The sequence below is a fragment of the Serratia sp. X10 genome, assembly GCF_017811775.1.
GTDB lineage: Bacteria > Pseudomonadota > Gammaproteobacteria > Enterobacterales > Enterobacteriaceae > Serratia > Serratia ureilytica.
Genome location: NZ_JAEIOH010000003.1, coordinates 566960 through 622616, shown reverse-complemented (window position 1 = coordinate 622616; position 55657 = coordinate 566960). Strand labels below are relative to the sequence as shown.

At 59.6% G+C, this 55657-nt stretch carries 58 protein-coding genes, 1 other RNA gene and 1 other annotated feature (2 of these 60 cut by a window edge); of the genes, 44 read left to right on the top strand and 15 right to left on the bottom strand.

Annotation, left to right across the window (positions count from 1 at the left end; all coding sequences use genetic code 11):
- The 5 genes from lon to J9788_RS13360 all read left to right on the top strand — a co-directional run.
- Nucleotides 1-1087, top strand: the 3' portion of a protein-coding gene (gene lon, locus J9788_RS13380) for an endopeptidase La (protein WP_019454189.1). It extends 1268 nt beyond the left edge of the window; only the last 1087 of its 2355 coding nucleotides appear in the window; the start codon falls outside the window, past its left edge; the stop codon is at nucleotides 1085-1087.
- Nucleotides 1088-1303: 216 nt separating this feature from the next.
- Nucleotides 1304-1576 (top strand): nucleoid-associated protein HU-beta, encoded by a 273-nt coding sequence (hupB, locus tag J9788_RS13375; protein ID WP_004940351.1) that lies wholly within the window; start codon nucleotides 1304-1306, stop codon nucleotides 1574-1576.
- 178 nt (nucleotides 1577-1754) lie between these two features.
- Nucleotides 1755-3638 carry a peptidylprolyl isomerase gene (ppiD, locus tag J9788_RS13370; protein ID WP_182265027.1) on the top strand — a complete coding sequence of 628 codons (1884 nt, stop codon included), beginning with the start codon at nucleotides 1755-1757 and terminating at the stop codon, nucleotides 3636-3638.
- 138 nt (nucleotides 3639-3776) lie between these two features.
- Complete coding sequence (locus J9788_RS13365) at nucleotides 3777-4157, top strand: ComEA family DNA-binding protein (protein WP_046897527.1); 381 nt, start codon at nucleotides 3777-3779, stop codon at nucleotides 4155-4157.
- Nucleotides 4158-4311: 154 nt separating this feature from the next.
- The gene (locus J9788_RS13360) at nucleotides 4312-4713 is read left to right on the top strand and encodes a thioesterase family protein (RefSeq protein ID WP_033642075.1); all 402 of its coding nucleotides are present in this window, start codon (nucleotides 4312-4314) and stop codon (nucleotides 4711-4713) included.
- 47 nt (nucleotides 4714-4760) lie between these two features.
- Here the strand turns inward: J9788_RS13360 and queC are convergent, their stop codons facing one another.
- Together queC and J9788_RS13350 are read right to left on the bottom strand one after the other, a co-directional pair.
- Nucleotides 4761-5459: a 7-cyano-7-deazaguanine synthase QueC gene (queC, locus tag J9788_RS13355; RefSeq protein ID WP_033644204.1), complete on the bottom strand. Its 699-nt coding sequence runs from the start codon at nucleotides 5457-5459 to the stop codon at nucleotides 4761-4763.
- A gap of 94 nt (nucleotides 5460-5553) precedes the next feature.
- Nucleotides 5554-7290 carry an SgrR family transcriptional regulator gene (locus J9788_RS13350; RefSeq protein ID WP_182265026.1) on the bottom strand — a complete coding sequence of 579 codons (1737 nt, stop codon included), beginning with the start codon at nucleotides 7288-7290 and terminating at the stop codon, nucleotides 5554-5556.
- A 104-nt stretch (nucleotides 7291-7394) separates the two neighbouring features.
- Between J9788_RS13350 and cof the strand changes: the two genes are divergently transcribed.
- Nucleotides 7395-8216: an HMP-PP phosphatase gene (gene cof / locus J9788_RS13345; protein WP_046897525.1), complete on the top strand. Its 822-nt coding sequence runs from the start codon at nucleotides 7395-7397 to the stop codon at nucleotides 8214-8216.
- A 63-nt stretch (nucleotides 8217-8279) separates the two neighbouring features.
- On the opposite strand, the gene J9788_RS13340 is transcribed toward cof, so the two are convergent.
- Complete coding sequence (locus J9788_RS13340; RefSeq protein WP_046897524.1) at nucleotides 8280-9320, bottom strand: PLP-dependent cysteine synthase family protein; 1041 nt, start codon at nucleotides 9318-9320, stop codon at nucleotides 8280-8282.
- Between the two features lie 122 nt (nucleotides 9321-9442).
- On the opposite strand from J9788_RS13340, the gene J9788_RS13335 reads away from it, so the two are divergent.
- From J9788_RS13335 to amtB, 5 genes are all read left to right on the top strand, one after another.
- Entirely contained in the window at nucleotides 9443-9904 is a 462-nt protein-coding gene (locus tag J9788_RS13335) for an Lrp/AsnC family transcriptional regulator (protein WP_004940330.1), read from the top strand.
- Nucleotides 9905-9996: 92 nt separating this feature from the next.
- A complete protein-coding gene (smdA, locus tag J9788_RS13330; RefSeq protein WP_182265025.1) occupies nucleotides 9997-11772 on the top strand; it encodes a multidrug efflux ABC transporter permease/ATP-binding subunit SmdA in 1776 nt (591 codons plus the stop codon).
- The gene (gene smdB / locus J9788_RS13325) at nucleotides 11765-13543 is read left to right on the top strand and encodes a multidrug efflux ABC transporter permease/ATP-binding subunit SmdB (RefSeq protein ID WP_117188093.1); all 1779 of its coding nucleotides are present in this window, start codon (nucleotides 11765-11767) and stop codon (nucleotides 13541-13543) included. The genes smdA and smdB overlap by 8 nt, the downstream gene beginning before the upstream one ends.
- A 278-nt stretch (nucleotides 13544-13821) precedes the next feature.
- A complete protein-coding gene (gene glnK, locus J9788_RS13320; RefSeq protein ID WP_004940327.1) occupies nucleotides 13822-14160 on the top strand; it encodes a P-II family nitrogen regulator in 339 nt (112 codons plus the stop codon).
- A 35-nt stretch (nucleotides 14161-14195) separates the two neighbouring features.
- Nucleotides 14196-15482 carry an ammonium transporter AmtB gene (amtB, locus tag J9788_RS13315; RefSeq protein ID WP_046897521.1) on the top strand — a complete coding sequence of 429 codons (1287 nt, stop codon included), beginning with the start codon at nucleotides 14196-14198 and terminating at the stop codon, nucleotides 15480-15482.
- 90 nt (nucleotides 15483-15572) lie between these two features.
- On the opposite strand, the gene tesB is transcribed toward amtB, so the two are convergent.
- The gene (gene tesB, locus J9788_RS13310; protein ID WP_046897520.1) at nucleotides 15573-16436 is read right to left on the bottom strand and encodes an acyl-CoA thioesterase II; all 864 of its coding nucleotides are present in this window, start codon (nucleotides 16434-16436) and stop codon (nucleotides 15573-15575) included.
- A gap of 231 nt (nucleotides 16437-16667) precedes the next feature.
- Between tesB and J9788_RS13305 the strand changes: the two genes are divergently transcribed.
- The gene (locus tag J9788_RS13305) at nucleotides 16668-17159 is read left to right on the top strand and encodes a YbaY family lipoprotein (protein ID WP_033642087.1); all 492 of its coding nucleotides are present in this window, start codon (nucleotides 16668-16670) and stop codon (nucleotides 17157-17159) included.
- Between the two features lie 64 nt (nucleotides 17160-17223).
- Here the strand turns inward: J9788_RS13305 and J9788_RS13300 are convergent, their stop codons facing one another.
- Nucleotides 17224-17538, bottom strand: a complete 315-nt coding sequence (locus tag J9788_RS13300) for an MGMT family protein (protein WP_182265024.1) — start codon at nucleotides 17536-17538, stop codon at nucleotides 17224-17226.
- A 156-nt stretch (nucleotides 17539-17694) separates the two neighbouring features.
- Here J9788_RS13300 and ffs point away from each other — a divergent pair.
- From ffs to J9788_RS13220, 16 genes are all read left to right on the top strand, one after another.
- Nucleotides 17695-17791, top strand: an RNA gene (ffs, locus tag J9788_RS13295) — signal recognition particle sRNA small type.
- A gap of 366 nt (nucleotides 17792-18157) precedes the next feature.
- Nucleotides 18158-18955 carry a winged helix-turn-helix domain-containing protein gene (locus tag J9788_RS13290; protein WP_182265023.1) on the top strand — a complete coding sequence of 266 codons (798 nt, stop codon included), beginning with the start codon at nucleotides 18158-18160 and terminating at the stop codon, nucleotides 18953-18955.
- Nucleotides 18940-19434, top strand: a complete 495-nt coding sequence (locus tag J9788_RS13285) for a FidL-like protein (protein WP_182265022.1) — start codon at nucleotides 18940-18942, stop codon at nucleotides 19432-19434. The genes J9788_RS13290 and J9788_RS13285 overlap by 16 nt, the downstream gene beginning before the upstream one ends.
- Nucleotides 19435-19869: 435 nt before the next feature.
- Nucleotides 19870-20313: a CadC family transcriptional regulator gene (locus tag J9788_RS13280; RefSeq protein WP_226772955.1), complete on the top strand. Its 444-nt coding sequence runs from the start codon at nucleotides 19870-19872 to the stop codon at nucleotides 20311-20313.
- A gap of 30 nt (nucleotides 20314-20343) precedes the next feature.
- Nucleotides 20344-20847 carry a type II secretion system protein N gene (locus tag J9788_RS13275; protein WP_141202245.1) on the top strand — a complete coding sequence of 168 codons (504 nt, stop codon included), beginning with the start codon at nucleotides 20344-20346 and terminating at the stop codon, nucleotides 20845-20847.
- Nucleotides 20848-20898: 51 nt separating this feature from the next.
- Nucleotides 20899-22863: a type II secretion system secretin GspD gene (gene gspD, locus J9788_RS13270; RefSeq protein ID WP_182265021.1), complete on the top strand. Its 1965-nt coding sequence runs from the start codon at nucleotides 20899-20901 to the stop codon at nucleotides 22861-22863.
- Nucleotides 22860-24356, top strand: a complete 1497-nt coding sequence (gene gspE / locus J9788_RS13265) for a type II secretion system ATPase GspE (protein WP_182265020.1) — start codon at nucleotides 22860-22862, stop codon at nucleotides 24354-24356. Before gspD ends, gspE begins: the two co-directional genes overlap by 4 nt.
- Complete coding sequence (gene gspF, locus J9788_RS13260; RefSeq protein ID WP_182265019.1) at nucleotides 24346-25557, top strand: type II secretion system inner membrane protein GspF; 1212 nt, start codon at nucleotides 24346-24348, stop codon at nucleotides 25555-25557. The genes gspE and gspF overlap by 11 nt, the downstream gene beginning before the upstream one ends.
- Nucleotides 25558-25598: 41 nt before the next feature.
- Nucleotides 25599-26027, top strand: coding sequence for a type II secretion system major pseudopilin GspG (gene gspG, locus J9788_RS13255; protein WP_182265130.1), 429 nt, complete (start codon nucleotides 25599-25601; stop codon nucleotides 26025-26027).
- Complete coding sequence (locus tag J9788_RS13250) at nucleotides 26024-26599, top strand: prepilin-type N-terminal cleavage/methylation domain-containing protein (protein WP_182265018.1); 576 nt, start codon at nucleotides 26024-26026, stop codon at nucleotides 26597-26599. Before gspG ends, J9788_RS13250 begins: the two co-directional genes overlap by 4 nt.
- Entirely contained in the window at nucleotides 26493-26858 is a 366-nt protein-coding gene (gene gspI, locus J9788_RS13245; RefSeq protein WP_182265017.1) for a type II secretion system minor pseudopilin GspI, read from the top strand. Before J9788_RS13250 ends, gspI begins: the two co-directional genes overlap by 107 nt.
- On the top strand, nucleotides 26855-27469 hold the full coding sequence (gene gspJ, locus J9788_RS13240) for a type II secretion system minor pseudopilin GspJ (protein WP_182265016.1): 615 nt from the start codon (nucleotides 26855-26857) through the stop codon (nucleotides 27467-27469). The genes gspI and gspJ overlap by 4 nt, the downstream gene beginning before the upstream one ends.
- The gene (gene gspK / locus J9788_RS13235) at nucleotides 27466-28368 is read left to right on the top strand and encodes a type II secretion system minor pseudopilin GspK (protein WP_182265015.1); all 903 of its coding nucleotides are present in this window, start codon (nucleotides 27466-27468) and stop codon (nucleotides 28366-28368) included. Before gspJ ends, gspK begins: the two co-directional genes overlap by 4 nt.
- A gap of 3 nt (nucleotides 28369-28371) precedes the next feature.
- Nucleotides 28372-29505 (top strand): type II secretion system protein GspL, encoded by a 1134-nt coding sequence (gspL, locus tag J9788_RS13230; protein WP_046897512.1) that lies wholly within the window; start codon nucleotides 28372-28374, stop codon nucleotides 29503-29505.
- Nucleotides 29502-29948 carry a type II secretion system protein GspM gene (gspM, locus tag J9788_RS13225; RefSeq protein ID WP_046897511.1) on the top strand — a complete coding sequence of 149 codons (447 nt, stop codon included), beginning with the start codon at nucleotides 29502-29504 and terminating at the stop codon, nucleotides 29946-29948. The genes gspL and gspM overlap by 4 nt, the downstream gene beginning before the upstream one ends.
- Before the next feature lie 33 nt (nucleotides 29949-29981).
- Nucleotides 29982-30797 carry an A24 family peptidase gene (locus tag J9788_RS13220; protein WP_182265014.1) on the top strand — a complete coding sequence of 272 codons (816 nt, stop codon included), beginning with the start codon at nucleotides 29982-29984 and terminating at the stop codon, nucleotides 30795-30797.
- Here the strand turns inward: J9788_RS13220 and gspS are convergent.
- Nucleotides 30794-31156 carry a type II secretion system pilot lipoprotein GspS gene (gene gspS / locus J9788_RS13215; protein ID WP_052759924.1) on the bottom strand — a complete coding sequence of 121 codons (363 nt, stop codon included), beginning with the start codon at nucleotides 31154-31156 and terminating at the stop codon, nucleotides 30794-30796. The genes J9788_RS13220 and gspS overlap by 4 nt on opposite strands.
- Before the next feature lie 253 nt (nucleotides 31157-31409).
- On the opposite strand from gspS, the gene gbpA reads away from it, so the two are divergent.
- Both gbpA and J9788_RS13205 read left to right on the top strand, forming a co-directional pair.
- Nucleotides 31410-32837, top strand: coding sequence for an N-acetylglucosamine-binding protein GbpA (gene gbpA, locus J9788_RS13210; protein ID WP_182265013.1), 1428 nt, complete (start codon nucleotides 31410-31412; stop codon nucleotides 32835-32837).
- A 52-nt stretch (nucleotides 32838-32889) separates the two neighbouring features.
- Nucleotides 32890-33408 carry a cytochrome b gene (locus J9788_RS13205; protein WP_046897507.1) on the top strand — a complete coding sequence of 173 codons (519 nt, stop codon included), beginning with the start codon at nucleotides 32890-32892 and terminating at the stop codon, nucleotides 33406-33408.
- A gap of 283 nt (nucleotides 33409-33691) precedes the next feature.
- On the opposite strand, the gene J9788_RS13200 is transcribed toward J9788_RS13205, so the two are convergent.
- The 3 genes from J9788_RS13200 to J9788_RS13190 all read right to left on the bottom strand — a co-directional run bounded on the left by J9788_RS13200 (nucleotide 33692) and on the right by J9788_RS13190 (nucleotide 34827).
- The gene (locus J9788_RS13200; protein ID WP_004940313.1) at nucleotides 33692-33895 is read right to left on the bottom strand and encodes an HHA domain-containing protein; all 204 of its coding nucleotides are present in this window, start codon (nucleotides 33893-33895) and stop codon (nucleotides 33692-33694) included.
- A gap of 50 nt (nucleotides 33896-33945) precedes the next feature.
- Entirely contained in the window at nucleotides 33946-34314 is a 369-nt protein-coding gene (tomB, locus tag J9788_RS13195) for an Hha toxicity modulator TomB (protein ID WP_004940312.1), read from the bottom strand.
- Nucleotides 34315-34473: 159 nt separating this feature from the next.
- Entirely contained in the window at nucleotides 34474-34827 is a 354-nt protein-coding gene (locus J9788_RS13190; RefSeq protein ID WP_046897506.1) for a hypothetical protein, read from the bottom strand.
- A gap of 400 nt (nucleotides 34828-35227) precedes the next feature.
- Between J9788_RS13190 and J9788_RS13185 the strand changes: the two genes are divergently transcribed.
- Genes J9788_RS13185 through J9788_RS13175 form a run of 3 tightly spaced genes read left to right on the top strand, consistent with a single transcriptional unit; the run spans nucleotide 35228 to nucleotide 37699 of the window.
- Nucleotides 35228-35941, top strand: coding sequence for a metal ABC transporter ATP-binding protein (locus J9788_RS13185; RefSeq protein WP_046897504.1), 714 nt, complete (start codon nucleotides 35228-35230; stop codon nucleotides 35939-35941).
- Entirely contained in the window at nucleotides 35938-36795 is an 858-nt protein-coding gene (locus tag J9788_RS13180; protein ID WP_046897503.1) for a metal ABC transporter permease, read from the top strand. The genes J9788_RS13185 and J9788_RS13180 overlap by 4 nt, the downstream gene beginning before the upstream one ends.
- Before the next feature lie 25 nt (nucleotides 36796-36820).
- Nucleotides 36821-37699, top strand: a complete 879-nt coding sequence (locus J9788_RS13175; RefSeq protein WP_042783804.1) for a metal ABC transporter solute-binding protein, Zn/Mn family — start codon at nucleotides 36821-36823, stop codon at nucleotides 37697-37699.
- Nucleotides 37700-37804: 105 nt separating this feature from the next.
- On the opposite strand, the gene ykgO is transcribed toward J9788_RS13175, so the two are convergent.
- From ykgO to sdeX, 4 genes are all read right to left on the bottom strand, one after another.
- Entirely contained in the window at nucleotides 37805-37945 is a 141-nt protein-coding gene (ykgO, locus tag J9788_RS13170) for a type B 50S ribosomal protein L36 (protein ID WP_004940304.1), read from the bottom strand.
- A 12-nt stretch (nucleotides 37946-37957) separates the two neighbouring features.
- Nucleotides 37958-38212, bottom strand: a complete 255-nt coding sequence (locus J9788_RS13165; protein WP_004940303.1) for a type B 50S ribosomal protein L31 — start codon at nucleotides 38210-38212, stop codon at nucleotides 37958-37960.
- A gap of 186 nt (nucleotides 38213-38398) precedes the next feature.
- Nucleotides 38399-41545, bottom strand: a complete 3147-nt coding sequence (sdeY, locus tag J9788_RS13160; RefSeq protein WP_015376860.1) for a multidrug efflux RND transporter permease subunit SdeY — start codon at nucleotides 41543-41545, stop codon at nucleotides 38399-38401.
- 17 nt (nucleotides 41546-41562) lie between these two features.
- Nucleotides 41563-42750: a multidrug efflux RND transporter periplasmic adaptor subunit SdeX gene (gene sdeX / locus J9788_RS13155; RefSeq protein ID WP_033642108.1), complete on the bottom strand. Its 1188-nt coding sequence runs from the start codon at nucleotides 42748-42750 to the stop codon at nucleotides 41563-41565.
- A 142-nt stretch (nucleotides 42751-42892) separates the two neighbouring features.
- On the opposite strand from sdeX, the gene acrR reads away from it, so the two are divergent.
- From acrR to mscK, 3 genes are all read left to right on the top strand, one after another.
- On the top strand, nucleotides 42893-43552 hold the full coding sequence (acrR, locus tag J9788_RS13150) for a multidrug efflux transporter transcriptional repressor AcrR (RefSeq protein ID WP_033642109.1): 660 nt from the start codon (nucleotides 42893-42895) through the stop codon (nucleotides 43550-43552).
- A gap of 11 nt (nucleotides 43553-43563) precedes the next feature.
- Nucleotides 43564-43917, top strand: a complete 354-nt coding sequence (locus tag J9788_RS13145; protein ID WP_042783805.1) for a DsrE/DsrF/TusD sulfur relay family protein — start codon at nucleotides 43564-43566, stop codon at nucleotides 43915-43917.
- A gap of 100 nt (nucleotides 43918-44017) precedes the next feature.
- The gene (gene mscK / locus J9788_RS13140) at nucleotides 44018-47410 is read left to right on the top strand and encodes a mechanosensitive channel MscK (RefSeq protein ID WP_182265012.1); all 3393 of its coding nucleotides are present in this window, start codon (nucleotides 44018-44020) and stop codon (nucleotides 47408-47410) included.
- Nucleotides 47411-47441: 31 nt separating this feature from the next.
- Here the strand turns inward: mscK and rsmS are convergent, their stop codons facing one another.
- Entirely contained in the window at nucleotides 47442-47621 is a 180-nt protein-coding gene (gene rsmS / locus J9788_RS13135; RefSeq protein ID WP_016928837.1) for a pleiotropic regulatory protein RsmS, read from the bottom strand.
- Nucleotides 47622-47729: 108 nt separating this feature from the next.
- Nucleotides 47730-48266, bottom strand: coding sequence for a primosomal replication protein PriC (gene priC, locus J9788_RS13130; protein WP_033642112.1), 537 nt, complete (start codon nucleotides 48264-48266; stop codon nucleotides 47730-47732).
- 134 nt (nucleotides 48267-48400) lie between these two features.
- Here priC and J9788_RS13125 point away from each other — a divergent pair, with 134 nt between their 5' ends.
- The 8 genes from J9788_RS13125 to J9788_RS13090 form a co-directional block, all read left to right on the top strand.
- Nucleotides 48401-48781, top strand: coding sequence for a DUF454 family protein (locus J9788_RS13125; protein WP_016928835.1), 381 nt, complete (start codon nucleotides 48401-48403; stop codon nucleotides 48779-48781).
- Between the two features lie 268 nt (nucleotides 48782-49049).
- Nucleotides 49050-49601: an adenine phosphoribosyltransferase gene (gene apt, locus J9788_RS13120; RefSeq protein ID WP_019454166.1), complete on the top strand. Its 552-nt coding sequence runs from the start codon at nucleotides 49050-49052 to the stop codon at nucleotides 49599-49601.
- Nucleotides 49602-49693: 92 nt separating this feature from the next.
- Complete coding sequence (dnaX, locus tag J9788_RS13115) at nucleotides 49694-51652, top strand: DNA polymerase III subunit gamma/tau (RefSeq protein ID WP_046897500.1); 1959 nt, start codon at nucleotides 49694-49696, stop codon at nucleotides 51650-51652.
- Nucleotides 50985-51049 (top strand) — a sequence feature (DnaX frameshifting element). Its footprint overlaps the gene before it by 65 nt.
- Nucleotides 51653-51693: 41 nt before the next feature.
- Entirely contained in the window at nucleotides 51694-52023 is a 330-nt protein-coding gene (locus J9788_RS13110; protein WP_004940264.1) for a YbaB/EbfC family nucleoid-associated protein, read from the top strand.
- Nucleotides 52023-52628, top strand: a complete 606-nt coding sequence (recR, locus tag J9788_RS13105; protein ID WP_046897499.1) for a recombination mediator RecR — start codon at nucleotides 52023-52025, stop codon at nucleotides 52626-52628. Before J9788_RS13110 ends, recR begins: the two co-directional genes overlap by 1 nt.
- A gap of 140 nt (nucleotides 52629-52768) precedes the next feature.
- Nucleotides 52769-54634, top strand: coding sequence for a molecular chaperone HtpG (gene htpG / locus J9788_RS13100; RefSeq protein WP_046897498.1), 1866 nt, complete (start codon nucleotides 52769-52771; stop codon nucleotides 54632-54634).
- Between the two features lie 202 nt (nucleotides 54635-54836).
- A complete protein-coding gene (adk, locus tag J9788_RS13095) occupies nucleotides 54837-55481 on the top strand; it encodes an adenylate kinase (RefSeq protein ID WP_004940261.1) in 645 nt (214 codons plus the stop codon).
- A 165-nt stretch (nucleotides 55482-55646) separates the two neighbouring features.
- Nucleotides 55647-55657 carry the start of a sugar diacid recognition domain-containing protein gene (locus J9788_RS13090; RefSeq protein ID WP_182265011.1) on the top strand. It continues 1123 nt past the right edge of the window, so only the first 11 of its 1134 coding nucleotides appear in the window; the start codon lies at nucleotides 55647-55649; the stop codon falls past the right edge of the window.

Sequence of the window (55657 nt, the reverse complement as noted above, 5' to 3'; positions counted from 1 at the left end):
TGAGATCGACAAGATGTCTTCCGACATGCGCGGCGATCCGGCTTCCGCTCTGCTGGAGGTGCTGGATCCGGAACAGAACGTGGCGTTCAACGACCACTACCTGGAAGTGGATTACGATCTGTCCGACGTGATGTTCGTCGCCACCTCCAACTCGATGAACATCCCTGCGCCGCTGCTGGACCGTATGGAAGTGATCCGTCTGTCGGGTTATACCGAGGACGAAAAGCTCAACATCGCCAAACAGCACCTGCTGCCGAAGCAGCTTGAGCGCAACGCGCTGAAAAAAGGCGAGCTGACGGTCGACGACAGCGCCATCATCGGCATCATTCGCTTCTACACCCGCGAAGCCGGGGTGCGCAGCCTGGAGCGTGAAATCTCCAAACTGTGCCGTAAAGCGGTGAAAACGCTGCTGATGGACAAGAAGCGCAAGCACATCGAGATCAACGGCGACAACCTGAAGGACTACCTGGGCGTGCAGCGCGTCGATTACGGCCGTGCGGATACCGAAAACCGCGTGGGCGAAGTCACCGGGCTGGCATGGACGGAAGTGGGCGGCGATCTGCTGACCATCGAAACCGCCTGCGTGCCGGGCAAAGGCAAGCTGACTTACACCGGTTCTCTGGGTGAAGTGATGCAGGAATCGATTCAGGCGGCGCTGACCGTGGTGCGCGCGCGCGCGGAGAAATTGGGCATCAACGCCGATTTCTACGAGAAGCGCGACATCCACGTGCACGTGCCGGAAGGGGCGACGCCGAAAGACGGCCCGAGCGCCGGTATCGCGATGTGCACTGCGCTGGTCTCCTGCCTGACCGGCAACCCGGTACGCGCCGATGTGGCGATGACCGGCGAGATCACGCTGCGCGGCCAGGTGTTGCCGATCGGTGGCCTGAAAGAGAAGCTGTTGGCGGCGCATCGCGGCGGCATCAAAACCGTGCTGATCCCTTACGAGAACAAGCGCGATCTGGAAGAGATCCCGGACAATGTTATCGCCGATCTGGAGATTCATCCGGTGCAGCGAATCGATGAAGTTTTGAACATTGCGTTGCAAAACCCGGCCTTCGGCGCACTGCCGGTAGCGGCAAAATAGTGACGAATCGCAAAAACCATTGATAAAACTTATACTGGCAAGCCATTTCGGACTTGCCAGTATTTTTTTGTACCGCTAAGTTAGATCTCTGTCGGCCCACGTTTTGCCACGCAGTCGGTGGCTTGCCAAGGTTCGATGGGATTGATATAACAGCTGCGCTGTCGCAACCGTAGGGATTTTTCGGTGCGACGATAGAATTCTAGAGGGGATGATAGAGTGAATAAGTCACAACTGATCGACAAGATTGCCGCAGGTGCTGATATTTCCAAAGCGGCAGCTGGACGTGCTTTAGACGCAGTAATCGCTTCCGTTACCGACTCTCTGAAAGCTGGGGATGACGTGGCTCTGGTTGGTTTCGGTTCCTTCACCGTGCGTGAACGTTCGGCTCGTACCGGCCGTAACCCGCAAACCGGTAAAGAAATCAAGATCGCGGCAGCCAAAGTGCCGGCCTTCCGTGCAGGGAAAGCGCTGAAAGACGCTGTAAACTGATTTGGCGTCTAACCGTTTAGCGTAACAGGGTTTTGTAATAAACAATCACCTGACGCAGCGGTGCTGGTAAGGTAAGATACAAGGCGCATCGGACTGATGCGCTTTTTTTATTTTTGTCGCAGGGAACGCGCCTGCACAAGGGTTGTTAATCCACATCACAGCGGAGTGTTGTCACACTATGATGGACAATTTACGCGCGGCTGCCAATCACGTCGTGCTCAAAATCATCCTGGCCCTGATCATCCTGTCATTCGTCCTGACCGGGGTGGGTAACTACCTGATCGGCGGCTCCGGCGATTATGCTGCGAAAGTAAATGGTCAGACGATCGAACGCGCTCAGCTGGAACAGGCTTTCCAAAGCGAGCGTAGCCGCATGCAGCAGCAGCTGGGTGACCAGTTCTCTGCGCTGGCCGGCAACGAAGGCTACATGCAGCAGATGCGCCGTCAGGTGTTGTCCCAGTTGATCGACAACATGCTGCTCGACCAATACGCCAAGAAGCTGGGCCTGGCGGTCAGCGACGATCAGATCAAGGACGCCATCCGCAAGGCGCCTTATTTCCAAACCAACGGCCAGTTCGATAACGCCAAGTACCTCGACCTGATCGGCCGTATGGGCTACACCGCCGACAACTTCGCGCAGTCGATGCGCCAGCAGCTGGTCAATCAGCAGCTGATCCAGGCCTTCGGCGAATCCGGCTTCGTGCTGCCGTCCGAATCGCAAGCCATGGCGGCGTTGGTGCTGCAGGAGCGCGACGTGCGTCTGGCGACTATCGATCTGAAGGCGCTGCAGGCGAAACAGAGCGCCGGCGACGACGAACTGAAGGCGTATTACGATCAGAACAAGAACAGCTTCATCGCCCCGGAGCAGGTGAAGGTGAGCTATATCCCGCTGGACGCCGCGTCCATGCAGGACAAGGTGAAAGTGAGCGAAGAGGACATCAGCGCTTACTACGACCAGCACAAGAGCAGCTACGGCCAGCCGGAGCGTAAAAACTACAGCGTGATCCAGCTGAAAACCGAGGCGGAAGCCAATGCGGCGCTGGACGAGCTGAAGAAGGGCGCCGATTTCGCCACGCTGGCGAAAGAGAAATCCACCGACATCATTTCACGCCGTACCGGCGGCGAACTGGGTTGGCTGGAGCCGGAAACCACCGCCGACGAGCTGAAGCAGGCTAACCTGACTGAAAAAGGGCAGCTGTCCGGCGTGGTGAAATCTTCCGTCGGCTACCTGATCGTGCGTTTGAACGACATCGAACCAGAGAAACTGAAGCCGCTGAGCGAAGTGCATGACGCTATCGCCAAGCAGGTGAAGCAGGAGAAAGCGGTAGATGCGTATTACGCGCTGCAGCAGAAGGTGAGCGAAGCGGCGACCAGCGACAATGAATCCCTGGCCTCGGCTGAAGAAGCGGCCGGTGTGAAAGCGGCGCAAACCGACTGGTTCACCCGCGACAACATCCCTGCGGCGCTGAACTTCAAGCCGGTGGTGCAGGCGATCTTCGACGGTTCGCTGATCGGCGAGAACGGCGCGCCGGGCAGTAACTCCGATGTGATCACCGTAGACGGCGACCGCGCCTTCGTGGTGCGCGTGAGCGGCCACAAGCCGGAAGGCATCGAGCCGTTCGACCAGGTAAAAGACCGCGTGGCGGATCTGGTGAAGCGCAACAAGGCGGTGCAGGAAGCGAAACTGCAGGGCGAGAAGCTGCTGGTTGAGCTGAAGCAGGGCAAGGGCGACGAGGCGATGAAAGCCGCCGGCCTGAGCTTTGGCGCCGTGCAGAAGATGGCGCGCGCGCCGGAAGACAGCCAGCTGGTGGAGAGCGTGTTCGCGCTGCCGCACCCGCAGGACGGCAAACCGGTGTACGGCATGTCGCAGGATCGCCAGGACAACGTGGTGCTGATCGCACTCGATGCGGTGAAGCCAGGCACGCTGCCGGAAGACGAAATGAAAACCTTCGTCGGCAAGATGGAAGAGGGCGCGACCGGCGTTTCCTTCGATTCGCTGCTGTCGAGCCTGCGTAAAGAAGCCAAAATTAAAATGGGCGCCGCTGAGCAACAGCCGCAGTAATCGCCGCATTTTTCTGCAACGCAGTGCAACAAACAAAGGCCGCTTTCGCGGCCTTTTCCACATCTGATATCCGCCGATTGCTGAATATCCGCCGCCGCGGCAAGGTAGCCGTGCTGTCACACACAAGGAGGATACAGCATGCAACATACAGAGAAAAAAACGTTATCAGGTTACCGTCATCACGTTAAAGCCGCGCTGGCCGCGCTGTTGTTATGCCTGGCGGTGCCGGCCGCCGCGGCGGATAAAGCCGATGCGCCGGCGCCGATGCTCTCAACCCCGACGAGCAATGGCGGGCAACAGGCGATGACCAAGGCGGCCGAAGAGACGGCGGTCAGCATCAATCAGGCCACCGCCGAACAGCTCGCAGCGGCTTTGAACGGTGTCGGTCTGAAGAAGGCGGAAGGCATTGTGCGCTATCGCGAACAGAACGGGCCATTCACCCAGGTTGAGCAACTGCAGGAGGTGCCGGGCATCGGACCGGCGCTGTTCGAGAAGAACCGCACTCGGCTGAAAATGTGATCCCGGTCGCGGCTGCGCGGCAAAATGCCGCTGAGGCAATGGCGACTCTGCTACATTTTACAGGTCTTACCAGTTTGGCGCGTTGACCAAACGGGCGAGGGAGCCCACGCGGCTCCCTCTTTCTGTAATCACCAGGCAGGAGCGATCGTTCCCTATGCAAACCTTTATCAAAGTTCGCGGTTATCACCTTGATGTCTACCAGCACGTTAACAATGCCCGCTATCTGGAGTTTCTGGAGGAGGCGCGCTGGGAGTGGCTGGAAAACGAGGCAGGGTTCCGCTGGATGACGGAAAACAACATCGCTTTCATCGTGGTGAACATCAATATCAATTACCGCAGCCCGGCGGTATTGGGGGATAAACTGCGCATCGACAGCCAGATGGTGCAGCTCAACGGCAAAAGCGGGGTGCTGAGCCAGAAGGTGACGCAGGATCCGGCGGGGACGCCGGTGGCCGACGCGCTGCTGACTTTCGTGTGCGTCGATCTGAAAACGCAGCGTGCGCTGCCGATTGAAGGGGAATTGCGCGAGCACCTGGAAGCGCTCACGCCCAAATAACATTCGCAGTCAGCTCACCGGCGGCGGAGGCTGCCGCCGTCGCTGCCTCAGGCCAGACCGGCCTTCTGTTTCAACGCCGCCATCACTTCCGCCTGGTTGGCGCGATATTGCGTCAGGCCATTGGCGCGCAGGTTGCAGGCGGCGCATTCGCCGCAGCCGTCACCCTTGATGCCGTTGTAGCAGGTCAGCGTATCCTGACGCACCCGATCCAACTGCTGGTAATAGTCCGCCAGTGCCCAGGTTTCGGCCTTGTTCAGCCACATCAACGGCGTTTCGAAGCGGATATCGCGGGCGATGCCCAACACCACCGCCTGGTTCAGCGCTTTGACGAACTCGTCGCGGCAATCTGGGTAGCCAGAGAAGTCGGTTTCACACACTCCGGTGATCACTGCCTCCGCTTCCACCTGGTAGGCGTAGATCGCCGCCAGCGTCAGGAACAGGATGTTGCGGCCCGGCACGAAGGTGCTCGGCAGCGCGTTTTTCTGATTGGGATCGTAGGCGGGAACCGGAATATTGTCGCGAGTCAGGCTGCTGATGGCCAGCTCATTGAGCAACGTCACGTCCAGCACCTTGTGCGCCTTGGCGCCGAGGGCCTCCGACAGCTCCTGAGCCACTTCAATTTCGGCGCGATGGCGCTGGCCGTAATCGAACGTGACGCAGTGAACTTCGTCATACTGTTGCAATGCCTGGATCAAGCAGGTCGTGGAGTCTTGTCCACCGCTGAAAACGACAACCGCGCGCTTCATAAAATCACCTTTTTGGGCTTTGGCCATTCCCGATACACATTCGGGCGGCAGGATAAAAATTGCGTTGCGGCGACAATAGTAGCAGAAAGGGCCGTCAGGCGCAGGGCGGTTCGGCTCCGGTCGGTGCGTCATCCACCGGTGGCGGCAGCCACGCCTGGCAAAAATCGAACCAGCCATGGGCGGTCAGCGTCACGCCATGCATACGCGGCGGCGCGCTGATCTGATACTGGTAGTGGAACAGCGGCGTGATGATGGCGGCGGCCATCAGCTGTTGATAATAGGCCTGCAGCCGTTCGAAGCGCGGTTGCTGCGCCTGCAGCTGCTGGATCTGCCGCAGCGTCTCCTGTTGCTGCTGCCAGCGGCTTGCCGTCAGGATGCCGCGCCATAGCGTATCCTGACGCAGCCAGCTCTCCAACGTCGCCTCCGGCGCCTCGCCGATCAGGTTGTCCGCCAGCAGCAGGTCGGCCTGGGCGATTTGCGCCTCGCTTTGCCAGCGTTTGCCGGCGTAGTAACGCACTTCCAGCTCGCAGCCGTGCTGCGCGAGCAGCCGCTGTAGCGCGACCGTCACCGTTTCCAGCTCGACCGGCGGCCGATACAGCAATGTCAGCCGAGCGGGCAGCGGGACATCTTCTTCAATCCGCTGGTGAGGGATGCGCCAGCCGGGCAGCATTTCATGGCTGGGGGTGATCACGCTGTTGGGGATCGGCAGATGGCTGAGCAGGCCGGACTGCTGGATCAGCATCAGCAGCTTTTGCCCCTGGGCTTCGCTCAGCACACCGTGGCGCAGGTTCAGCGCCAGATAACACCAGCCCAGGCTCATGCTGCGCTGCACCGGCCGGGCCTGCGCCAAATCGTCTTGCTGACCGATGGTGATGCGCACCGGATGCCGGCAGCTGGCGTCGGCGCCGGCGGTGGGCAGATCGGGGGTGATCCAGTATTCGATAGTGTCCAGATACGGATGCTGCAGATGGTAACCGGCATGCTGTTCCAGCCTCACCAACTGCGGTTCATTCAACGCCAGTTTAAATGGGCCGGCGCCGATGGCCGGCAGTTCCGGGTGCGTCATCAGACAAGGCAGCTCCGCCAGCCGGTGTGCCAGCCAATAGTCCGGCAGGTGCAGGTCGAACTGAATGCACAGCGGATGCGGCAGGCTGACGTTCGCGACGCTGCTCAGGCTGGGGTGGCTGCGCGGATGGCCCAGCAGTTTTTCCAGCGTTTGCAGCAGTTGCTGGCCGGTCAACGGTTCGCCGTTGTGCCAGCGCAGCTGGCTACGCAAAAAGAACCGCCAGCGCAGGCCGCCATCGCTTATCTGCCAGTGGTGCGCCAGATCGGGCTGCGGCTCCGGGTTACCGGTCATCAGGCGCGTCAGCCCGGCGTGCAGGGTCGACACCAGATGTTGCTCGGCGCGGCCGGTCAGCGTGAGCGGATCGAGCGCCTCCAGCGTACGGTAATAGGGAATGCGCAGCGTCGGGCTGCCGGCCTGCCATTGCCCGCCGAGGTGAGGGCTGAGCAGATCCTGCAGGTGTTGCGGATCGAGCTGTGCCATCTCCAGCGCCCCCTGATGATTGCCCTGTTGCAACAGCTGCTGCAACAGCTGCGCGCGCAGCTCATCCGGTGTTTTCAGGCAGTGCAGGCTGGCGCGTTTGCCGCGGCCGGGCTGCGAATGCCAGCTCAGCCAGCCCTGATCCTGCAGTTGCTGCACCAGCGTGCGGGCATGGCGTTCGCTGCAGTAGAACATTGCCGCCAGCTCGCCGATGGTCACGGCGACCGGCGCGTTGCCGAGCTGTTGATACAGGCGTTGATATTGGCTGAGACGGTGAACCAGGCGCATGAGCAGAAATCCGGAACAGTTTTCCCAAATTGTTCACTATTACTTCCGCAAATACCATCCCATACTGCACTGATTGTAATCGCGTTCACATTCATGAGGTCTTTATGTATCGCCTGGCGGCTTTCGATATGGACGGCACGCTGTTGATGCCGGATCACCGGGTTGGCCCGGAAACGCTGGCGGTGCTGAACCAGCTGGTGGAGCGGGAGATGGTGGTGACGTTCGCCACCGGGCGGCACTACCTCGATGCGCAACCGATCATGGCGCAGCTGGGGCTGCAGGGCTATCTGATCACCGGCAACGGCACGCGGGTGTATGACAACCGCGGCCAACAGCTGCACGCCACCGATCTGCCGGCGGAGATCGCCGAAGAGGTGCTGCATCATCATTGGCGCACCCGCGCCAGCATGCACGTGTTCCGCGACGAAGGTTGGCTGACCGAGTTCCCCGCGCCGGAAGAGATGCTGCAGGCGCATCACCTGAGCGGCTTTCGTTTCCAACTGGCTGACGTGCGCCGCTTACCGGCGTTCGGCAACAGCAAGGTGTGCTTTGTCGCACCGCATGAGGCGTTGCTGGAATTGCAGGTGCAGCTGCGGGCGCAGCTGGGCGGCGAGGCCGATCTGTGTTTCTCCGCTTACGATTGCCTGGAGGTGCTGCCGCTCGGTTGCAACAAGGGCGCGGCGCTGGAGCGGCTGAGCCGTCACCTGGGATTGACGATGGCCGACTGCATGGCGTTCGGCGACGCGATGAACGACAAAGAGATGCTGGGCGCGGTGGGGCATGGCGTGGTGATGGGGAACGCCCTGCCGCAGCTGAAATCCCTGCTGCCGCAGCTGCCGGTTATCGGCCACTGCCAACAACAGGCGGTGGCTCATTATTTACAACATTGGCTGCGTTCACCTTGCCTCACCTATTCCCCCGAATAATGAGGTTCTCCTTACAGCCGGCCGGGTATGACTACCCGGCTTTTTTTTACGTTGCGCCCGGTGTTACAAATCCGCCAGCTGCGCCAGATACGGTTGCAGATCACCAATGTTGTTGCTGACCCACTCTGGGTTGTAATAGGTATCGAGGTAGCGCTCGCCGCTGTCGCACAGCAGGGTGACGATCGCCCCTTGCTCGCCGTTTTCCCGCATCTGCTTCGCCAATTGCAGCGCGCCCCAGACGTTGGTGCCGGTGGAGGCGCCGACCTTGCGGCCGAGCACGGCCTCCAGCCAGTGAATGGTGGCGACGCTGGCGGCGTCCGGCACCCGCAACATGTTATCGACCACCGAAGGGATGAACGACGGCTCGGCGCGTGGGCGGCCGATGCCTTCGATACGGCTGCCGCAGCTGCCGATCAGGGTGCGATCGCCGTGGTGGAAGCAGTCATAGAACACCGAGTTTTCCGGATCGACCACCGTCAACCGGGTGTCGTACCCCTGATAGCGGATATAGCGCCCCAGCGTGGCGGAGGTGCCGCCGGTGCCGGCGCTCATCACGATGTGTTTCGGCACCGGGAAGGGTTCGCGCGCCATCTGGCGGAAGATGCTGTCGGCGATATTGTTGTTGCCGCGCCAGTCGGTGGCGCGCTCGGCGTAGGTGAACTGATCCATATAGTGGCCGTTCAGCTCTTTCGCCAGCTGTTCGGAAGCGGCGTAGATCTGGGCGGCGTGATCGACGAAGTGACAGCGGCCGCCGTAAAAGGCGATCTGCTCTACCTTGCGGCGTGCGGTGCAGGACGGCATCACCGCGATGAACGGCAGACCGATCAGCCGCGCGAAGTAGGCTTCGGACACCGCCGTGCTGCCGGAAGAGGCCTCGATGATGGTGGTGTTCTCGGTGATCCAGCCGTTGCACAGGCCGTAAAGGAACAGCGAGCGCGCCAGGCGGTGTTTCAGGCTGCCGGTCGGGTGGGTGCTCTCATCTTTCAGGTACAGGCAGATGCCGGGAAACGCCGGCAGGTTCAGGCGAATCAGGTGCGTATCGGCGGAGCGTTGAAAATCCGCTTCTATTTCACCGATAGCATATTTTACCCAAGAGTTTGTCATGATTTGGCCTCAGAATAGGGGGCTGATTTATGGCGTAGCATAGCCTGTCGGCAGGAAAAAAGGATTGCCATTTTCCCTGTTTAATCGCCTAATGGGAGAAAATTTTTCTCCAGGTGGCCGCTATGTTAGATAAAACAGACCGTAAGCTGCTGTGCATGCTGCAGCAAGATTGCACCCAGTCGCTGCAGGCGTTGGCCGATGCGGTTAATTTAACCTCTACGCCGTGCTGGAAGCGCCTGAAGCGTCTGGAAGACGAAGGCTATATCCGCGGTCGGGTGGCTTTGTTGGATAACGAAAAGCTTGGCCTGGGGCTGACGGCGTTCGTACTGATCAAGACCCAGCAGCACAGCAGCGAGTGGTATCAGGCGTTTGTGCAGCTGACCAGCCAGATGCCCGAGGTGCTGGCGTTCTACCGTATGGCGGGAGAGTACGACTACCTGATGCAGGTCGAAGTGGCGGACATGAAAAGTTACGACGGTTTTTACAAGCGCCTGGTGAACGGCGTGCCGGGCCTTATCGACGTCACCTCGAGCTTTGCTATGGAAAAAATCAAATACACCACCGCGCTGCCGGTGCCGGAGTGAAAAGTTCACCGGACGGGCGGCTCAACGGTGGTATCCTGCTCCGTTGAAGCGGAAAAAGAGACAAACCTCATAAAACCCTGGAATCAAACTGCGTGAGATTATTTGCACAAATCGGCTGGTACTTCCGCCGGGAGTGGCGCCGCTACCTGGGCGCGGTGGTATTGCTGATCGTCATCGCCATCCTGCAACTGCTGCCGCCTAAACTGGTCGGCATCATCGTGGACGGCGTCACCGAAAAACAGATGTCTACTGGCGTGCTGTTGGCCTGGCTTGGGCTGATGATCGGCACCGCGATCGTCGTTTACCTGCTGCGCTATGTGTGGCGGGTGCTGCTGTTCGGCGCTTCCTACCAGCTGGCGGTCGAGCTGCGCGAAAACTTTTACCGTCAGCTCAGTCGGCAGAACCCGGCGTTCTACCTGCGCCACCGCACCGGCGATCTGATGGCGCGCGCCACCAACGACGTGGATCGCGTGGTGTTCGCCGCCGGTGAAGGCGTGCTGACGCTGGTGGATTCGCTGGTGATGGGGCTGGTGGTGCTGGTGGTGATGAGCACCCAAATCAGCTGGCAGCTGACGGTGTTGGCGTTAATCCCGATGCCGCTGATGGCTATCGCCATCAAATATTACGGCGATCAGCTGCACCAGCGCTTTAAATCGGCGCAGGCGGCGTTTTCCAGCCTCAACGATCAGGCGCAGGAAAGCATGACCAGCATCCGCATGATCAAGGCCTTCGGGCTGGAAGATCACCAATCCAACCGCTTCGCCGACGTCGCGGCGCAGACCGGCGCCAAGAACATGCACGTGGCGCGGGTGGATGCGCGCTTCGATCCGACTATTTATATCGCCATCGGCGCCTCTAACCTGCTGGCCATCGGCGGCGGCAGCTGGATGGTGGTGAACGGTTCGCTGACGCTCGGGCAACTGACCAGCTTTGTGATGTACCTCGGCCTGATGATCTGGCCGATGCTGGCGCTGGCCTGGATGTTCAACATCGTCGAGCGCGGCAGCGCGGCCTACAGCCGTATCCGCAGCCTGCTCGACGAGGCGCCGGCGGTGCAGGACGGCCCGCAGGCGTTGCCGGCCGGGCGCGGCGTGCTGGAGGTGGATATCCGCGCGTTCCACTACCCGGAAAACCCGCACCCGGCGCTGCATGACGTGGCGCTGACGTTGAAGCCGGGGCAGATGCTGGGGCTGTGCGGGCCGACCGGGGCCGGTAAGTCGACATTACTGTCGCTGATCCAGCGTCAGTTCGACGTCGACCAAGGGCAGATCCGCTATCACGGCCTGCCGCTTCCGCAGGTCAGGCTCGACGACTGGCGTTCGCGGCTGTCGGTGGTGAGCCAGACGCCGTTCCTGTTCTCCGATACCGTGGCGAACAACATCGCGCTGGGCCATCCGGGGGCGACGCAGGCGCAGATTGAACAGGCGGCGCGGCTGGCCAGCGTCCATGAGGACATTCTGCGGCTGCCGCAGGGCTATGACACCGAAGTGGGCGAACGCGGCGTGATGCTGTCGGGCGGCCAGAAACAGCGCATCTCCATCGCGCGCGCGTTGCTGCTGGATGCGGAGATCCTGATCCTCGACGATGCGTTGTCGGCGGTGGACGGCCGTACCGAGCACCAGATCCTGCACAACCTGCGCAGCTGGGGGCAAGATCGCACGGTGATCATCAGCGCGCACCGGCTGTCGGCATTGACCGAGGCCAGCGAAATCCTGGTGATGCAGCACGGCGGCGTGGCGCAGCGTGGCGATCCGGCGGCGCTGGCGGCGCAGCCGGGCTGGTATCGCGATATGTACCGTTATCAGCAGCTGGAAGCGGCGCTGGACGAAGCGCCGGAAAACGGCGAGGAGGCGTTAGCCGATGAATAAAGTGCAAAAGCTGTGGCCGACGCTGAAGCGGCTGCTGGCCTACGGCTCGCCGTACCGCAAACCGCTGGGGGTGGCGGTGCTGATGCTGTGGGTGGCGGCGGCGGCGGAAGTCGCCGGGCCGATCCTGGTCAGCTATTTTATCGATAATTACGTCGCCAAAGGGCAACTGCCGCTGATGATTGTCGGCGGGCTGGCGGCGGCCTACATTCTGCTGGAGCTGCTGGCGGCGGCGCTGCACTACTTCCAGGCGCTGCTGTTCAATCAGGCGGCGGTAGGCGTGGTGCAGCGGCTGCGTACCGACGTGATGGACGCCGCGCTGCGCCAGCCGCTCAGCGCCTTCGACACGCAACCGGTCGGGCAATTGATCTCGCGCGTCACCAACGACACCGAAGTGATCAAGGACCTGTACGTGATGGTGGTCTCCACGGTGCTGAAAAGCGCCGCGTTGATCGGCGCCATGCTGGTGGCGATGTTCAGCCTCGACTGGCGCATGGCGTTAGTGGCTATCTGCATCTTCCCGGCGGTGTTCGTGGTGATGGGCATCTATCAATATTACAGCACGCCGATCGTGCGCCGGGTGCGCAGTTATCTGGCGGACATCAACGACGGTTTCAACGAAGTGATCAACGGCATGGGCGTAATTCAGCAGTTCCGCCAGCAGGTGCGCTTCGGCGAGCGCATGAGCGCCGCCAGCCAGTCGCACTATCTTGCGCGCATGCAGACGCTGCGGCTCGACGGTTTTCTGCTGCGGCCGCTGCTCAGTCTGTTTTCAGCGTTGGTGCTGTGCGGTTTGCTGATGTTGTTCGGCTTCAGCGGCGAAGGCGTGATTGGCGTCGGCGTGCTCTATGCCTTCATCAACTACCTGGGGCGTTTGAACGAACCGCTGATCGAGTTGACGTCACAACAGTCGATCCTGCAGCAGGCGGTGGTGGCCGGCGAACGTATTTTCGAACTGATGGATCGCAGCCAGCAAAGCTACGGCGCAGACGATCGTCCGTTGGCCGGCGGCAGCATCGACATCACCGATCTGAGCTTCGCCTACCGTGCGGATAAAAAGGTGCTGCAGCATATTTCGCTGGCGGTGCCCTCACGCGGCTTCGTGGCGCTGGTCGGCCACACCGGCAGCGGCAAGAGCACGCTGGCTAACCTGCTGATGGGCTATTACCCGGTCAGCGAAGGGGAAGTGCGTCTCGACGGTCGTCCGCTCTCCAGTCTGTCGCACCGCACGCTGCGCCAGGGCGTGGCGATGGTGCAACAGGATCCGGTGGTGATCGCCGATTCGGTGCTGGCCAACGTGACGCTGGGGCGCAACATCGATGAAGAAGCCGTCTGGCGGGCACTGGAAACGGTGCAGCTGGCGAGTCTGGTGCGCGGCTTCCCACAGGGTATCCATACCCGGCTGGGGGAGCAGGGCAATAACCTGTCGGTCGGGCAGAAACAGCTGCTGGCGATGGCGCGGGTATTGGTGCAGGCGCCGCAGATCCTGATCCTCGACGAGGCGACCGCCAACATCGACTCGGGCACCGAGCAGGCTATCCAGCGGGCGCTGCGCGTGATCCGCGAGCACACCACGCTGGTGGTGATCGCTCACCGCCTCTCGACGATCGTCGATGCCGATTCCATTCTGGTGCTGCATCGCGGCCAGGCGGTGGAGCAGGGCAACCATCAACAGCTGCTGGCGCAGCAGGGGCGCTACTACCAGATGTATCAGCTGCAGCTGGCGGGCGAGCAGTTGGCGGAAGCGGTGCGCGAGGAGAGCCAACCCGCCTGATCCCACGGGCCGCGATCGCGGCCCTTATTTTTCCCAACGCACCACAAGCAGGCAACTCCGCCAGGCTACGCCCCCTTTCTGCACTTTTTCGACGCGACGCGCACCAAATCAGTGCGCATTATTTAACCCATTCAAGGTATCGGTACTGCGCCGCGCCGCGGCGGCGCCCGCGTGTCTGCTAATCCGCTGAATCGCCATGCAAAATAAAATTTGGCACAGTCCTTGCTACATATGAGGCGTACCGGGGTGAGTTTGGGCTTAATTCGTGGAGAGGCAATATGAAGCTGGTGACCGTGGTAATCAAACCGTTCAAGCTGGAGGACGTGCGCGAGGCCTTGTCCTCCGTGGGCATTCAGGGGTTGACCGTAACCGAAGTGAAGGGCTTTGGCCGCCAGAAGGGGCACGCCGAGCTGTATCGCGGCGCCGAATATAACGTCAACTTCCTGCCCAAGGTCAAAATCGATATCGCCATCGCCGACGATCAGTTGGATGAAGTGGTTGATGTGATTAGCAAAGCCGCCTACACCGGCAAAATCGGCGACGGCAAAATTTTCGTTGCCGAATTGCAACGCGTGATCCGTATTCGCACCGGCGAAACCGACGAATCGGCACTGTAACCGCGAACTCAGTTAAGTGATGGGGATGATTGATAATGAAAAGACTGTTATCCATGTTGGGCCTGAGTTCGGTAACCCTGGTTCCTTCTTTGGCTCTGGCCGCCCCGGCGGTCGCCGATAAGGCCGACAACGCCTTTATGATGATCTGCACCGCGTTGGTGCTGTTCATGACGCTGCCGGGCATCGCGCTATTTTACGGCGGCCTGCTGCGCGGCAAAAACGTGCTGTCGATGCTGACGCAGGTCACCGTCACCTTTGCGTTGGTCTGCGTGCTGTGGGTGCTGTATGGCTACAGCCTGGCGTTCAGCGAAGGCAATGCGGTGTTCGGCGGATTCCAGACGGCGATGCTGAAAGGCATCGGCATCGACAGCGTCACCGGCAGCATCAGCCAGATGATCCACGTCGCTTTCCAGGCCTCCTTCGCCTGCATTACCGTGGCGCTGGTGGTGGGGGGCTTCGCCGAACGCATTCGCTTCTCGGCGGTGCTGATCTTCGCGATCCTGTGGTTCACCCTGTCTTACCTGCCGATCGCGCATATGGTGTGGGGCGGTGGCTATCTGGCCACCGACGGCGCGCTGGACTTCGCCGGCGGCACCGTGGTGCACATCAACGCCGCCAGCGCCGGGCTGATCGGCGCCTATCTGCTCGGCAAACGCGCCGGCTTCGGTAAAGAGGCGTTCAAACCGCACAACCTGCCGATGGTGTTTACCGGCGCATCCATCCTGTATATCGGCTGGTTCGGCTTTAACGCCGGTTCCGCCAGCGCGGCTAACGGCATTGCGGCCTTGGCATTCCTGAACACTGTGGTGGCTACTGCGGGCGCCATTCTGTCCTGGACCTTCGCCGAGTGGGTGCTGCGCGGCAAGCCTTCGCTGCTGGGCGCCTGCTCCGGCATGATCGCCGGGCTGGTTGCCGTTACGCCGGCGGCGGGCACCGTGGGCGTGGGCGGCGCGTTGATCATCGGCCTGGTGGGGGGCGTCGCCGGCCTGTGGGGCGTAGTGACGTTGAAGAAATGGCTGAAAGTGGACGACACCTGCGACGTGTTTGGCGTGCACGGCGTGTGCGGCATCGTCGGCTGTCTGCTGACCGGCGTGTTCACCGCTTCTTCCCTCGGCGGCACCGGCTATGCCGAAGGGGTGACGATGGGCCATCAGGTGTGGATCCAGCTGGTGAGCGTCGTGATTACGCTGGTGTGGTCAAGCGTCGCCGCCTTTATCGCCTTCAAGATCGCGGGCGCCATGGTGGGACTGAGAGTGCCGGAAGAGCAGGAGCGCGAAGGGTTGGACGTCAACAGCCACGGCGAGAGCGCCTACAACCAGTAAGACTCGAAGCAGGGCAGTGCGCTAAATACGAAAATAATGATGAAGCAAAAAGGGGCGATGGAAACATCGCCCCTTTCTTTATGCCGCAAATCAGGCGTCGCGTTGGCGAATCACCCCTTCCTGTACGGTGGTGGCGACCAGCACGCCGTCGCGGGTGTAGATCTGGCCGCGCACAAAACCGCGCGCGCCGGAGGCGGAGGAGCTTTCCACCGCGTACAGCAGCCAGTCATCCATGCGGAACGGGCGGTGGAACCACATCGAATGGTCAATGGTGGCCACCTGCATGCCCGGCTCGAGGAAGCCGACGCCGTGCGGCTGCAGCGCCGTCGGCAGGAAGTTAAAGTCTGATGCGTAGCCCAGCAGATATTGGTGGATGCGCGCATCGTCCGGCATGCTACCGTTGGCGCGGAACCACACGTAGCGATGCGGTTCTTCCACGCTACCCTTCAACGGGTTGTGGAATTTCACCGGGCGCATTTCGATCGGCTTCTGACCGATGAATTTTTCGCGTACTTTGCTCGGCAGCATCGGCGCCAGCTTCTGAGCAATCTCTGATTCGGACAGCAGCCCTTCCGGCGGCGGCACGTCCGGCATCTGATTCTGGTGCTCGAAACCTTCTTCCGGGCTCTGGAAGGAGGCAGTCATATAGAAGATAGGTTTGCCGTGCTGGATGGCGCTGACGCGACGGGCGCTGAAGCTGTTGCCGTCGCGCAGGGTTTCTACGTCATAGACGATTGGCTTGCTGCTGTCGCCCGGGCGCAGGAAGTAGCTGTGGAACGAGTGCACGCTGCGCTCGTCCGGCACCGTCTGTTTGGCGGCGTACAGCGCCTGACCGACCACTTGCCCGCCGAACACCTGGCGCAGCCCCAGATCTTCGCTTTGGCCGCGGAACAGCCCTTCTTCGATTTTCTCCAGATCCAACAGATCGAGGAGGTTTTGCAATGCCTGGCTCATAAAATTGTTACCTTTCTAATAATCATTTTGCGCAGTGTGCGGAATATCACGGCGCGGCGTCAATATCTTGCGTTAAAGGGCCGATAAGAATGCTCTTAATAGTGAGCGCATTGGGCTGGCTAAGTGATTAATAGGCGGGACAAAGTGGATTTATCAGTGTTTTGTGCTAAGTTTAATGAGTGAGGTGGTGAAAGCCACCAACGTGTTGATAATAAAAAAGGAGACCGATCCATGAAACTCTGGCAAATCGTAGGCGGTGCCGCAGCACTGACGATCACGCTGGCAGGATGCGCGCAAAAGAGTGCTGATGTGCCTACACCGGCAGCCGGCAACCCGGCGGCTGCGCAAACGCAGATTCAGGGGCCGGCGGTGACAGGTTCGGTTAATATACGTCAGCGCATTGCGCTGCCGCCGGACGCCGTACTGACTGTCACCCTCTCTGATGCCTCGCTGGCGGATGCGCCGTCCAAAGTGATTGCACAGCGCGCGATACGTACCGAAGGGCAACAAGCGCCGTTCAACTTTACGCTGCCGTATAATCCGTCTGATATCCAACCGAATGCGCGCATCATTCTGAGCGCGGCGGTGACGGTCAACGGGCGACTGATGTTCATTACCGACACGATCCAGGAAGTGGTTAACCGCAACGGCACCCGCGCCGATCTGCTGCTGGTTCCGGTGCAGGGCGTGCCGATGCAGGCTGCGCCAAGCGCGATGCAGTAATTCTGCAGCGGTACGGCAAGACCCAATCAACAGCCTTTGCGCTTCGGCCAAAGGCTGTTTTGTTTTACCAGCGCCAGCCGTAGCGATCGAAATCGACCGTGCTGTGCGGGCCGAAGATAATCCCCTCCGCCAGCAATGCCTGCCGTTGCCGTTGAAAATCCTCCCCCTGTTGCGAGATTTGCCCGTGCCGGTTGATTACGCGGTGCCACGGCAGTGTGCTGCCCTCCGGCAAACGCCGCAGCACGCCGCCGACCTGACGCGCGGCGCGCGGCGAACCGGCCAGACGGGCGACTTCACCGTAGGTGGTGACTTTGCCGCACGGAATAGCGGCCACGATATGGAATACCCGCTGGCTGAAAGAGGCGTCTTCTGGTTGCATGTTGCAGTTCCTGCGCGAGTCAAAACCCAGGCGGAGAGTGTGCCACAATGCAGGTGGGCAAGAAAACAGCGGTTGGCCCCGGTTGGCTTGCTATTTGATGGGGCATCGCCGATAATGCCCACCGCTTCGGAGTACAGAAGCCGTCAATGGGGGCCCTGTTGGTTCTCCCGCAACACTAACTTGTGAACTCGGTCAGGTCCGGAAGGAAGCAGCCGCAGCAGGTGACGTGTGTGCCGGGATGTAGCTGGCAGGGTCCCCACCCATTTGCGTCCCGCAAAACGCTTTTTCCCCGTTATTCATCAAGTCGATACGCTGAACAGGCGTTACTTTCACGTCTCGATCGCGAAGCGTGCCCTCTGCACCGTTTTAGCCTTTATCCCCCTGATGAAAATGTATTGTTGCCAACAGATCCGATGACGGCGAAAAAATAGCGCGTATACCGCCATTTGTGGGACAAATAAGGATGGAGAGATGGGGAAAATTCTTAAAGTTGCGCACCTGTTGGGATGACGTTAGTATTGTTTTTTCTCTATGCGAAAAAACTATCCGCGCTTAGCGGCGGTCGTCGAACTGGCTCAATAAGTTTAAATAATAACCCGTGTGCGCTGTCAGGCTAAACATGATTTATATCATTGATAAAGATATTACATTTAATACTGAAAACGGTTCATTGAAAAGTTTAAAGAAGGGACGGGAAGTTTTCTTATCCAGCGTCAATGCCAGAGTATTCAAATGCTTGCTTGAACACGGCCATGAGACGGTGAGCCGCGAGATGCTGTTGCAGCAGGTTTGGACCGATCACGGCTTGAGCGCCTCTTCCGCGACGTTAAATCAATATATCAGCCTGACCCGACGCGCATTGACGTCTGTCGGTTTCAATGAGCGCCTCATCGTTACCCTATCCAAAAAGGGGTATAGACTTAATCGAATAATACCTGTTGACCGATTGCGGATTGATTTACCCGAGTCCCCCCAGCTTGCGGATGCCTCGGTGACGTTGGCGTCACCTGCCGCAACGACAAAAAACACCCATCACTATTTTTTTATTCTGCTGCGCAGTTTATCGATCGTCGTACCCTTATCTTTTCTGGCGCTGTGCTTCATCTATTACAAGCACCATCGCGACAGTGAAAAGAAGCAGGTATTGTCCTACGTCGGCACGGTGAACGGTTGCCCGATCTACTATGCCGGCCATTTTTTGGAGAATCACCAGGACGGCTACTTGCAGTTTCTGGTCAGGAAAGATTTGTATGGCCGGCATTGCCGATCCGGCGAGGTCGTCATTACCAAGGTTAACCGTTCTCAAAATGCCAATGAAGACAGCGGACGCCAGTTTATCGCCAAATGCACGAAGGACAGTGCGGCTGTTTTGCATAACTGTGAGAGCGAGTACATTCGGGCATGGAAAAAAAGTTAAATATTCTGTCAGCCACGCTGGTCGGCCTGTGCGTGTTGACCGGCAGCGTGATGTATTCCCTGATACGCAACCATCATGACTTCAGTGATTTTTCCTGCGAAGCGAATGCCACGTTCAGTTATTTCAATTCACTGGACGCGCAGGCGGCCCATAACGACATTCAGCTGTCGCTGAAAGTAAACTACATCTTTTTGTCCGGCGATAAGGGCGTGATGGTCCTGTCGGGGTTGGCCAACGACGGTGAAAAGAAATACTTCGTCAATCGGCGGGTTAACTTCAGCTATGTTTCGCAGGGGAGTTTTTATCGCTTTCAGTATGGCGAGGTCAACTATTCGCCGCGTGATACCTTGCCGGAAGAGATTTATACCTACTTTTTCAGCAATGAGTCGACGTTTTATCATATTCGTAGCATTGACAAGAATACGTTGATGTTTAGCAATGCCTACTCTCCGATGTTCTTATGCAATATTGAATCCTGACGTTTGCTTTATTTCTCCCTCCGCGAAAGATGCATTTTATTTGCCGCTTATAGCGTTCCGCCATCTTTTTAGTGCGCAACTAATAACATGAGTTATTATCAGGTATTGTCTATTTTTCGCATCATTAATCGAATTTAATGGCGATTTACTTATTTTATAAATTCTCCTATCGTTATGTTTTTAAATGATTTAATGGCTCCATGGTGGTATTGGTTTGTTATATTAATTTTATATTGTTTATTTTAAATAAATAAGTTGCATGATTATTTTTAACATGATTAATTGAGCTGGCTCTTAAAACGGCGAATCACTTATTTGCGTTGAAAATGCATCTGCCGAATGCGTGCAAAGGTAATGGCACAGGGAGCCTTTGGACTTCATTAAACTGATAGGCGAGAGATGGACATACATAGCATTGCCCTGAACGAGACTCTGTTGGAAAATGAGTTGGTGATATTAAATAACAATGAAAAGACGCTGTTATTTAAAAAAGAGAATGTGCTCATCGAAATGACCGAATTGCAGCGGCGTTTCATGCTGTGCCTGTTGAGTGGCATCTATAAGAAAAATGACATTATTCGCGCAGTCTGGTTCTGCAACCATGAGACCATCAGCGACAATAACTATTATCAAATGATATTCCAATGCCGCGCTTTGCTCTCCCGCCACGGTATTCCGGGCGAGGTGATCAAAACCATTCCTCGATTTGGCGTGATGCTGAGTTTCCAGGCCTGCGAACGCGCGAATACGCGGGAGCAATGCTTGGCACCGGCGGCTAATAAACAGCGGCGAACGTGGCTGGACGCCGTGAATTATAAAGTGGCGCTGGCCATCACGCTGCTGTTTTCCGTGGCGATGGTGTTGGGCATTTCCGCTTAGCGTTGGCGCCGTTGAATAACCGGGGGGCCAGTGAGCAAGCGGTTAATAGACTTTTTTATTCTACTTTTCTTCCTGGCTAATTTGACGTTCATGCTTTATCAGGGATGGCGAATGATAACCGTGAATAACGAACCCGTTGAGCCGCACCTTGAAAGTGGGCGTGAGCAAGTGCGCCATGGCGTCTTTCCCCAGGAAGATGACATCGAGAAAATTAACGACGCACACTGGTTTGGCCGCTATCAGGCGGCGAAAAGCGGCGAAAAGGCGCGCGGGTATAAGGTCGGCGAGTGGGCGATCGGCGCCGAGCTGCTGGCTAACGCGCCGGAGGCCGCGGCGCTCGGCAAGATAACCGGTCTGCTGTTCAGTGATAACGCCGAAAAAAGCCTGGTTATCGTGGAACATGGCGGTAAGCAAACCGGGTATGGCGTTGGCGATCGGCTGGTCGGCAGCAATGCCGTTATCGTGCGGATATTAAAAAACAAAATACTGCTCGATGAAAACGGTTATTACGCCGCGCTGACGTTTAAAGAGTAGCCGGCGCGCCGCTTCGGCGTGGGGTGTTTTACAGCATAAGGCAACACTGTGATGACGCATTTTATTTTTCGTTCCCGCGCAGGCTGGAGCGCCGGTTTATGGCGCGCGTTAGCGGCGGTGGCCGTCATGATTGCCCTGGGGGGCCTGGCGCGTGCGGAGCAATTCTCCGCCAATTTCAAAGGCACGGACATTCAGGAGTTTATCAATACGGTCAGTAAAAACCTGAGCAAGACCATCATTATCGATCCGGCGGTGAAAGGTAAGGTTACGGTGCGCAGCTACGAACAGCTCGACGAGAAACAATATTACCAGTTCTTTCTCAATGTGCTGGACGTCTACGGCTATACGGTCATCGGCATGCCCAACAATGTCCTGAAGGTGATCGCCGCCAAAGAGGGCAAAAGAGCCGCGCTGTCGCAAAGCGGCGGCGAGGCGATCGCTGAAGGGGATGAAGTGGTGATGCGCGTGGTGCCGCTGCGCAATATCGCGGCCAAAGACGTTTCGCCGATCTTGCGCCAGCTTAACGACAGCATCGGCGTGGGCAGTGTGGCGCATTACGAGCAGGGCAATGCGCTGTTGATCACCGGCCGAGCCGGGGTGGTCAACGGCCTGCTCGACCTTGTCAGGGAGATGGATCAGGACGACGGCAATCAGGTCGAGACCTTCGCGCTGAAGCATGCGGCGGCGCCGGAGATCGCGCGGATGGTGAACGAGCTGTTTCGCGAAGAGGGCAAACGGCGTATGGCCGGGGCAGGCTCGCTGCGGCTGGTGGCGGATGAGCGCACCAACAGCGTGATGATCGCCGGGGACGATCGGGCCCGCGAACACGCCAAAGAACTGATTGAGCAGTTGGATAACAAGAGTGTCACCCAGGGCAATACCCAGGTCATTCCGCTCAAATACGCCAAGGCGCAGAGCCTGGTCGAGGTGCTGACCGGCGTGAGCGCGGGCCTGCAAAACGAGAAAGAGAGCGCCGCCGCCAACGTGGCGCTATTGAAAAATGTGGTGATCAAGGCCGATGAGCAGACCAATGCGCTGATCATCACCGCCGCGCCAGACGTGATGCGCGATCTGGAGGCGGTGGTCGCCAAGCTGGATGTACGGCGCGCGCAGGTGCTGGTCGAAGCGGTGATCGTCGAAGTGCAGGATGGGCAGGGGCTGAACATCGGCGTGCAGTGGGCCAACAAATACGGCGGCGGCACGCAGTTCGCCGGCCAGGCGCCCGGCATCTCGGCGGGGTTCGAAAACGGCATGAGCGATGTGTTCGGCAAGGCCAACGGCCTGATGACCGGTTTTTACAGCGGCAACTGGGGCGTATTGCTGTCAGCCATCGCCAGCAACAACCAAAACAATATCCTGGCTACGCCGAGCATCGTTACGCTCGATAACGCCGAGGCGGAGTTCAGCGTCGGGCAGGATGTGCCGATCCTCACCGGTTCGCAAACCACCAACAGCGATAATGTTTTCAATACCGTGTCGCGCAAAACGGTGGGCATCAAGCTCAAGGTCAAACCGCAGATCAATCAGGGCCAGTCCGTGCTGATGCAGATCGAGCAGGAGGTCTCCAGCGTTGCCGACAGCGCCGGCGCCACGCCGGATTCGCTGGGGGCGACCTTCAATATCCGCACGGTCAACAATACGGTGCTGGTGGACAGCGGTGAGACCGTGGTGGTGGGCGGGCTGCTGGACAAGTCCAATTCGGAGCTGGAGAGCAGCGTGCCGATCCTGGGCAAGATCCCGCTGGTGGGGGCGCTGTTTCGCTCGAACGCCACCAAAGCGAGCAAGCGTAATTTGATGCTGTTTATCCGCCCGACCATCATTCGCAGCACCGAGGGGTATGCCCGGCAGAGCCAGCGCAAGTTAGGCAAGTTCGACGCCGAGCAGCAGGACGATCGTGAGCTGAATAACGCACTGCGCAGCGAGATCGCCGGCGATAAGAAGGCGGTCGACAATCGGGCGTTCCTCGCCACCGTCGCGCGTATCGAGGCGTTTTATTCGCGCGGAGCGCGCCCGTGAAGCCCCGTTCTGCGGGGCCGCGGCTGCCTTTTGGCTGGGCGCGGCAGCATGGCGTGCTGGCCGTCGACGGGCAGAGCGGCATTCAACTGTATTGTCACCCCGAGACCCGCCACGCCGCATTGATGGAGGCGTACCGCTGCCTGCCCGGTGAGCCGACGCTGGCCCGGCTGGACACGGAGGCCTTTGAACAACGGCTGGTGGCGCACTATCAGCGGGAAAGCGGCCAGGCGCAGAAAATGATCGACGATCTGGGCGGCGAACTGGATTTCTATGCGTTGGCGGAAGAGCTGCCGCAGCAGCAAGACCTGTTGGACGAACAGGACGATGCGCCGATTATCCGCCTGATTAACGCCTTGCTGAGTGAGGCGATCAAAGAGCGAGCCTCCGATATTCACATCGAAACCTACGAGAGCGAGCTGGTGATCCGTTTTCGCATCGACGGCGCGCTGCGCCGCATTCTGGCGCCGCAGCGCAAGCTGGCGGCGCTGCTGGTGTCGCGCATCAAGGTCATGTCGAAGCTGGATATCGCCGAGAAGCGCGTGCCGCAGGATGGGCGCATGGCGCTGAAAGTTGGCGGGCGGGCGATCGACGTGCGGGTGTCGGTGATGCCGGCCAGCCACGGCGAGCGCGTGGTCATGCGCCTGTTGGATAAACAGGGCGTGCGGCTCGAACTGCCCAGCCTGGGCATGGCGGCGGCGCACCAACAGGCGTTGCAGCGCCTGATCCGCCAGCCGCACGGCATTATTCTGGTCACCGGGCCGACCGGTTCGGGCAAGAGCACCACGCTCTATACCTTGCTGAACCAGATCAATGACGAACAGCGCAACATCATGACGATCGAAGATCCCGTCGAGTATGAACTGGCCGGCATCGCGCAGACGCAGGTGAACCCCAAGGTGGACATGACCTTCGCGCGCGGGCTGCGCGCGCTGCTGCGTCAGGATCCCGATGTGGTGTTGATCGGCGAGATCCGCGACGGTGAAACGGCGCAGATCGCGGTGCAGGCCTCATTGACCGGGCATCTGGTGCTGTCGACCCTGCATACCAACACGGCGATCGGCGCCGTGACCCGGCTGCGGGACATGGGCGTTGAACCGTTTTTGCTTTCCAGCTCGCTGAGCGGCGTGCTGGCGCAGCGCCTGGTGCGCCGGCTTTGCCCGCACTGTCGCGAGCCTTATGCGCTGCCTGACGCGCAGCGGCGCCAACTGGGGCTGGCGTCGACGCAGGCGCTGACCTGCTGGCGCCCGATAGGATGCGAGGCCTGTGGCGGGCAGGGCTATCGCGGCCGAATCGGTTTGCATGAACTGTTGGTGCTGGATGAACCGATGCGCAGGGCAATCCACCGTAGCGACGGTGAGCTGGACATCGCCAGGCTGGCCGGGGAGCGCTATCAGCCCCTGCGCCAGGATGGGATCGCCAAAATGTGCGCCGGAGAGACCAGCCTGGAAGAAGTGTTGCGGGTGACGCGCGAAGGGGATGGCGATGAAGTTTGATTACCGCGCCTGCGATCGTGAGGGGCGCGCCCGGCGTGGCGTGTTGGAGGCGGATTCTTTGCGCCACGCCCGCGATCGGCTGCGTGAGAAGGGGTGGCAGGTGCTGGCGGTGCAGGCGCGCAGGCGATCCGCTCTTGCCGGCCTGCTCGCCGGCCGTTGGATGAGCGGCGTGAGCAGCGGCGATCTGGCGCTGCTCACCCGGCAACTGGCGACGCTGCTGTCCGCCGCGCTGCCGCTGGAAGAGGCGCTGATGGCGGTGGCGCGGCAAACGGAGAAAAAAGGCCTGCAGGCGGCGTTGACTCAGGTGAGGCAGCGCATTCTGGAGGGTTTCCCGCTGGCGCAGGCGCTGGGGCAGTATCCGCATATTTTTGACCGTCTCTATTGCGCCATGGTGGCGGCCGGTGAGATTGCCGGCCATCTGGGGCCGGTGCTGGAACGGCTGGCTGACTATGTCGAACAGCGCCAGCACATGAAGAACAAGATCGTGCAGGCGTTGGTGTACCCGATGGTGCTGACGGCGGTGGCGATTGGCGTGGTGGCTATCTTGCTGACGGCAGTGGTGCCGAAGGTGATCGAACAGTTTGTGCATATGAAGCAGACCTTGCCGCTGTCGACCCGGATGCTGCTCGGCGCCAGCGATGGATTGCGCCAATGGGGGGCGGCGGTGTTGATGTCGGCGCTGGCGGGCCTTGGCGCTTTCCGTTATCGCCTGCGGGATCCGGCGCGGCGCACACGCTGGCATGCGTTCATCCTGCGGCTGCCGGTGGTCGGCAAGCTGTCGCTGGCGGTGAATACCGCGCGCTACGCCAAAACGCTGAGCATTTTGAACGCCAGCGCCGTGCCATTGCTGGAGGCGATGCGCATCAGCGCCGGCGTGTTGGGCAACGAGGCCGCCCGTGAGCGCCTGCTGGCGGCGATGGAGCGGGTGCGAGAGGGAGAAGGATTGTCGCCGTCGCTTGAAGGCACCGCGCTGTTCTCGCCGATGATGCGACACATGATCATGTCTGGCGAGCGCAGCGGCGAACTGGACATGATGCTCGAACGGGCGGCGGCGATGCAGCAGGAGGCCTTCAGCCGGCAAATCACGCTGGCGCTGGGGCTGTTTGAGCCTTTATTGGTGATCGCGATGGCCGGTTCGGTGCTGTTTATCATCCTGGCCATCCTGCAGCCGATACTGCAGCTCAATAATATGGTCGGTTAATCATGCCGTTAATGGAGAGTAAAGTGAGTCATATCAGCAATATGCGCAGGTCCCGGCAGCGTGGGTTCACGCTGCTGGAAATCATGGTGGTGATCGTCATTCTGGGGCTGTTGGCCAGCCTGACCATCCCAAGCCTGATGGGTAACAAGGAGAAGGCCGATCGGCAAAAGGCCGCCAGCGATATCGTCGCGCTGGAGAACGCGCTGGATATGTACAAGCTGGATAACGGCCGTTATCCCAGCGCGGAGCAGGGACTGGCGGCGCTGGTGACCCGGCCGACGCTGGCGCCGATCCCAAGGAATTATCCCGAAGACGGTTATATCCGCCGCTTGCCGCAAGACCCCTGGGGGCAGGAGTACCGTCTGCGCAACCCGGGGCGCCATGGCAAGCTGGATGTGTTCACGCTGGGACCGGACGGCGTCGCCGATACCGATGATGACATCGGTAACTGGGTGGCCGACGCGCCATGAGGCGCATACGCGGTTTTACGCTGCTGGAGACCATGTTGGTATTGCTGCTGCTGGGGGTGACCAGCGGCCTGGTGATGCTGAGTTTTCCGGCGGATGAGAAGCCGTTGGCGCAGCAGGGAGAGCGATTGAGCCATTGGCTGAATGCCCTCGCCGAGCGGGCCGAGCGCGAAGGGGTGAGGTATGGCGTGGCGTTCGATGACGGCGGTTGGCGCAGCGTCGCCGAAGCGGGGCGGGAGAGCCGGGAGCAGTACGCTCTGCCGGACGGCGTCGCGCTGCGGCTGAGCGTTGAAGGGCAAACCGTCGCGCTCGCCGCAGAGGCGGCGCTGCCGCAGGTGTGGCTGTATCCGGGGGGCGAAACCACGGCCTTCAGCGTGGAGCTATCGCAGGGCAAGTGTCTGTGGCGATTGCAGGCGCCCGGTTACTTTGTATTTGAAACGACGGACATTCGTTGCGATGACGCGGAAAATGAGACGCCAGCAGGGCATGACGCTGCTGGAAGTGATGGTGGCCCTGATGATCTTCGCCATCGGCTGTCTGGCGCTGATCAACAGCACCGGTGGCCAGGTGCGTAGCCTGAGCGCGATCGAAGCCAAGACCGTGGCGCTGTGGGTGGCGGACAACCAGCTGACGCTGCTGCAGCTCGAGCCCCGCCCACCGACGCTGGCCTGGCATTCGGGCGCCACGGTAATGGCCGGTGAAACCTGGCACTGGCGCTATCGCGGGCGGGAGACCAGCGACGCCGGAATGCGGGCGATCGCGATTGAAGTCAGGCGCGACCCGCAGGATCGCAATGCGCTGGTGGAAATGCTCGCCTACAGGGCGTTGCCGTGAAGCGCGCTTTGCAACGGGGTTTTACGCTGGTGGAAATGCTGTTGGCCATCGCCCTGTTCGCCATGCTGTCGCTCACCGCATTGACGGTCTTCAGAGGCGTGCTGAAAAACGACGAAATCACCCAGCGCAAATCGATGCAGTTGACCCAGCTGCAACGGGCGCTGGCGATCGTCGAGCGCGATTTGACGCAGGCGCAGGTGCGCGCGCCGACCGGCGATAAACGTTGGCCGGCGGCGCCGGAGTTTGCGGTGCAGCAGACGGCGGGAGAGGAAGGCGGCGATTTTCAGCTGCTGCTGATTCGAAACGGCTGGCCGAATCCCCTGGCCCGATTGCCGCGCGCCACGCAGGAGCGGGTGGCGTATCGCTACCGGCAGGGGCGGCTCGAACGCCTCAGTTACCCGAATTTGAGCAGCCCGCAGGCGGCGGCGCGCAGCGTGCTGTTGCTGTCTGAGGTGACGCGGTTCCAACTGCGTTTTTACCGGCAGGGCGAATGGTTGACGGCCTGGCGCGCCGGCGGGCTGCTGCCGCAGGCGGTGGAGATCGCCATCGACACCCCCGCGCTGGGGGAAGTCCGGCGCATCGTCACGCTGCCCGCTGCGAGGCCACTATGAATAAACAACGCGGTATGGCGCTGTTGATGGTGTTGCTGATGATGTCGCTGATGGCGATCGTGGCGGTCAATATCAACGATAACTGGCAGCGTTCGCTGGCGCGCACCCAGTCGCAGCAGGATCGGTTGCGGGCGAAATGGCTGCTGCTGGGCGGCGAGAGCTACGCCCGGCAGCGGCTGCAGCAGGCGGGAGAGCAGCGGAAGGCGTGGGGGGCCGCAGGGACGACCTTCAGCATGCGCACCGAAGAGGGGGAAGTGGCGATACGTCTGCGCCGCGTCGACGCCTGTTTCAACCTTAACGCCCTGATCCGCGCCGCCGGCCCGGCGGATGTCGGCGATAGCGAGGGGGGAACCCCCAATAAGGAGAGGCGAATATTCATGCTGTTATTGAACAATCAGGGGATCGCCGCTGCCCAGGCGGGCGCGATTGCCGATGCGATCGTCGCCAGAGCCTATGGCGAAGGGTATCTGATGGGGGATGTCAGCGAGCTGCGGGAGCTGGCCGGCATCGACCGCGAGCTTTATCTGCGTCTTGCGCCGCTGCTTTGTGCGGCGCCGGATGCCGAGCTGCGCATCAATCCGGACGCCGTGAACGAAGCTCAGCTGCCGCTGCTGCGGGCGATGTTGATGAACGCGCTGAGCGATGAGCGGCTGCGGGGGCTGCTGGCGGCCCGCCCGCCGCAGGGCTGGCAGACGCTGGCGTTTTTGTCGCAGGAAAAAGCGCTGCAGGCGCTGGGTGAGGATGACCTTGGCGAGCGACTGATTTTCGACGATAACCGCTGGATTGCGCAGCTGCAGCTTAGGCTGAACGACGGACGCTATCGGCTGGTCAGCGCGTTGCAGCCGGGCCCGTCAGGCGTCACGGTCAGCGGACGTCGGTTCGACAGAGGGGAAGGATAAACGATGGCGAACACCATCCTGCTTATCGCGCTGGACGATGATGCGATGGCCGATGTGCGCTGGGGCCGCGTCGGCGAGACGCGCTGCCGCTTTGCCGCCCGCCTCGATCTGGCCGAAGGCGGTAGTGAGTTGGCGGCCATGGCGCAGGGCAGCCGGGTTGTGGTGCTGGTGCCTGCCCGTCATGTGGTGCTGAGACAAACGACATTCCACGGCAAGGCCCGGCAGGCGACGCCGCTGGCGCTGGCGTACTCCCATGAGATCGGGTTGTTGACCGATGTCGAGCAGATGCATTGGGCGGTGCTGGGCAAGGTGCAGCGCGATTTCACTATCGCCGGCGTCGCGCTGGCGCAGATGCAAGGTTGGGTTGATAGCCTCAACGCCTGCGGCATTCGCGCCGATGCCCTGCTGCCCGACGTGCTGGCGTTGCCGTTGCCGAACCAATGCAGCGCACTGCGCTGGCGCGGACAATGGCTGCTCCGAACGGGGGGCATGCAGGGCATGCAGTTGCCCGATGCCTGGGGGGACAGCGTCCCGTGGCCGACGCCGGATTGGTGTCTGCACGGCGGCGGAGAGGTGCCAGCGGGCTGGGAAACGGCGCGTATCGATGAGGATCCGCTGTGGCGATTGGCGGAAGAGGCCTGGAATAGCACATCCACGCTGTTGCAGGGGCGTTTCAAACCGGGCGTGCGTTGGCCGCGCCGTTTGCCCGATAAGACCGCCTGCGCGATGCTGCTGCTCAGCGGTTCGCTGCTGCTGGGGGGCTTGCATCACCAATTGATGGCCAGACAGAGCGAAAGCCAGATAACGGCGCTGTCTCAGCGCCTGCTGCCGAGTGGCGAGACCGCGCCGGCGTTTGCCGAACGGGCGGCGCAAGCGTGGGCACGGCGTATGCAAGACACCCTGAATGCGCCGCAGCTGTTCAGGCTGTTGCCCTACGCGGCCGAGGCGCTTGCTGTCTGGGAACCTCCGCAGTTGCAGGCGCTGGCTTTCGACGCCGCCGACGATCGTTTGGTGGTGACGGTAAACAGAAACGACGCGCCGCTGCCGGCGCCGGTCAACGACGGCGGCGTCAGCATGACGTTCAGCGAGGGAAGCGCGCCTAACCAGGCGATCCTGACGGTGAGAGGTGAGCGATGAATATCGGTTGGCGCGATAAGGCGCTGCGGCGGGCAGTGCTGTTAAGCCTGTTGATGCTGATGGCCTGCGGCTACTGCCTGTATCAATTTTCACAGGCGCAAAAAAACGCACAACGGCTGGCGGCGCTGCGGGAGCAGGCGCGCGTCATCCAGCAACTGCAGGCGCGTTTGCCGCAGAGCGCCGCCGCGCGCGAGCAACTGCCGGAGCGACTGCGACAGAGCGCGCAGGCCTATCGCATCGCCATCGCCGACCTGACGGAAAGTGAAGCGGATGTGCGGGTCACGCTGCCGCCCGTGCCGTTTGAACGCCTGTTGCCGTGGCTGGCCGCCCTGCAACGCGAGCACGGGATCCGCGTGCTCTCACTCGCCGCAGAACGTGCGGGGCAGGCGCCGGGCGTGGTGCAAATCAGCCTACTGCGGGTAACGGCGCAGCCGGCGATGTAACCCACGCGACGACAATATAGGATCCAGAAAACCATGCTATCCGCAATAAACGCAGTGGCCGATGAACACTGGCTGATATTTAGCGCCGTGTTGAGCCTGTGCATCGGCAGTTTTATCAATGTGGTCGTTTATCGGCTGCCTGTCATGCTTGAGCGCGAAATGGAAATGGCGCAGGCCGAACGATTTAATCTCTTTTTGCCGCGTTCATTCTGTCCGTGTTGCACAATGAAAATATCGGCGCTCGATAATATTCCTTTATTAAGTTGGCTGCTGTTGCGCGGTCGCTGTCGTTATTGTCGCAAGCCTATTTCCATCCGTTATCCACTGGTGGAGCTATTGCTGATGCTAATGGGAATAACGCTGGCCTGGCGCGTCGGCATCGGTTTGGATTGGTTTTTCATGTTGGCGTTTGCTGCATTGCTGCTGGCCTTGGCGGCGATCGACAGCGAGCGTCAGCTGTTGCCGGATTGCCTGACGCTGTCGCTGCTGTGGGCCGGGCTGTTGTGGCATTGCTTGGCGCACCCGGCATTTTTGTCGACGGCGGTCATCGGCGCGCTGGCGGGTTATTTGACGCTGTGGCTGCTGTATTGGGGATTTCGTCTCGCGACAGGCCGCGAGGGGCTGGGATACGGCGATTTTAAACTGCTGGCTGCGCTCGGCGCCTGGGGCGGCTATGCCGTTTTGCCGTCGATTCTGCTGTTTGCCGCCACCGGCAGCCTGATGTGGCTGCTGCTGTGGGTGTGGCGCGGCGGCGATGGGGCGCAGCCCCTGCCTTTCGGCCCGGGGTTGGCGGCGGCGGGCGCCGGCGCGGTAGCCTGCCAGTGGCTTGCGCTACCGCTGGCGGGTTAACGGAGCTGGGCTAAAAACGGCGCCAGCGTTCGGTTGAGTCCGCTGCACTTCTCCTGCAACGGCGTGGCGTCGGCCTCCAGCTGCGCGGCGACGTTTTTGCCTGCGTCAAGCAACTGGGGGCGATTAAGCGCCGGCGCCCAGCCTTTTCTCTCCGCCGCCTGCAACGCCGCCGCCGCGAGTGGGTCGTTGGCCGGGATATCGGCGCGGTTGCAGCGTTCTCTCAGAAACTGGCCGGCGCCGACCAGCGATGACAGCTGGTCGCGCTGGATGGCGGCGTCAGGGGCCGATTTGGCGGCGTGCTGACAGCCGGATAACAGCAGGCATGCCATGAACGTCGTGGCGATGTTTTTCAATGTCACGTTATTTTCCCTGTGGAATTGGCGCGGTGTCGGTATTTTCTTGCGTCGCATGGCGGCGCTTTACGAGGTCAGGAATATTTTAACCCTTTATCATGCGGTTTAATATTCTGACGGCATTAGGTTTTATTATTTTAATGCATTCTAAGTGCCGGGCGTTCAGGGCTTCTACTTATTATTCCTCTCGCGGTATCGCCGCATCTCTTTGAGTTTCTTCTCACTCAGTTGGAATCCAATAAATTTAACTGGAGTCGTAATGAAATTATCCAAAATCGCCCTGATGATGGCAGCGCTCACTGCCTCCTCGGCCGCCTGGTCGCACGGTTATATCGAAGTGCCCGAGAGCCGCGCCTACAAGTGCAAGCTGGGCAGCAACACCGACTGCGGCCGAGCGCAGTGGGAACCGCAGAGCGTCGAGCAGGTTTCCGGCTTCCCTGGCGGCGCGACGCCGCGCGACGGCCAGCTGGCCAGCGGCGGGGTGGGCGGTTTCGAGCCGCTGGATCGTCAGGGCGTCAACGTCTGGGCGTTGAACACCATGAAGCCGGGACCGCAGACGTTCACCTGGTACCACACCGCCAAGCACAAAACCAATAACTGGCGTTATTACATCACCAAACAAGACTGGGACGTGAATAAGCCGCTGTCGCGCGAGGCTTTCGAAAAAGAGCCGTTCTGTGAAGTCGATGGCCATGCTCAGGCGCCAAAAGATCGCGAAGTGCACCAGTGCGTGGTGCCGGAGAGAACCGGCTATCAGGTGATTTATGGCGTGTGGGAAATCAATGACACGGTGAACAGCTTCTATCAGGTGGTTGACGTCAACTTTGAGGACGACGGCGTCGTGTCCGAATGGCGCAAGCAGCTGCAAGGCTCTCTCACCGGCAAAAACCTGCAGGTTGGCGACAAGGTGATCGCCCGCTTCTTCGATGCGGACGGTGAAGTGCTGACGATGAAAACCGAGCTGGCGATCGACAGTGAGGCGCTGACCGACAAAAACCGCTGGAGCCACGCGCTGGCCAGCAAGATCAACGCCGAACAGAAAGCGGTGCGTGCCGGGGTGAAAGACGGTAAAGGCAACGTCAATCCGGTGTTTGGCAATAATGCGGTCTTCGCCAAACAAGGCAGCACGATGAAGAGCGTGGTGATCTCCTATGAGGAAGAAACGCCGGCTATCACCGAAGAGATCCGCATCGGCAACCTGTCCAGCACCAAGATCAAGGACGGTAAAGCTCAGCTGACCTTCAATGCCGAGGTTAAAGGCAAATTGACCGTTGAAGCGCGCGTTTACGATCACGGCCAGACGGAAAAAGGCTACGTGAAAGAGACGCTGGAAGACGCCAGCCAGCCGCTGACCATCGCGCTGAACAACGTCAGCGAGGGCCACCACATGCTGAAAGTGATCGCCAGCAACGACAATGGGCAGAGCATTCAGCCGGATATCGAAAACTTCAATCTGGAAGCTGAATCCACCGGCGGTGGCGGCAATGGCGACTACAACTTCGTCTTCCCGAACGCGCTGAGTAAATACACCGCTGGCACCACGGTGCTGCAACCGAAAGACGGCAAGGTTTATCAGTGCAAACCTTTCCCTTACAGCGGTTACTGCATGCAGTGGAACAGCGGCGCGACTCAGTTTGAGCCGGGCGTGGGAGCCAACTGGCAGGACGCCTGGGTCGTGAAAAAGTAAGTGCGAATCGGATAGTCAAGCGGCCAATGATGGCCGCTTTTAAAGGAGCTTTATGTCACACGAACCTGCCCGTTACGATCTTTTCAGTCGGTTACTGCATTGGGGCATTGCTGCCGTGATGCTCTACGTCATGATCGTGGGTTATTCACTGCATTTTATGACGGATGCGCGCATCTTCGCCTTTTTCTCCGTGACCAATATGTCGTTGGCCTTGGTGCTGACACCGCTGATGGCGGCGCGCTTTATCTGGCGTTTTTTCCGGCCTAAAGTGCCTTATGGCGATATGTTGCAAGGGCGCGAGAAGGGATTGGTGCATTTGCTGCACGAAATATTCTACCTGCTGATTTTCGCGGTGTTGCTGAGCGGATTTTTCATGCTGGAGCACGGTTTTGCCGTTTTCGGCGCGATCGATTTTCCCCGTCCGATTGCGAATCTTGAGGTTAATCGTTTCTTTTTCGCCGTGCACCGTTATTCATGCATCGCGCTGTCGGCCATGATTGTGCTGCACATCGCGGCGGTGATTAAGCATCACTGTTTCGCCCGGCGGGCGATTTTGCGCCGTATGCTCTGAGCCTGGCGGTGATGGATCACGCCGCCCGGCGCGGCGGCGTGGCAGCGATGGCCTCAGGGGTTATTCGCGGCGATTTGCACCGTACGGGCAATGTGAGGCGAGCGTCTTCACGCGTGAATAGCGTTAAGGCGTAATCCCCCCGGGCATTAACCGAGAATTGTTGCTATTTATTATTAACGGTAAAGATGAGCGTAATTAACATTTCGTTGTCAATAGGAAAATGACGTATTCAACTTGAACATTGAAGCCGATAAAAGCATCGGCTCAACGCGTTGGGGGCTGATTATCTGACATATTTCCAAACGGAGGTGGGGATTTTGTCATACAGCTTGTTCATGGTCAGCTCCGCCAAACGATGATCGGCGGCTGAGTAAAACAGCTCCAGTTCATCATCGGAAAGCTCGTACTTATTTTTTTCAATAACACGTTCGAGAGTATCAATCGTGGTGCATTTACGTAAACGCATCAGATAGTCGGTTTTAGTCATGGTGGCCTTTTAGTTTAATAACCGTAAAATAGCTCGGGAATAATTATCCCCTAAGTTTTCATTGTCGTACAGATGTCCTCTCCTGAGAACATTCTGAATAATCTCGCCTTGGTTTTTTGCCAGCGGCGCAGGTCGGAATCATTGATACCGTAGCTGCTGAACAGCGTATAGGTATCGTCGAGATATTCCTCGACTAACTCCGACAAATCAGATTCGTCCATGTATTTAATTTTATAACTCATCACAAACGAAGCGATATGTTCGATCAACTCATTAAGCTGCAGGTTGACGGAGGATGTCGGATCGTTGACCCACCCGTGGTGGCTGTCTCCCAGGGTGGCGATACCTTCATCATACAAATTTTCGCACAAGAATTTGAGTTGAGCAATGTCGTGTCGCTTAGGCGAATACTCATCCATATCATCCCCTCCGTAAGTCTTAATGGCGGTGTTGATAACACTATGTGAGTAAGCTGATTTACATCATGAACGGAGGCAGCTTAACGGTGGTTAAATAAACTCCCCGTAAAATGAATATAAATCATTTTTTCGCGTTTGGCCTGCAGTTATTACGTAAACTTACAATTCATCCGCGGTTGATGGGCGTGAGTTATCAATGATGTCGAAGATTAAACCCCGTTGCGCCACACGGAACCGGACGCTATCGCTGAGCGTATCTTCGCTGTTGATATCCAGGCAAGCATTAAAAATGCCCCACTTATAGCGATAACTCATTGAATAATCGCTGTCACCTTGTCGCACTATATCAAGTATTTCTAATGAATCTTCGGCATAGCGTGCGCTTTCAGAATAAAAACTGAGTCCGCTGGTCAGTGCGGGCACTAACTCCGCAATATTGTCATTAATCACTTTCTTTAATTTTTTAACAGAAAGTGCGTTGACGTCCAGGTTACAGGCAAGGGTAACAAGCATTAATCTCGGCCAACAGCAATGTTATCTGCTTATCTTACTCCTTTTCCACTCGCGCCGGTAAATTTTTCGATTTACCGCTGTTTTTTACCTTCCGCCAACATTTGCCCGAACGGGAATATCCCTGAGTTTGATAAGGGTGGCGAGAGGGGAGTGCGCGACGCGCTGTTACGTTCCGTTGCATTAATGAGTCCGGCAACGCTTGAGACATGCCACTTGTTGTGATGTTATATTATAACTATAAATCTGCTGCTTTGGTTATTCCCTTGATTCCCACTTCGCAAAATGACGCCGCGTCGTCACTGAATTCGTTGTTCACCACCTCCGCGGCCGTGCGCTGCGCGGGCGCCATCGTTTTGCTGGCTCTGCTGTGGCTCGGCATTTTTTGGGCGGTGTCACTGCCATGATTTTATTACGTCAGCTGGCAATAGGCTATGGCGCCACGCCGCTTTTCCCGCCGCTGAGCGGGCAGTTTAGCGCCGGTTCGTTAACCGCGGTGGTGGGCGTTAACGGGGCAGGGAAATCGACGTTGCTGAAAACGCTCGCCGGTTTGTTGCCGCCCTTGGCGGGTCGCCTGGACTTTAGCGGTGAAAAGCCGCCGCGCAAGGCTTATTTACCGCAGCAGGCGGAGCTGGATCGGCAATTCCCGATCGCGGTGAGCGATCTGGTGGCGATGGGATGTTGGCCGCAAAGCGGCATGTTCGGCGGTATGAACCAGCGTGCGGCGAGCCAGGTTAATGGGGCGCTGGCGAGCGTCGGCATGAGCGCGCTGGCGCACAGTCCGGTGGGCGAGCTCTCCGGCGGCCAGCTGCAGCGGGTGCTGTTTGCGCGCCTGCTGGTCCAACAGGCGCCGTTGATCCTGCTGGATGAACCCTTCACCGGCATCGACAGCGCCACTACGCAGATCCTGCTGCAGGCGATCGCGCAGCTGCACCAGCAGGGGAGAACGGTGATCGCCGTCCTGCATGATATGTCGATGGTCGCCGAGCATTTTCCGCAGGTGCTGTTGCTGACCCCGCAGGCGTGTCATTGGGGCGCGGCCGAGCGCGTGCTGGAACAGGTGCCGCGGTATCTCGCCGCCGAACGGCAGTCGGGCCTGCGGGTGGTGGCGCCATGATGCTGTTGCATGGGCTTGTCGACCCTTTTCTCTCTTTCGGTTTTATGCGTCGCGCATTGATGGCGTGTCTGGCGCTGTCGCTCAGCGCCGCCCCGCTGGGGGTGTTTCTGTTGCTGCGCCGCATGAGCCTGGTGGGGGATGCGTTGTCCCACGCGGTGTTGCCCGGTGCGGCAATCGGTTATCTGATTTCCGGCATGTCGCTGGTGGCCATGGGCGTGGGCGGCTTTATCGCCGGGCTGGCGGTGGCGATGTTGTCCGGCCTGGTGAGCCGCCGCACGCCGCTGAAAGAGGACGCCAGCTTCGCCGGATTCTATCTGGGGTCGCTGGCGCTCGGGGTCACGTTGGTCTCGCTGCGCGGTTCCAGCGTGGATCTGCTGCACGTGCTGTTCGGTTCGATTCTGGCGGTGGATGCGCAGGCGATGCTGATGGTCGGTGCCATCGCCACGGTGTCGCTGCTGGCGCTGGCGGCGCTGTACCGCGCGTTGGTGATCGAGTCCTTCGACGTCACTTTCCTGCGCGTTAACGCGCCGCGCCGGTTGGCGCTGATCCACGGCCTGTTTTTGGCGCTGGTGGTGGTCAATCTGGTGGCGGGGTTCCAGATCCTCGGCACCCTGATGTCGGTTGGGCTGATGATGCTGCCCGCCGCCAGCGCACGCTTCTGGGCGCGCAATCTGCCGCAGACGCTGGCGGTGGCGATGGGTATCGGCGCGCTGTCCAGCCTGATTGGGCTGGTGTGGTCCTACTACGCTTCGCTGCCTGCCGGCCCGGCGATCGTGCTCAGCGCCAGCGTCATCTTCTTTGTCTCGATCCTGTTTGGAACGCGTGGGGGCATTTACGCCTTTGCGCGCCGTTGAGAAGTGCCATTTGCAAGGAGAAAATATGAAACGTTTACCTATATCGCTGGCGGTCGCTGCTCTGCTAGCCAGCCCATTGGCGATGGCGAAGACCGTCGACGCCGTCGCCAGCTTTTCCATTCTGGGAGATATCGTTAAACAGGTGGGGGGCGATCACGTCAAGGTCAGCACGCTGGTGGGGCCGGATGGCGATCCGCACAGCTTCGAGCCTTCACCGCAGGACGGCAAGACGTTGGCGCAGGCCGACGTGGTGTTCGTCAGCGGCCTGGGGCTGGAAGGGTGGATCGATCGCCTGGTCAGCGCTTCGGGTTATAAAGGACAGGTGATTACCGCGTCACAGGGCATCAACACCCGCCAAATGGAGGAGGACGGCAAACCGATTACCGATCCCCACGCCTGGAACAGCATGAAAAACGGCGTGCAGTACGCCACCAACGTGATGAACGCCCTGATCGCCGCCGATCCCGAGGATGCCAACTATTTTCGTCAGCGCGGCGCCGAATACATTCAGCAGTTGCAAAAGCTGGACCTGTGGGCCAAAACCCAGTTCGCCGCAGTGCCGCCGCAGAAACGTAAGGTACTCACCAGCCATGATGCCTTTGGTTACTTTGGGCAAGAGTATGGCGTCACCTTCCTTGCGCCGGTCGGATTTTCCACCGAGGCCGAAGCCAGCGCCAGCGATGTGGCCGGCCTGATCAAGCAAATCAAACAGGAAAAAGTTAACGCTTACTTTATCGAAAACCAGACCGATCCGCGGCTGGTGAAACAGATTGCCGCCGCCACCGGCGCCAAGGCGGGCGGCGAGCTGTACCCGGAAGCGCTCTCGCGCGTGGGCGGCCCGGCGGCAACCTATGAGCAGGCGTTCAAGCACAATGTCGACGCGCTGCTGAGCAGCATGAAGTAATCTCCGCCCCCGCTTGCCGGCGGGGGCAACTTGCAGGCACTTTCTCGCCATAAAAAAAGCCCCGTTGAGCAGCAACGGGGCTTTGCGACAGATGACACTTTGGAGTTAACGCTTTTTCTTACGTCCCTGTACCGCTTTGAATCGCGGATTGCTTTTACAGATCACATAGATGCGGCCACGACGACGCACGACTTTGCAATCCGGGTGGCGATTTTTCGCCGAACGCAATGAACTCAATACCTGCATGGGGGTTCCTTGTTACTTATTGCCGATAAAGCGGCCAAAGCGCTGCTGGAAGCGCGCCGTGCTGCCTTCTTTGGAATAGTCTTTCTGCTTGCCGGTGTAATACGGATGCGAAGCGGAAGAGACGTCGAGGGTGACATACGGCCAGCTTTCGCCGTCCAGCTCGATGGTGCGATCGGTTTTGATGGTCGATCCCACTTTGAAGTAGGCGTTAGCGCTGACGTCGTGGAACACCACGGTGCGATAATCGGGATGGATGCCGGGTTTCATAATGGCTCTCTCATGTGATGTTATACTATAACATTAATTATGCGCCGACCGGGCATCACGATCAAGCGTAAATTGCACACACGAGTGAATTAATGAGAACGATTTGCATTAAGCAACTGAAGCAAAAGAAAAAGGCCGCATGCGCGGCCTTTTCGATTATCGGGTAGAGATCCCTTCACTGAACGATCAGTGATGCTCTACCGGGTGGCTGTGTTCCAGGTCTTCGTTCTTCTTGCTGAAGCGGCGGCGAACCACCACGAAGAACACCGGTACGAAGAAGATCGCCAATACGGTCGCGGTGATCATCCCGCCCATTACGCCGGTACCTACCGCGTTCTGTGCGCCGGAGCCTGCGCCGCTGCTGATAACCAGCGGCAGAACCCCGAGGATGAAGGCCAGGGACGTCATCAGGATTGGACGCAGACGCATACGCACCGCTTCCAACGTCGCTTCGATCAGACCTTTGCCTTCTTTCTCCATCAGATCCTTGGCGAATTCCACGATCAGGATGGCGTTCTTCGCCGATAGACCGATGGTGGTCAACAGCCCCACCTGGAAGTACACGTCGTTGTTCATGCCGCGCATCGTCGCGGCCAACAACGCACCGATAACCCCCAGCGGCAATACCAGCATGACCGAGAACGGCACGGACCAGCTTTCATACAGCGCCGCCAGACACAGGAACACCACCAGAATCGAGATGGCGTACAGCGCCGGCGCCTGGTTGCCCGACAGACGTTCCTGATAGGACATGCCGGTCCAGTCGTAACCGATGCCGCTTGGCAGTTTGGACGCCAGCTGTTCCATCAGGTTCATCGCTTCACCGGTACTCTTGCCCGGTGCGGCCTGGCCCAGAATTTCCATCGACGGCAAGCCGTTATAGCGTTCCAGACGCGGTGAGCCGTATTCCCATTTCGCCGAAGAGAAGGCGGAGAATGGCACCATCTGGCCGCTGGTACCGCGCACGTACCACTTGTTGATGTCTTCCGGCAGCATGCGGAACGGCGCTTCGGCCTGTACGTACACCTTCTTCACACGACCGCGGTCGATGAAGTCGTTGACGTACGAACCACCCAGTGCGGTGCTCAGCGTGCTGTTGATGGTGGTGATGCTCACGCCCAGCGCCTTGGCTTTTTCCTGATCGACGATCAGTTTGAACTGCGGCGTATCTTCCAGGCCGTTCGGGCGCACGCCCACCAGCACGTCCGGATGCTGAGCAACCATGCCCAACAGCTGGTTACGCGCTTCGGTCAGTTTTTCGTGCCCCAGGCCGCCCTGGTCAATCAGCTCGAAGTCGAAGCCGGTTGCGGTACCGAGTTCGATGATCGCCGGCAGGTTGAACGGGAACACCAGGCCTTCTTTAATCTGCGAGAAGGCGCCCATGGCGCGACCCGCGATCGCTTCTACCTTGTTCCCGGCCCCTGGACGCTCGCCCCAGTCTTTCAGGCTGACGAATGCCAGGCCGTTGTTCTGGCCGTTACCGTTGAAGCCGAAGCCCGCGACGGTAAACACCGAAACCACGTTGTCCTTTTCCTTGTTCAGGAAGTAGTCGGAGACTTCTTCCAACACCTTGTTGGTACGGGATTCGGTGGCGCCGGCAGGCAACTGCACCATGGTCAAGAGGATGCCCTGATCTTCGTCCGGCAGGAACGAAGAGGGCAGGCGCAGGAACAGCAGGCCCATGCCAACCACGATCAGCAGGTAGATGATCAGGTAGCGGCCGGTGCTGCGCAGGATGTTGCCCACGCTGTCGGTATAGTGATGCGTGCTCTTCTCGAACATGCGGTTAAACCAGCCGAAGAAGCCCGTTTTAACCCCGTGATCGCCTTTCGGGATCGGTTTGAGCATGGTGGCGCACAGCGCCGGCGTCAGGATCAAGGCCACCAGCACCGACAGCGCCATCGCGGACACGATGGTGATCGAGAACTGACGATAGATGGCGCCGGTTGAACCGCCGAAGAACGCCATCGGCACGAATACCGCCGACAGCACCATGGCGATACCCACCAGCGCGCCCTGGATCTGGCCCATCGATTTACGGGTAGCTTCTTTCGGCGGCAGTCCCTCTTCGGACATGACGCGCTCGACGTTTTCCACCACCACGATGGCGTCATCCACCAGCAGGCCGATCGCCAACACCATGCCGAACATCGTCAGGGTGTTTATCGAGAAGCCGAACGCCGCGAGTATCGCAAAGGTCCCCAGCAACACCACCGGCACCGCGATGGTTGGGATCAGCGTCGCGCGGAAGTTCTGCAGGAACAGATACATCACCAGGAACACCAGGATGATGGCTTCGATCAGCGTTTTCACCACTTCGTTGATGGAGATCTTAACGAATGGGGTGGTGTCGTACGGATAAACCACTTTCATCCCTTGCGGGAAGAATGGCGCCATCTTGGCCAGCTCGTCTTTCACACCTTTGGCGGTGTTCAAGGCGTTGGCGCCGGTCGCCAGTTTGATACCGAGGCCGGCGGCAGGCTTGCCGTTATAACGCGCGGTAACGGCATAGCTTTCCGCGCCGCGCTCGATGTGAGCGACGTCGCGCAGGCGCACCTGTGAACCGTCGGTATTGACCTTCAGCAGGATCTTGCCGAACTCTTCCGGCGAAGTCAGACGGGTCTGCGCGATGATCGAGGCGTTCAACTGCTGCCCCGGCACCGGCGGCAGGCCGCCCAGCTGGCCTGCGGCGATCTGGTTGTTCTGCTCGGTGATGGCGGAGGTCACGTCCGTGGTCGTCAGCTGGTAGTTGTTCAGCTTGTTCGGATCCAGCCAGATGCGCATCGCGTACTGGGCACCGAACAGCTGCACTTCACCCACGCCGGACGAACGGCTGATCGGGTCCTTGATGTTGGACGCCACGTAGTCCGCAATATCGTCCTGAGTCATGTTCGGATCGTCGGAAACGAAGCCGGCCACCATCAGGAAGCTGCTGCTGGATTTTTCTACTTTCAGGCCCTGCTGCTGAACTTCTTGCGGCAGCAGCGGGGTGGCCAACGACAGTTTGTTCTGGACCTGAACCTGCGCGATGTCAGGATCGGTGCCGGACTCAAACGTCAGGGTAATGGTGACGCTACCAGAGGAATCACTAGTGGAGGACATGTACATCAGGTTATCGATACCGTTCATGTTCTGTTCGATAATCTGTGTGACGGTATCCTGCACCGTTTTGGCATCTGCGCCCGGGTAGTTGGCGGAAATACTCACCGCCGGCGGTGCAATAGTGGGATACTGCGCGATTGGCAGTTTCATTATTGCAAGCACCCCCGCCAACATGACGATGATGGCGATTACCCAGGCGAAAATTGGGCGGTCTATAAAGAACTTAGCCATGTATTACAGGCTCCTTTTTATGACTTCTGCGCTTCAGACTGCGGCTGTTTTTGCGCCTGAGTGTCAACTTCCTGCACTTTTACCTGCGCGCCCGGATGCACTTTCATCAGGCCGGTGACGATGACGCGATCGCCGGCTTTCAGGCCATCGGTAACCAGCCATTTGTCGCCAATCGCCTGGTCCGCCTTCAGCGTGCGCAGCTCAACTTTGTTGTCTGCCCCTACCACCAACGCCGTCGCGTCGCCGCGCGGGTTGCGGGTGACGCCCTGTTGAGGCACCAGCAACGCATCGCTGCGTACGCCTTCGTCCAGACGGGCGCGCACGAACATGCCAGGCAACAGCGTATCGTTCGGGTTAGGGAACAGGGCGCGAATGGTGATGGAGCCGGTGGTCTCATCGACGGTGACGTCGGAGAACTCCAGCGTGCCTTCCTGCGCGTATTCGGTGCCGTTTTCCAGCATCAGTTTCACTTTGGCCTTGCCGTTTTCCTGCTTCAGCGCGCCGCTGGCCAGTTCTTGCTTCAGGCGCAGGAAGTCGGTGCTCGACTGGGTGACGTCGACATACATCGGATCCAGCTGCTGCACGGTGGACAGGGCGGTTGCCTGGCCGTTGCTGACCAGCGCGCCTTCGGTCACGGCGGATTTGCCGATGCGGCCGGAGATCGGAGAGGTCACCTTGGTGTACGCCAGGTTGATGCGCGCGGTTTCCACGGCGGCCTTGGCGGCCACCACGGCGGCATCCGCTTGCTGCAGCGTGGACACGGCGTTGTCATAGTCCTGCTTGCTGATGTAGCTGGTGCCCAGCAATGGTTTGTAGCGGTTTACCGTCACGCGCGCGATGGAAGCGCTGGCCTGCGCTTTGGCCAAATCGCCTTTCGCGCTGTCGTAGCTGGCCTGATAGGTCGCGGGATCGATTTGGTACAGAGACGTCCCGGCCTTGATATCGCTGCCTTCAACGAAGTTACGCTTCAGGATGATGCCGCTGACCTGAGGGCGAACTTCGGCGATGCGATACGCAGCGGTGCGGCCAGGAAGATCGGTAGTGATATTGAGAGGCTCGGCCTTCAAAGTGACTACGCCCACTTCAGGAGCCTGCTGTTGGGCGCCTTGCTGTTGGGTTTCTTTATCGTTACATCCTGTTAGCACTAAGCTGCCTGAAAGCATCAGAACGGCCGCCAGAGGCGTTAACCCTCTGTTTTTGTTCATAGAAAAACCTCAAGTGTCCGATTTCAAAATGATCAATGGATCACAAGCTTTAAAACCCATTGCTGCGTTAATTATATGTGCGTGCTATGGTACATACATTCGCGAATGTATGTAAATCACACTCCCCCTAAATAACAATGCCATGGCACGAAAAACCAAACAGCAGGCGCAAGAAACCCGACAGCAAATCCTCGATGCTGCGGTGAGAGAGTTCTCTGAACGTGGCGTTGCTGCAACGTCACTGACAGATATTGCCACCGCTGCCGGGGTTACGCGTGGAGCCATTTACTGGCACTTCAAGAATAAGGTAGACCTGTTTAATGAAGTTTGGGAATCTACCGAGCCGAAAATTGACCAGCTCGAAACAGAGTATCAGGCAAAGTTTCCCGATAATCCACTGCGGGTTATCCGGGAAATTCTGATTTACATTCTGACGTCTACGGTTGAAGACGGCCGCAGGCGGGCGTTGATGGAGATTATATTCCACAAATGCGAGTTTGTCGGTGAAATGATGCCGCTGCTGGATTCGCGCAAGGTGTTGTACCTCGCCGGCTACGAACGCATCGAAGCGGTGCTGTATAACTGCATTCACCACGAGCAATTGCCCGCCGATTTGCATACCCGCCGTGCGGCGATCATCCTGCGCGGTTATATCACCGGCCTGATGGAAAACTGGCTGTTTATGCCGGAAAGTTTCGATCTGCGGGCCGAAGCCGAAGCGCTGGTCGATGCGTTTTTGGAGATGCTGCAGTTTTGCCCCACCTTGCGCCTCAACCCCGACGTCGACCGCCTTCCTTTATAAGGAGAGATTTCATGTCATCAGTTGTTCTCATCGCCAACGGCGCCGCCTATGGCCATGAATCCTTGTTCAATGCGCTGCGCTTGGCCATCGCGCTGAAAGAGCAGCAAAGCAGTCTCGATCTGCGGCTGTTTCTGATGTCCGACGCGGTGGTGGCCGGGTTGGCAGGACAGCAGCCGCACGAAGGATACCATCTGCAGCAGATGCTGGAGATCCTCACCGCGCAGCAGGTGCCGGTCAAGCTGTGCAAGACCTGCGCCGACGCGCGCGGCGTTAGCCGCTTGCCGCTGGCGGACGGCGTGGAGATCGGCACGCTGGTCGAACTGGCGCAGTGGACGCTGGCGGCGGAGAAAGTGCTCACTTTCTGATTTCGCGACAACGGGACATCACCGGCAACGTTTTTGTTGTTCGTTGCCCGCCGGCGATCGTGATAATCTTCAGGCTTCTTAACCGATCCGAAGCTAAATCATGCATCGCTGGTTGACTCTGCCCTCTCTGACGCCGCGCTCGTTTGTCGGCGCATGCCGGCGGCGCATCGCCGCCGCGACACTCCTTTTCCTGATTTGCGCGCTGAGCTTGCCGGTGCAGGCGGCGCTGAACGGCGATTTGCCGCAGCGCAGCGAAGTGCAAAGCCAGCTGGAAGCGCTGAACAAGCAAAAAGCCCTGACGCCGGTCGAAAAGCTGTCCCAACAGGATTTAACCCGCACGCTGGAGCTGCTGGACGCCATCGAGCGCAATCGGCAGGACGCCGCGCAGCTTAAACAGCAGGTGCAGCAGGCGCCGGCGAAGCTCAATCAGGTTACCGCCGAACTGGATGCGCTGAAGCGGCCGACGGACAGCGCGGCGGCGCGCGCCGCGCTGTTGCCGCTGTCGCTGCGCCAATTGGAAAGCCGGCTGTATCAAACGCTCGACGAGCTGCAAAGCGCGCAGGAGAGCCTCTCTACTTACAACAGCCAACTGGTGTCGCTGCAAACCCAGCCTGAACGAGTACAAAGCACCATGTACGCCGCTTCGCAGCGCCTGCAGGAGATCCGCAGCCAGCTCAGCGGCCAGACGCCGGGGCAAGATTCGCTGCGCAGCAGCCAGCAGGTGATGCTGACCACCGAGCAGGCGTTGCTCAACGCGCAGCTGGAGCTGCAGCGCAAAAGTCTGGAAGCCAATACCACGCTGCAGGATCTGCTGCAAAAACAGCGTGATTACACCACGGCGCATATCGACGCGCTGGATCGCTCGGTGCAGTTGCTGCAGGAGATCGTCAACAGCAAACGTTTGACGCTGTCTGAAAAGACCGCCAAAGAGGCGCAGAACCCGGAAGACGCCACCGATATTCAGCACGATCAGCTGGTCAGCAAGCAACTGGACGTCAACCGCCAGCTGAGCCAGCGGCTGATCGCCGCCACCGAAGAGAGCAACACCCTGTTCCAGCAGAACATTCGGGTCAAAAACTGGCTCGACCGCGGGCTGCAGGCGGAGCGTAACCTTAAAGAACAGATCCAGGTGCTGAAGGGCAGCCTGGTGCTGTCGCGCATCCTGTATCAGCAGCAGCAGAGCCTGCCGCAGGGCACGCTGTTGGCGGATATGGACACGCGCATCGCCGATTTGCGGCTGGAGCAGTTCGATATCAATCAGCAACGCGACGATCTGTTCAAGGGAGAGGATTACATCAACCAACTGGTGGCCGAAAGCAAGGAAAAGGCCGGCCCGGAGGTGATCGACGCGTTAAACGAGATCGTCGATATGCGCCGCGAACTGCTGGATCAGCTGAACAAGCAGCTCAGCAACCAGCTGTCGCTGTCGATCAACCTGCAGATCAATCAGCAGCAGCTGACCAGCGTCTACGGTTCGCTGCAGGATACGCTGACCCAGCAGATCTTCTGGGTCAACAGCAACAAGCCGGTCGATCTGGCGTGGCTGAAGGCGATGCCGGAGGCGGTGCGCGATCAGATTGCCGGGCTCGATCTCAAATTCGACGGCGGCAAGCTGGTGCAGGGCGGGCTGAATGCGCTGGTGTTCCTGATCCCGATGCTGTTGGCGATCGGGGTATTGCGCTGGCGCTACCGGCTGATCGACGGCCATTTGCAAAAGCTGGCCAACGACGTGGGGCAACTTAAGCGCGACGGCCAACTGCACACGCCGAAGGCCATCGCGCTGACCTTGCTGAAAGTGTTGCCCGGCGCCGCGTTACTGCTCGGCGTCGGTTTCTGGATGTATCGCGCGGATTTCGGCATCAGCGACTTTATATGGGCATTGTCGCAGCAGCTGGCGCTGTCGTGGCTGGTGTTCGGCTTCAGCTATCGCATGCTGAAACCGGGCGGCATCGCCGAGCGGCATTTCAACTTCGGCGCCAACTTGTGCGCGCATTACCGCCGTCAGACGCTGTGGCTGGGGTTGGCGCTGCAGCCGTTGATCTTCTGGTCGGTATTGGGCGAGAAAGCGCCGCTGCGTCTGGTGGAAGACGTGATCGGCCAGATCGTGGTGATGTTGACGCTGGCGCTGCTCACGGTGCTGGTATTCCCGCTGTGTCGCGACAGCTGGCGTGAAAAGGGCTCGCACGCCGTGCGGCTGGTGGTGGTCACCGCGCTGGCCGCCACGCCGCTGATCCTGCTGGGGCTGATGTTCGCCGGCTACTTCTATACCACGCTGCGGCTGGCCAGCCGCTGGATAGACAGCCTGTATCTGTTTTTCCTGTGGAATATCGTATACCTGACCGCGCTGCGCGGCCTGAGCGTGGCGGCGCGGCGTCTGGCTTACCGGCGCGCGTTGGCGCGGCGGCAAAACGTGGCGAAAGAGGGGGCCGAAGGCGGCGAACCGGTGGTGGAAGAGCCGCCGCTGGCGCTCGATCAGATCAACCAGCAGTCGCTGCGCCTGACCACCCTGGTGCTGTTCGCCATCTTCGCCAGCGCTTTCTACGCCATTTGGTCGGATCTGGTGACGGTCATCGCTTATCTGGATAGCATCACGCTGTGGCATTACACCAGCACCGTGGCGGGCAGCAGCGTGTCGCAGGCGGTGACGCTGGGCAACATGATGGTGGCGATCGCCGCAGTGATTGTCGCCTACGTGCTCACCCGCAACTTGCCCGGTTTGCTGGAGGTGGTGGTGCTGTCGCGGCTGCAACTGCGGCAGGGGGCGTCTTATGCCATCACCACAGTGCTCACTTACCTGATTACCGCCGTGGGCGCCGTGGTTGCGCTGGGATCGCTCGGCGTATCCTGGGACAAACTGCAATGGCTGGCCGCCGGCCTGACGGTCGGGCTGGGCTTCGGTCTGCAAGAGATCTTCGCCAACTTCGTCTCCGGGCTGATCATTCTGTTCGAACGCCCGATCCGCATCGGCGATACCATCACCATCGGCACCTTCTCCGGTTCGGTCAGCAAGATCCGCATTCGCGCCACCACCATTACCGACTTCGACCGCAAAGAGGTGATCATTCCGAACAAGGCGTTCGTCACCGAGCGGCTGATCAACTGGTCGCTGTCCGATACCATCACCCGCGTGCTGATCAAGGTCGGCGTGGCCTACGGCTCCGATCTCGACAAGGTGAAAAAGGTGCTGCTGCAGGCGGCGCACGACAACCCGCGGGTGATGACTGATCCCGAACCGCAGGTGTTCTTCCTCAACTTCGGCGCCAGCACGCTGGATCACGAACTGCGGCTGTATGTGCGGGAACTGCGCGATCGCAGCTACACGGTGGACGAACTGAATCGCTCAATCGACCGCTTGTGCCGGGAAAACGGCATCGACATTGCCTTCAATCAGCTGGAGGTGTATCTGCATAACCAGCAGGGCAATGAAGTGCAGGAAGTGAAAAGAACGCTGTCGCCGGACGACGGCGACCAGACGGCGGCGGATAAGCAATGAAAGGCGGAAGGGACAGCGGCGCTGTCCCCGGTTACTGTCCGGCAGGCAGGTAGGGAGAGGTGACGCCGGCGCGCTGCAGCTTTTCCTGATAATCCCGTTTGACGATATCCAGCGCCGCCAGCGCGGTGGCCGGATCGATCTCGTTGCATTCCAGCAGGTAAATCAAGTCTACTGCCAGCTGCAGTTCGGGTGAGGCGTTTTCCAGAGACATAGCACCTGCGCTTATTTAATTAGTGGGATGAATAACTCGGGTATCGGCAGAGTATAGTGAACCCGGCGCGCAACCGGGGAATAATCATTAAAATATTGTGATAAATCTTCAAAAACCGTTTTCTTTGCGCTCGATATTGCGCTCGATGCGCGCCAACGCCTGACGACAGCGCATCAGCCGCCCCTCCAGGGCCGCCAGCTCGTGCTGCAGCTTTTGCTGCGCCGCCAGCGTGGTCTGGCGCCCCAGCAGGCTTTCCCGATCTTGAATCATGGCGATCAGCCGGCGTTCGTAATCCTGATGCTCGGCCAGCTTGTGGTAAAGATCGACCTCGGGGGCTTCCTTCGGCTGATTCTTGCGCCGCAGCGCCTGGGTCGCCAGCTCGCGCTGCAGGGCGGCGATCTGAGCCACCAGTTTTTCGGCCAGAAAGGCCACCTGGCTGGCGCGGCTGTCGTTAGCAGCGTTTTGCAGCTGGGCGAAGTTTTTCTCCACTTCGGCCAGGTAGTCGCGCAGCCGCGTGCCGCGGTTGGCGAACAGGGCGGCGTCGAACCGCGCCTGCGGGATCGGGGCGTCGCCGCGCGGGCTGACTTCGGCCGCCAGCGCCGCGATCTGCTGTGCCAACACCTGTAATAGACGCTGAGTGCTCACATAAGCTCCCTCTTGATTTCAACAGGCGTAAGCTTGCCCGCGATGCCGCCGCGAAACAAGCGCCGCATGCATATTCCGCCGGCGCGGCGCCGATGCTACAGTAAGCCGCAACCGATTGAGGAGCGAAGAACCGCATGACGCGTGGGTTATTGATCATTTTGGGCTGGTTGGCGGTGGTGCTGGCGACGTTGGGCGTGGTGTTGCCGCTGTTGCCGACCACGCCGTTCCTGCTATTGGCCGCCTGGTGCTTCGCCCGCTCTTCGCCGCGCTTTCATCACTGGCTGCTGTACCGTTCCTGGTTTGGCCCTTATCTGCGCCATTGGCAGCAGCATCGCGCGCTGCCGCCGGGGGCGAAGTGGAAAGCGGTGCTGGTGATCGTGCTGACCTTCGCCTGTTCGCTGTGGCTGGTGAAAATCTGGTGGGTGCGCGGGCTGTTGCTGCTGATGTTGGCCATTTTGCTGACCTTTATGCTGCGCCTGCCGGTTATTGATCTGCCGCAACAAAAACAGCGCTGATTGTACCTTAAACTCCTCAATAGCTTTCAAGCCGCAGCCAGGCGACAAACGCAGGCATCCCCGGGAGCTTACTTAGGTAAGTAATGCGTGCGGTCAACAACGCTGCGGGTTTAAAGATGCAGGGGAGAGTTGCATTTGTCCGCCAGTTTGCATAGATTTGGGCGTTTTCGTGCGCGGATCGCCTGCCATTTCTTCTCCGGTGTGTTTCTCCTGGGGGCGGCGGGTGAGCGACGCACCGGTTTTCAGGCAGTTTTATCAGGCAACAATTATGACCGCTACTGCGCAGCAGCTTCAGTTTATTAAAGACAGTATCAAAACCATCCCGGATTATCCGAAGCCGGGCATCCTGTTCCGCGACGTGACCAGCCTGCTGGAAAACCCGTTGGCCTACGCCGCCAGCATCGAGCTGCTGGTCGAGCGCTATCGCGAAGCGGGCGTGACCAAGGTGGTGGGTACCGAAGCGCGTGGTTTCCTGTTCGGCGCGCCCGTCGCGTTGGCGCTCGGCGTCGGTTTCGTGCCGGTGCGCAAACCGGGCAAACTGCCGCGCGCCACGCTCAGCGAAAGCTATGAGCTGGAGTACGGCACCGACAAGCTGGAGATTCACACCGACGCCATCACCGCGGGCGACAAAGTGCTGGTGGTGGACGATCTGCTGGCGACTGGCGGCACCATTGAAGCGACCACCAAACTGATCCGCCGTCTGGGCGGTGAAGTGAAAGACGCCGCGTTCATCATCAACCTGCCGGATCTGGGCGGAGAAGCGCGTCTGAACAAGCTGGGCATCGACTGCTACTGCCTGGTGGACTTCGCCGGTCATTGATGCGGCATCGCCCCTTGGGCACAACGGCCTCGCGGATCGCCGCGGGGCTGTGTTAGCATGACCCTCCAGATTACTCGACTTCTCCGGTATTAATGAGCTATCAGGTTCTCGCCCGTAAGTGGCGCCCTCAAACGTTCGCAGACGTGGTCGGCCAGGAACATGTCCTGACCGCGCTGGCCAACGGCCTCTCGCTGGGGCGGATCCATCACGCCTATCTGTTCTCGGGCACGCGCGGCGTGGGGAAAACCACCATCGCCCGCTTGCTGGCCAAAGGCCTGAACTGTGAAACCGGCATCACCGCCACGCCGTGCGGCCAATGCGACAACTGCCGCGAGATCGAGCAGGGGCGCTTCGTCGATCTGATCGAGATCGACGCCGCTTCCCGAACCAAGGTGGAAGATACCCGAGATCTGCTGGACAACGTTCAGTATGCGCCGGCGCGCGGCCGCTTCAAGGTCTACCTGATCGATGAAGTGCATATGCTCTCGCGCCACAGCTTCAACGCGTTGCTGAAGACGCTGGAAGAGCCGCCGCCGCACGTCAAATTCCTGTTGGCCACCACCGATCCGCAAAAATTGCCGGTGACCATTCTTTCCCGCTGCCTGCAGTTTCACCTCAAAGCGCTGGACGTCGATCAGATCCGCCAGCAGCTGGAAACGGTGCTGACGGCGGAGCAGATCACCAGCGACGCCCGCGCGCTGCAGCTGCTGGCGCGCGCCGCCGACGGCAGCATGCGCGATGCGCTGAGCCTGACCGATCAGGCGATCGCCATGGGGCAGGGGCAGGTGACCGCTGCCACCGTCAGCCAGATGCTCGGCACGCTCGATGACGAGCAGCCGCTGGCGATCCTCGAAGCGCTGGTCAGCGCCGACGGCGAAAAGGTGATGGCGCAGGTCGCGCAGGCCGCTTCGCGGGGCGTGGATTGGGAAAACCTGCTGGTGGAGACGCTGGCGTTGCTGCACCGCATTGCGATGGTGCAACTGCTGCCTTCGATGCTCGACAACCACTACGCCGCCGTGGAACAACGGCTGCGTGAGCTGGCGCGCACCCTGCCGCCGGCCGATGTGCAACTCTATTACCAGACGCTGTTGGTGGGCCGCAAAGAGCTGGCCTATGCGCCGGATCGCCGTATGGGGGTTGAGATGACCCTGCTGCGCGCGCTGGCGTTTCACCCGAAAGCGGTGATCCCGGAGCCGGTAGCGTTGGTGCAGACCGCGCCGGCGCCGATGGCGCAGCCGCAGGCCGCCGCATCGCCACAGCCGCCGCAGTTTCAGGACGCGCCGCCGCCGCTAGGGCAGCCGGCCGCGCCGCAGCGACAATCATCGACCCCTTTACCGGATGCCACCGCCCAGCTGTTGAAAGCGCGGTCCCAGCTGCAACGGCAGCAGGGAGCATCCACACCAAAAAAGAATGAGCCGGCGGCGCCAGGAATAGCGCGGCCGGCAAACTCGGCGCTGGGGCGTTTGGCTTCCGTGACCGAGCGTAGCCAGCAGCGCCTGGCGGAGAAGAAGGTGCCGGAAAAACCGGCGAAGCCGGAAGCCTATCGTTGGCGCGCGCAGACCGAGCCCGAGGCGGCGCCGGAACCGCTGGCGACGCCGAAAGCGCTGCGCACGGCGTTGGAACACGAGAAAACGCCGGAGCTGGCCGCCAAGCTGGTGGTGGAGTCGCTGGAGCGCGATGCCTGGGCGGCGGAAATCGATAAGCTGAAGATCCCGAAACTGGTGCAGCAGCTGGCGTTGAACGCCTTCAAGCAGCAGCCGGAGCCGGGCAAGATTAGCCTCCATCTGCGGTCTTCGCAGCGCCATCTGAATTCGCCTTCGGCGCAGAAGACGCTGGCCGACGCGCTCGGTGAGCTGTACGGCAGCCCGATCGAGCTGACCGTGGTGGAGGACGATAATCCGGCGGAGCGCACCCCGCTGGAATGGCGACAAGCCATCTATGAGGAAAAGCTGGCGCAGGCGCGCCAGTCCATCGAAGCGGATACCAACATTCAGACGCTGCGCCGATTTTTCGACGCGGATCTGGATGAAGAGAGTATTCGCCCCCTTTAAACGCTGCGCGATGTGCGCGGCCCTAGCGACGAGAGACGACTATGTTTGGTAAAGGCGGTCTGGGCAACCTGATGAAGCAAGCCCAGCAAATGCAAGAAAAAATGCAGCAGATGCAGGAAGAAGTCGCCAAATTGGAAGTGACCGGCGAATCTGGCGCCGGCCTGGTGAAAGTCACCATCAATGGCGCGCACAACTGCCGCCGCGTGGAAATCGATCCAAGCCTGATGGAAGACGACAAAGAGATGCTGGAAGATCTGATCGCCGCTGCGTTTAACGACGCCGCGCGCCGCATCGAAGAGACCCAGAAAGAGAAAATGGCCTCCGTCTCCAGCGGCATGCAGTTGCCGCCTGGCTTCAAGATGCCGTTCTGATGCAAACCAGCCCGCTCCTTGAATCCCTGATGGAGGCGCTGCGCTGCCTGCCGGGCGTCGGCCCGAAATCGGCGCAGCGCATGGCGTTTCAGCTGCTGCAGCGCGATCGCAGCGGCGGCATGCGCCTGGCGCAGGCGTTGACGCGCGCGATGTCGGAGATCGGCCACTGCGTCGACTGCCGCACCTTCACCGAGCAGGACGTCTGCACCATCTGCGCCAATCCGCGCCGCCAGCAAAACGGCCAGATTTGCGTGGTGGAAAGCCCGGCGGATATCCACGCCATCGAGCAGACCGGCCAGTTCGCCGGGCGCTACTTTGTGCTGATGGGGCATCTGTCGCCGCTGGACGGCATCGGGCCGGGCGATATCGGTCTGGATCGCCTGGAGCAACGGCTGGAAAAGGAAAGCATCACCGAAGTGATCCTCGCCACCAACCCGACGGTGGAAGGGGAGGCGACCGCCAACTATATCGCCGAGATGTGCGGCCAGTATGGCGTGCTCGCCAGCCGCATCGCCCACGGCGTGCCGGTGGGCGGCGAGCTGGAGATGGTCGACGGCACCACGCTGTCGCATTCGCTGGCGGGGCGCCACGCCATCAAGTTCTGATGTTTTCCCGAATGGGGCCGCCCGGCCCCATTATTTTGCCAAAAATTTCCCGCCGTCCGCTTGAAAAACAAGACCCTGACCCTCATCTGATCCTCATTGTTCGATTTTGGTAGCCATTGTCTTTGAGGTAATCAATGAGTATGAAAGGTCAAGAAACCCGCGGGTTCCAGTCTGAAGTAAAACAGCTGCTTCATTTGATGATCCATTCGCTGTACTCCAACAAAGAAATTTTTCTGCGCGAGCTGATCTCCAACGCCTCTGACGCCGCCGACAAGCTGCGCTTTCGCGCTCTGTCCGCGCCGGAGCTGTATGCCGGGGACGGCGAGCTGCGCGTGCGTTTGTCCTTCGATAAAGAGCAGCGCACCCTGACCATTGCCGACAACGGCATCGGCATGCGCCGCGACGAAGTGATCGAAAACCTCGGCACCATCGCCAAATCGGGCACTAAAGCGTTCCTGGAATCCATCGGTTCCGACCAGGCGAAAGACAGCCAACTGATCGGCCAATTCGGCGTCGGTTTCTACTCGGCGTTCATCGTGGCGGACAAAGTGACCGTGCGCACCCGCGCGGCCGGCGCCGCCGATGACGAGGGCGTGTTCTGGGAGTCCGCCGGTGAAGGCGACTACACCATCGCCGACATCACCAAAGAGACCCGCGGCACCGAAATCACCCTGCATCTGCGCGAAGGCGAAGATGAGTACCTCGACGCCTGGCGCCTGCGCTCGGTGATCGGCAAATATTCCGATCACATCGCCTTGCCGGTGGAGATCGAAAGCAAGAACGAAGAAGACGGCACCGTCACCTGGGAGAAGATCAACAAGGCGCAGGCCCTGTGGACCCGCAGCAAGGCTGACGTGACCGACGAAGAGTACAAAGAGTTCTACAAACACATCGCCCACGATTTCACCGATCCGCTGAGCTGGAGCCACAATCGGGTGGAAGGCAAGCAGGAATATACCAGCCTGCTGTATATCCCGGCGCAGGCGCCGTGGGACATGTGGAACCGCGATCACAAGCACGGCCTGAAACTGTACGTGCAGCGCGTGTTCATCATGGACGACGCCGAGCAGTTCATGCCGAACTATCTGCGCTTCGTGCGCGGCTTGATCGATTCCAACGATCTGCCGCTGAACGTATCGCGCGAGATCCTGCAAGACAGCCGCGTGACGCAGAACCTGCGCGGCGCGTTGACCAAGCGCGTGTTGCAGATGCTGGATAAGCTGGCCAAAGACGACGCCGAAGGCTACCAGAAATTCTGGCAACAGTTCGGTCTGGTGCTGAAAGAGGGCCCGGCGGAAGACAACGGCAACCAGGAAGCGATCGCCAAACTGCTGCGCTTCGCCACCACCCACGGCGACAGCTCGGCGCAGACCGTGTCGCTGGAAGAGTACGTCGGCCGCATGGCGGAAGGGCAGGAAAAGATTTACTACATCACCGCCGACAGCTACGCCGCCGCCAAGAGCAGCCCGCATCTGGAGCTGTTCCGCAAGAAAGGCATTGAAGTGCTGCTGTTGTCCGATCGCATCGACGAGTGGATGATGAGCTACCTGACCGAATTCGACGGCAAGCCGTTCCAGTCGGTCAGCAAGGCGGATGAAACGCTGGATAAACTGGCGGATGAAACCGAAGAGCAGAAGGCCGCCGAGAAGCAGTTGGAACCGTTCATCGAACGCGTGAAAACCCTGCTGGGCGATCGCGTGAAGGATGTGCGCCTGACGCACCGCCTGACCGATACGCCGGCGATCGTGGTGACCGACGCCGACGAAATGAGCACCCAGATGGCCAAGCTGTTCGCCGCCGCCGGTCAACAGGCGCCGGAAGTGAAGTACATTTTCGAGCTTAATCCTGAGCATGCGTTGGTCAAACGCGCATCCGACGTGGGCGATAACGAACATTTCGCCGAATGGATCGACCTGCTTTTGGATCAGGCGCTGCTGGCTGAACGCGGTACGCTGGAGGATCCGAACCTGTTCATCCGTCGCATGAATAAGTTATTGTCCGCCTAAAGTTGAAGATATGCGCCCTTAACGGCACCGTTAGGGGCGCGTTTTCGTTTTTTCCCCGCATTTTCTCGCCTTTTGTTCGTCTGTTTTTTTGCACATTCCGCAATCGATTTCCTTCGCGCGCCTTGAGCCTGCCCCCCCTGAAATGGTATCGTTGAGCGTTTTCGCAATTTTATAAAAACTACATAGCAAGGGGATTTACGCAATGCGTATCATTCTGCTGGGCGCTCCGGGCGCTGGTAAAGGTACTCAGGCTCAATTCATCATGGAGAAATACGGCATTCCGCAAATCTCCACCGGTGATATGTTGCGCGCAGCCGTGAAGGCCGGCAGTGAACTGGGCAAGCAGGCGAAAGAGATCATGGACGCCGGCAAGCTGGTGACCGATGAGCTGGTGATCGCGCTGGTCAAAGAGCGCATCGCTCAGGAAGATTGCCGCAAGGGCTTCCTGTTGGACGGCTTCCCGCGCACCATTCCGCAGGCTGACGCGATGAAAGAAGCCGGCATCAACGTGGACTTCGTGCTGGAGTTCGACGTGCCGGACGAGCTGATCGTTGACCGCATCGTTGGCCGCCGCGTGCACGCGCCGTCCGGCCGCGTATACCACGTGAAGTTCAATCCGCCGCAGGTGGAAGGCAAAGACGACGTGACCGGCGAAGAGCTGACCACGCGCAAGGACGATCAGGAAGAGACCGTGCGCAAGCGCCTGGTGGAATACCATCAGATGACCGCGCCGCTGATCTCTTACTACAGCAAAGAAGCGGCAGCGGGCAACACCCAATACCGCAAAATCGACGGCACCCGCAAGGTGGCCGAAGTGAGCGCAGAGCTGGCGACCATCCTCGGTTGATAGCAAGCTGGCTGTGCATGACGCCGGGCCTGTGGCCCGGCGTTTTTTTTTGCCGTTTTCCCGTTAAATTGTGATCGCGGCGGCTTGTTGCGGCCGTGATCGTTAATCGCCCGCGCCAAATGGCGTATAACAAGCCTGCGTTTTCATCCTCAGCAGGGAGCCGGCATGCTCAGACA

What these genes read in the sequence shown, in the direction of transcription:
- J9788_RS13285 (WP_182265022.1), top strand. Translation starts at nt 18,940, where the DNA reads ATGGAAAAAAAGTTAAATATTCTGTCAGCCACGCTGGTCGGCCTGTGC.
- gspG (WP_182265130.1), top strand. Translation starts at nt 25,599, where the DNA reads ATGCGCAGGTCCCGGCAGCGTGGGTTCACGCTGCTGGAAATCATGGTG.
- gbpA (WP_182265013.1), top strand. Translation starts at nt 31,410, where the DNA reads ATGAAATTATCCAAAATCGCCCTGATGATGGCAGCGCTCACTGCCTCC.
- J9788_RS13190 (WP_046897506.1), bottom strand. Translation starts at nt 34,827, where the DNA reads ATGCTTGTTACCCTTGCCTGTAACCTGGACGTCAACGCACTTTCTGTT.
- acrR (WP_033642109.1), top strand. Translation starts at nt 42,893, where the DNA reads ATGGCACGAAAAACCAAACAGCAGGCGCAAGAAACCCGACAGCAAATC.
- tesB (WP_046897520.1), bottom strand. Translation starts at nt 16,436, where the DNA reads ATGAGCCAGGCATTGCAAAACCTCCTCGATCTGTTGGATCTGGAGAAA.
- J9788_RS13165 (WP_004940303.1), bottom strand. Translation starts at nt 38,212, where the DNA reads ATGAAACCCGGCATCCATCCCGATTATCGCACCGTGGTGTTCCACGAC.
- gspK (WP_182265015.1), top strand. Translation starts at nt 27,466, where the DNA reads ATGAATAAACAACGCGGTATGGCGCTGTTGATGGTGTTGCTGATGATG.
- J9788_RS13340 (WP_046897524.1), bottom strand. Translation starts at nt 9,320, where the DNA reads ATGACAAACTCTTGGGTAAAATATGCTATCGGTGAAATAGAAGCGGAT.
- mscK (WP_182265012.1), top strand. Translation starts at nt 44,018, where the DNA reads ATGCATCGCTGGTTGACTCTGCCCTCTCTGACGCCGCGCTCGTTTGTC.
- sdeY (WP_015376860.1), bottom strand. Translation starts at nt 41,545, where the DNA reads ATGGCTAAGTTCTTTATAGACCGCCCAATTTTCGCCTGGGTAATCGCC.
- J9788_RS13125 (WP_016928835.1), top strand. Translation starts at nt 48,401, where the DNA reads ATGACGCGTGGGTTATTGATCATTTTGGGCTGGTTGGCGGTGGTGCTG.
- J9788_RS13185 (WP_046897504.1), top strand. Translation starts at nt 35,228, where the DNA reads ATGATTTTATTACGTCAGCTGGCAATAGGCTATGGCGCCACGCCGCTT.
- J9788_RS13365 (WP_046897527.1), top strand. Translation starts at nt 3,777, where the DNA reads ATGCAACATACAGAGAAAAAAACGTTATCAGGTTACCGTCATCACGTT.
- J9788_RS13220 (WP_182265014.1), top strand. Translation starts at nt 29,982, where the DNA reads ATGCTATCCGCAATAAACGCAGTGGCCGATGAACACTGGCTGATATTT.
- J9788_RS13335 (WP_004940330.1), top strand. Translation starts at nt 9,443, where the DNA reads ATGTTAGATAAAACAGACCGTAAGCTGCTGTGCATGCTGCAGCAAGAT.
- htpG (WP_046897498.1), top strand. Translation starts at nt 52,769, where the DNA reads ATGAAAGGTCAAGAAACCCGCGGGTTCCAGTCTGAAGTAAAACAGCTG.
- gspI (WP_182265017.1), top strand. Translation starts at nt 26,493, where the DNA reads ATGAGACGCCAGCAGGGCATGACGCTGCTGGAAGTGATGGTGGCCCTG.
- amtB (WP_046897521.1), top strand. Translation starts at nt 14,196, where the DNA reads ATGAAAAGACTGTTATCCATGTTGGGCCTGAGTTCGGTAACCCTGGTT.
- gspM (WP_046897511.1), top strand. Translation starts at nt 29,502, where the DNA reads ATGAATATCGGTTGGCGCGATAAGGCGCTGCGGCGGGCAGTGCTGTTA.
- ykgO (WP_004940304.1), bottom strand. Translation starts at nt 37,945, where the DNA reads ATGCAGGTATTGAGTTCATTGCGTTCGGCGAAAAATCGCCACCCGGAT.
- queC (WP_033644204.1), bottom strand. Translation starts at nt 5,459, where the DNA reads ATGAAGCGCGCGGTTGTCGTTTTCAGCGGTGGACAAGACTCCACGACC.
- J9788_RS13360 (WP_033642075.1), top strand. Translation starts at nt 4,312, where the DNA reads ATGCAAACCTTTATCAAAGTTCGCGGTTATCACCTTGATGTCTACCAG.
- adk (WP_004940261.1), top strand. Translation starts at nt 54,837, where the DNA reads ATGCGTATCATTCTGCTGGGCGCTCCGGGCGCTGGTAAAGGTACTCAG.
- J9788_RS13205 (WP_046897507.1), top strand. Translation starts at nt 32,890, where the DNA reads ATGTCACACGAACCTGCCCGTTACGATCTTTTCAGTCGGTTACTGCAT.
- J9788_RS13350 (WP_182265026.1), bottom strand. Translation starts at nt 7,290, where the DNA reads ATGCGCCTGGTTCACCGTCTCAGCCAATATCAACGCCTGTATCAACAG.
- J9788_RS13200 (WP_004940313.1), bottom strand. Translation starts at nt 33,895, where the DNA reads ATGACTAAAACCGACTATCTGATGCGTTTACGTAAATGCACCACGATT.
- sdeX (WP_033642108.1), bottom strand. Translation starts at nt 42,750, where the DNA reads ATGAACAAAAACAGAGGGTTAACGCCTCTGGCGGCCGTTCTGATGCTT.
- gspD (WP_182265021.1), top strand. Translation starts at nt 20,899, where the DNA reads ATGACGCATTTTATTTTTCGTTCCCGCGCAGGCTGGAGCGCCGGTTTA.
- cof (WP_046897525.1), top strand. Translation starts at nt 7,395, where the DNA reads ATGTATCGCCTGGCGGCTTTCGATATGGACGGCACGCTGTTGATGCCG.
- dnaX (WP_046897500.1), top strand. Translation starts at nt 49,694, where the DNA reads ATGAGCTATCAGGTTCTCGCCCGTAAGTGGCGCCCTCAAACGTTCGCA.
- gspF (WP_182265019.1), top strand. Translation starts at nt 24,346, where the DNA reads ATGAAGTTTGATTACCGCGCCTGCGATCGTGAGGGGCGCGCCCGGCGT.
- recR (WP_046897499.1), top strand. Translation starts at nt 52,023, where the DNA reads ATGCAAACCAGCCCGCTCCTTGAATCCCTGATGGAGGCGCTGCGCTGC.
- J9788_RS13175 (WP_042783804.1), top strand. Translation starts at nt 36,821, where the DNA reads ATGAAACGTTTACCTATATCGCTGGCGGTCGCTGCTCTGCTAGCCAGC.
- glnK (WP_004940327.1), top strand. Translation starts at nt 13,822, where the DNA reads ATGAAGCTGGTGACCGTGGTAATCAAACCGTTCAAGCTGGAGGACGTG.
- rsmS (WP_016928837.1), bottom strand. Translation starts at nt 47,621, where the DNA reads ATGTCTCTGGAAAACGCCTCACCCGAACTGCAGCTGGCAGTAGACTTG.
- J9788_RS13180 (WP_046897503.1), top strand. Translation starts at nt 35,938, where the DNA reads ATGATGCTGTTGCATGGGCTTGTCGACCCTTTTCTCTCTTTCGGTTTT.
- ppiD (WP_182265027.1), top strand. Translation starts at nt 1,755, where the DNA reads ATGATGGACAATTTACGCGCGGCTGCCAATCACGTCGTGCTCAAAATC.
- J9788_RS13290 (WP_182265023.1), top strand. Translation starts at nt 18,158, where the DNA reads ATGATTTATATCATTGATAAAGATATTACATTTAATACTGAAAACGGT.
- smdB (WP_117188093.1), top strand. Translation starts at nt 11,765, where the DNA reads ATGAATAAAGTGCAAAAGCTGTGGCCGACGCTGAAGCGGCTGCTGGCC.
- gspL (WP_046897512.1), top strand. Translation starts at nt 28,372, where the DNA reads ATGGCGAACACCATCCTGCTTATCGCGCTGGACGATGATGCGATGGCC.
- J9788_RS13305 (WP_033642087.1), top strand. Translation starts at nt 16,668, where the DNA reads ATGAAACTCTGGCAAATCGTAGGCGGTGCCGCAGCACTGACGATCACG.
- apt (WP_019454166.1), top strand. Translation starts at nt 49,050, where the DNA reads ATGACCGCTACTGCGCAGCAGCTTCAGTTTATTAAAGACAGTATCAAA.
- J9788_RS13145 (WP_042783805.1), top strand. Translation starts at nt 43,564, where the DNA reads ATGTCATCAGTTGTTCTCATCGCCAACGGCGCCGCCTATGGCCATGAA.
- tomB (WP_004940312.1), bottom strand. Translation starts at nt 34,314, where the DNA reads ATGGATGAGTATTCGCCTAAGCGACACGACATTGCTCAACTCAAATTC.
- J9788_RS13250 (WP_182265018.1), top strand. Translation starts at nt 26,024, where the DNA reads ATGAGGCGCATACGCGGTTTTACGCTGCTGGAGACCATGTTGGTATTG.
- J9788_RS13110 (WP_004940264.1), top strand. Translation starts at nt 51,694, where the DNA reads ATGTTTGGTAAAGGCGGTCTGGGCAACCTGATGAAGCAAGCCCAGCAA.
- J9788_RS13300 (WP_182265024.1), bottom strand. Translation starts at nt 17,538, where the DNA reads ATGCAACCAGAAGACGCCTCTTTCAGCCAGCGGGTATTCCATATCGTG.